58 protein-coding genes (1 of these 58 only partly in view) are annotated in these 54,351 nt (G+C 66.5%); 27 read left to right on the forward strand and 31 right to left on the reverse strand.

From position 1 onward, the window contains the following. The 4 genes from U7114_RS17025 to purU form a co-directional block, all read left to right on the forward strand. On the forward strand, window positions 1–581 hold a 581-nt coding region (locus U7114_RS17025; RefSeq protein WP_323058032.1), incomplete at its 5' end, for a lipoyl synthase. Window positions 582–635: 54 nt separating this feature from the next. Beyond that, entirely contained in the window at window positions 636–1,487 is an 852-nt protein-coding gene (locus tag U7114_RS17030) for a methylenetetrahydrofolate reductase (RefSeq protein ID WP_157240936.1), read from the forward strand. Continuing rightward, on the forward strand, window positions 1,477–2,943 hold the full coding sequence (cycA, locus tag U7114_RS17035) for a D-serine/D-alanine/glycine transporter (RefSeq protein WP_323058033.1): 1,467 nt from the start codon (window positions 1,477–1,479) through the stop codon (window positions 2,941–2,943). The genes U7114_RS17030 and cycA overlap by 11 nt, the downstream gene beginning before the upstream one ends. Beyond that, a complete protein-coding gene (purU, locus tag U7114_RS17040) occupies window positions 2,940–3,878 on the forward strand; it encodes a formyltetrahydrofolate deformylase (RefSeq protein ID WP_323058034.1) in 939 nt (312 codons plus the stop codon). Before cycA ends, purU begins: the two co-directional genes overlap by 4 nt. 287 nt (window positions 3,879–4,165) lie before the next feature. Here the strand turns inward: purU and U7114_RS17045 are convergent, their stop codons facing one another. The 5 genes from U7114_RS17045 to U7114_RS17065 all read right to left on the reverse strand — a co-directional run bounded on the left by U7114_RS17045 (window position 4,166) and on the right by U7114_RS17065 (window position 9,124). Continuing rightward, window positions 4,166–4,333 carry a hypothetical protein gene (locus tag U7114_RS17045; protein ID WP_323058035.1) on the reverse strand — a complete coding sequence of 56 codons (168 nt, stop codon included), beginning with the start codon at window positions 4,331–4,333 and terminating at the stop codon, window positions 4,166–4,168. A 200-nt stretch (window positions 4,334–4,533) separates the two neighbouring features. After that, window positions 4,534–4,956, reverse strand: a complete 423-nt coding sequence (locus tag U7114_RS17050; RefSeq protein WP_104999110.1) for a universal stress protein — start codon at window positions 4,954–4,956, stop codon at window positions 4,534–4,536. Window positions 4,957–5,189: 233 nt separating this feature from the next. Beyond that, complete coding sequence (locus tag U7114_RS17055) at window positions 5,190–6,800, reverse strand: HNH endonuclease signature motif containing protein (protein ID WP_323058036.1); 1,611 nt, start codon at window positions 6,798–6,800, stop codon at window positions 5,190–5,192. Between the two features lie 84 nt (window positions 6,801–6,884). Continuing rightward, the gene (locus U7114_RS17060) at window positions 6,885–8,663 is read right to left on the reverse strand and encodes a DUF5671 domain-containing protein (protein ID WP_323058037.1); all 1,779 of its coding nucleotides are present in this window, start codon (window positions 8,661–8,663) and stop codon (window positions 6,885–6,887) included. Beyond that, the gene (locus U7114_RS17065) at window positions 8,660–9,124 is read right to left on the reverse strand and encodes a hypothetical protein (RefSeq protein WP_157240947.1); all 465 of its coding nucleotides are present in this window, start codon (window positions 9,122–9,124) and stop codon (window positions 8,660–8,662) included. Before U7114_RS17065 ends, U7114_RS17060 begins: the two co-directional genes overlap by 4 nt. Before the next feature lie 184 nt (window positions 9,125–9,308). On the opposite strand from U7114_RS17065, the gene U7114_RS17070 reads away from it, so the two are divergent. Beyond that, a complete protein-coding gene (locus tag U7114_RS17070; RefSeq protein ID WP_323058038.1) occupies window positions 9,309–10,169 on the forward strand; it encodes a phosphatidylinositol-specific phospholipase C/glycerophosphodiester phosphodiesterase family protein in 861 nt (286 codons plus the stop codon). 35 nt (window positions 10,170–10,204) lie between these two features. Then, window positions 10,205–11,254, forward strand: a complete 1,050-nt coding sequence (locus U7114_RS17075) for a metallophosphoesterase (RefSeq protein WP_323058069.1) — start codon at window positions 10,205–10,207, stop codon at window positions 11,252–11,254. A gap of 104 nt (window positions 11,255–11,358) precedes the next feature. Here the strand turns inward: U7114_RS17075 and U7114_RS17080 are convergent, their stop codons facing one another. Next, window positions 11,359–11,763, reverse strand: a complete 405-nt coding sequence (locus U7114_RS17080; protein WP_157240949.1) for an Hpt domain-containing protein — start codon at window positions 11,761–11,763, stop codon at window positions 11,359–11,361. Between the two features lie 196 nt (window positions 11,764–11,959). On the opposite strand from U7114_RS17080, the gene U7114_RS17085 reads away from it, so the two are divergent. Together U7114_RS17085 and U7114_RS17090 are read left to right on the forward strand one after the other, a co-directional pair. Further along, the gene (locus U7114_RS17085; RefSeq protein WP_157240951.1) at window positions 11,960–12,754 is read left to right on the forward strand and encodes an oxygenase MpaB family protein; all 795 of its coding nucleotides are present in this window, start codon (window positions 11,960–11,962) and stop codon (window positions 12,752–12,754) included. A 79-nt stretch (window positions 12,755–12,833) separates the two neighbouring features. Then, complete coding sequence (locus tag U7114_RS17090; RefSeq protein ID WP_323058039.1) at window positions 12,834–13,688, forward strand: phosphatase PAP2 family protein; 855 nt, start codon at window positions 12,834–12,836, stop codon at window positions 13,686–13,688. A gap of 27 nt (window positions 13,689–13,715) precedes the next feature. On the opposite strand, the gene U7114_RS17095 is transcribed toward U7114_RS17090, so the two are convergent. The 6 genes from U7114_RS17095 to U7114_RS17120 form a co-directional block, all read right to left on the reverse strand. Further along, on the reverse strand, window positions 13,716–14,198 hold the full coding sequence (locus U7114_RS17095; protein ID WP_323058040.1) for a hypothetical protein: 483 nt from the start codon (window positions 14,196–14,198) through the stop codon (window positions 13,716–13,718). After that, window positions 14,195–16,603 (reverse strand): nitrate reductase, encoded by a 2,409-nt coding sequence (locus U7114_RS17100; RefSeq protein ID WP_323058041.1) that lies wholly within the window; start codon window positions 16,601–16,603, stop codon window positions 14,195–14,197. Before U7114_RS17100 ends, U7114_RS17095 begins: the two co-directional genes overlap by 4 nt. A gap of 165 nt (window positions 16,604–16,768) precedes the next feature. Continuing rightward, the gene (locus U7114_RS17105) at window positions 16,769–18,145 is read right to left on the reverse strand and encodes an LLM class flavin-dependent oxidoreductase (RefSeq protein WP_323058042.1); all 1,377 of its coding nucleotides are present in this window, start codon (window positions 18,143–18,145) and stop codon (window positions 16,769–16,771) included. Window positions 18,146–18,170: 25 nt separating this feature from the next. Continuing rightward, window positions 18,171–18,941, reverse strand: a complete 771-nt coding sequence (locus U7114_RS17110) for an ABC transporter ATP-binding protein (protein WP_323058043.1) — start codon at window positions 18,939–18,941, stop codon at window positions 18,171–18,173. Continuing rightward, complete coding sequence (locus tag U7114_RS17115; protein WP_321214450.1) at window positions 18,917–19,774, reverse strand: ABC transporter permease; 858 nt, start codon at window positions 19,772–19,774, stop codon at window positions 18,917–18,919. Before U7114_RS17115 ends, U7114_RS17110 begins: the two co-directional genes overlap by 25 nt. Continuing rightward, window positions 19,771–20,886, reverse strand: a complete 1,116-nt coding sequence (locus U7114_RS17120; RefSeq protein WP_323058044.1) for an ABC transporter substrate-binding protein — start codon at window positions 20,884–20,886, stop codon at window positions 19,771–19,773. The genes U7114_RS17115 and U7114_RS17120 overlap by 4 nt, the downstream gene beginning before the upstream one ends. Window positions 20,887–21,384: 498 nt before the next feature. On the opposite strand from U7114_RS17120, the gene U7114_RS17125 reads away from it, so the two are divergent. After that, window positions 21,385–22,527, forward strand: coding sequence for a PQQ-dependent sugar dehydrogenase (locus tag U7114_RS17125; RefSeq protein ID WP_323058045.1), 1,143 nt, complete (start codon window positions 21,385–21,387; stop codon window positions 22,525–22,527). Between the two features lie 12 nt (window positions 22,528–22,539). On the opposite strand, the gene U7114_RS17130 is transcribed toward U7114_RS17125, so the two are convergent. Beyond that, entirely contained in the window at window positions 22,540–23,424 is an 885-nt protein-coding gene (locus U7114_RS17130; RefSeq protein WP_323058046.1) for a helix-turn-helix transcriptional regulator, read from the reverse strand. A 139-nt stretch (window positions 23,425–23,563) separates the two neighbouring features. Between U7114_RS17130 and U7114_RS17135 the strand changes: the two genes are divergently transcribed. The 3 genes from U7114_RS17135 to U7114_RS17145 all read left to right on the forward strand — a co-directional run bounded on the left by U7114_RS17135 (window position 23,564) and on the right by U7114_RS17145 (window position 26,226). Further along, entirely contained in the window at window positions 23,564–24,784 is a 1,221-nt protein-coding gene (locus U7114_RS17135; RefSeq protein WP_323058047.1) for a multidrug effflux MFS transporter, read from the forward strand. 112 nt (window positions 24,785–24,896) lie between these two features. Continuing rightward, window positions 24,897–25,937 (forward strand): NAD(P)-dependent alcohol dehydrogenase, encoded by a 1,041-nt coding sequence (locus U7114_RS17140; protein WP_157240969.1) that lies wholly within the window; start codon window positions 24,897–24,899, stop codon window positions 25,935–25,937. 109 nt (window positions 25,938–26,046) lie between these two features. Next, entirely contained in the window at window positions 26,047–26,226 is a 180-nt protein-coding gene (locus U7114_RS17145; RefSeq protein ID WP_157240971.1) for a hypothetical protein, read from the forward strand. 11 nt (window positions 26,227–26,237) lie between these two features. Here U7114_RS17145 and U7114_RS17150 read toward each other — a convergent pair whose 3' ends face one another. The 8 genes from U7114_RS17150 to U7114_RS17185 form a co-directional block, all read right to left on the reverse strand. After that, entirely contained in the window at window positions 26,238–27,275 is a 1,038-nt protein-coding gene (locus U7114_RS17150; protein WP_323058048.1) for a nitronate monooxygenase, read from the reverse strand. Window positions 27,276–27,304: 29 nt separating this feature from the next. Next, window positions 27,305–28,150, reverse strand: a complete 846-nt coding sequence (locus tag U7114_RS17155) for a type II CAAX prenyl endopeptidase Rce1 family protein (protein WP_416235567.1) — start codon at window positions 28,148–28,150, stop codon at window positions 27,305–27,307. A gap of 169 nt (window positions 28,151–28,319) precedes the next feature. After that, window positions 28,320–28,517 carry a hypothetical protein gene (locus U7114_RS17160; protein WP_157240975.1) on the reverse strand — a complete coding sequence of 66 codons (198 nt, stop codon included), beginning with the start codon at window positions 28,515–28,517 and terminating at the stop codon, window positions 28,320–28,322. A 312-nt stretch (window positions 28,518–28,829) separates the two neighbouring features. Continuing rightward, a complete protein-coding gene (locus tag U7114_RS17165; protein ID WP_321214443.1) occupies window positions 28,830–29,600 on the reverse strand; it encodes a GAF and ANTAR domain-containing protein in 771 nt (256 codons plus the stop codon). Next, window positions 29,597–29,851 carry a hypothetical protein gene (locus U7114_RS17170; protein ID WP_157240979.1) on the reverse strand — a complete coding sequence of 85 codons (255 nt, stop codon included), beginning with the start codon at window positions 29,849–29,851 and terminating at the stop codon, window positions 29,597–29,599. Before U7114_RS17170 ends, U7114_RS17165 begins: the two co-directional genes overlap by 4 nt. 2 nt (window positions 29,852–29,853) lie before the next feature. Further along, a complete protein-coding gene (locus tag U7114_RS17175) occupies window positions 29,854–30,579 on the reverse strand; it encodes a GAF and ANTAR domain-containing protein (RefSeq protein ID WP_157240981.1) in 726 nt (241 codons plus the stop codon). Between the two features lie 169 nt (window positions 30,580–30,748). After that, entirely contained in the window at window positions 30,749–31,096 is a 348-nt protein-coding gene (locus tag U7114_RS17180; RefSeq protein WP_157240983.1) for a hypothetical protein, read from the reverse strand. Between the two features lie 9 nt (window positions 31,097–31,105). After that, window positions 31,106–31,825, reverse strand: coding sequence for a GAF and ANTAR domain-containing protein (locus U7114_RS17185; protein WP_321214442.1), 720 nt, complete (start codon window positions 31,823–31,825; stop codon window positions 31,106–31,108). A 167-nt stretch (window positions 31,826–31,992) separates the two neighbouring features. Here U7114_RS17185 and U7114_RS17190 point away from each other — a divergent pair, with 167 nt between their 5' ends. Further along, complete coding sequence (locus U7114_RS17190) at window positions 31,993–32,727, forward strand: GAF and ANTAR domain-containing protein (RefSeq protein ID WP_321214441.1); 735 nt, start codon at window positions 31,993–31,995, stop codon at window positions 32,725–32,727. Window positions 32,728–32,753: 26 nt separating this feature from the next. Here U7114_RS17190 and U7114_RS17195 read toward each other — a convergent pair whose 3' ends face one another. Then, window positions 32,754–33,485 (reverse strand): hypothetical protein, encoded by a 732-nt coding sequence (locus tag U7114_RS17195; protein WP_321214440.1) that lies wholly within the window; start codon window positions 33,483–33,485, stop codon window positions 32,754–32,756. Window positions 33,486–33,585: 100 nt separating this feature from the next. Between U7114_RS17195 and U7114_RS17200 the strand changes: the two genes are divergently transcribed. The 3 genes from U7114_RS17200 to U7114_RS17210 all read left to right on the forward strand — a co-directional run bounded on the left by U7114_RS17200 (window position 33,586) and on the right by U7114_RS17210 (window position 35,183). Beyond that, a complete protein-coding gene (locus U7114_RS17200; protein ID WP_321214439.1) occupies window positions 33,586–33,918 on the forward strand; it encodes a metalloregulator ArsR/SmtB family transcription factor in 333 nt (110 codons plus the stop codon). Between the two features lie 12 nt (window positions 33,919–33,930). Next, window positions 33,931–34,431 (forward strand): SRPBCC family protein, encoded by a 501-nt coding sequence (locus U7114_RS17205; RefSeq protein ID WP_157240993.1) that lies wholly within the window; start codon window positions 33,931–33,933, stop codon window positions 34,429–34,431. 158 nt (window positions 34,432–34,589) lie between these two features. Next, entirely contained in the window at window positions 34,590–35,183 is a 594-nt protein-coding gene (locus U7114_RS17210; protein ID WP_323058071.1) for a DUF1992 domain-containing protein, read from the forward strand. 109 nt (window positions 35,184–35,292) lie between these two features. On the opposite strand, the gene U7114_RS17215 is transcribed toward U7114_RS17210, so the two are convergent. Then, a complete protein-coding gene (locus tag U7114_RS17215) occupies window positions 35,293–37,470 on the reverse strand; it encodes a transglycosylase domain-containing protein (RefSeq protein WP_323058049.1) in 2,178 nt (725 codons plus the stop codon). Window positions 37,471–37,648: 178 nt separating this feature from the next. On the opposite strand from U7114_RS17215, the gene U7114_RS17220 reads away from it, so the two are divergent. Beyond that, on the forward strand, window positions 37,649–38,275 hold the full coding sequence (locus tag U7114_RS17220) for a PadR family transcriptional regulator (RefSeq protein ID WP_321214436.1): 627 nt from the start codon (window positions 37,649–37,651) through the stop codon (window positions 38,273–38,275). Here U7114_RS17220 and U7114_RS17225 read toward each other — a convergent pair whose 3' ends face one another. From U7114_RS17225 to U7114_RS17235, 3 genes are all read right to left on the reverse strand, one after another. Continuing rightward, window positions 38,276–39,628: an ammonium transporter gene (locus U7114_RS17225; protein ID WP_323058050.1), complete on the reverse strand. Its 1,353-nt coding sequence runs from the start codon at window positions 39,626–39,628 to the stop codon at window positions 38,276–38,278. A gap of 345 nt (window positions 39,629–39,973) precedes the next feature. Continuing rightward, a complete protein-coding gene (locus tag U7114_RS17230) occupies window positions 39,974–40,768 on the reverse strand; it encodes a carbon-nitrogen hydrolase family protein (RefSeq protein ID WP_323058051.1) in 795 nt (264 codons plus the stop codon). A 55-nt stretch (window positions 40,769–40,823) separates the two neighbouring features. Then, on the reverse strand, window positions 40,824–41,060 hold the full coding sequence (locus tag U7114_RS17235; RefSeq protein WP_321214434.1) for a DUF2630 family protein: 237 nt from the start codon (window positions 41,058–41,060) through the stop codon (window positions 40,824–40,826). 57 nt (window positions 41,061–41,117) lie between these two features. Between U7114_RS17235 and U7114_RS17240 the strand changes: the two genes are divergently transcribed. Then, a complete protein-coding gene (locus U7114_RS17240) occupies window positions 41,118–41,516 on the forward strand; it encodes a hypothetical protein (RefSeq protein ID WP_157241000.1) in 399 nt (132 codons plus the stop codon). A gap of 18 nt (window positions 41,517–41,534) precedes the next feature. Here U7114_RS17240 and U7114_RS17245 read toward each other — a convergent pair whose 3' ends face one another. Continuing rightward, the gene (locus U7114_RS17245) at window positions 41,535–41,891 is read right to left on the reverse strand and encodes a DUF202 domain-containing protein (protein WP_157241003.1); all 357 of its coding nucleotides are present in this window, start codon (window positions 41,889–41,891) and stop codon (window positions 41,535–41,537) included. After that, a complete protein-coding gene (locus tag U7114_RS17250) occupies window positions 41,875–42,279 on the reverse strand; it encodes a YidH family protein (protein ID WP_321214433.1) in 405 nt (134 codons plus the stop codon). The genes U7114_RS17245 and U7114_RS17250 overlap by 17 nt, the downstream gene beginning before the upstream one ends. A gap of 110 nt (window positions 42,280–42,389) precedes the next feature. Here U7114_RS17250 and U7114_RS17255 point away from each other — a divergent pair, with 110 nt between their 5' ends. The 5 genes from U7114_RS17255 (at window position 42,390) to U7114_RS17275 (ending at window position 47,299) form a co-directional block, all read left to right on the forward strand. Beyond that, window positions 42,390–43,424, forward strand: coding sequence for an LLM class flavin-dependent oxidoreductase (locus U7114_RS17255; protein WP_157241006.1), 1,035 nt, complete (start codon window positions 42,390–42,392; stop codon window positions 43,422–43,424). A 236-nt stretch (window positions 43,425–43,660) separates the two neighbouring features. Further along, a complete protein-coding gene (locus tag U7114_RS17260; RefSeq protein ID WP_157241007.1) occupies window positions 43,661–44,758 on the forward strand; it encodes a ferredoxin reductase in 1,098 nt (365 codons plus the stop codon). A 13-nt stretch (window positions 44,759–44,771) separates the two neighbouring features. Further along, on the forward strand, window positions 44,772–45,968 hold the full coding sequence (locus tag U7114_RS17265) for a fatty acid desaturase family protein (protein ID WP_157241009.1): 1,197 nt from the start codon (window positions 44,772–44,774) through the stop codon (window positions 45,966–45,968). 151 nt (window positions 45,969–46,119) lie between these two features. After that, window positions 46,120–46,317 (forward strand): hypothetical protein, encoded by a 198-nt coding sequence (locus tag U7114_RS17270; RefSeq protein ID WP_104999076.1) that lies wholly within the window; start codon window positions 46,120–46,122, stop codon window positions 46,315–46,317. A gap of 145 nt (window positions 46,318–46,462) precedes the next feature. Further along, a complete protein-coding gene (locus U7114_RS17275; RefSeq protein WP_157241012.1) occupies window positions 46,463–47,299 on the forward strand; it encodes an alpha/beta fold hydrolase in 837 nt (278 codons plus the stop codon). A gap of 233 nt (window positions 47,300–47,532) precedes the next feature. Here U7114_RS17275 and U7114_RS17280 read toward each other — a convergent pair whose 3' ends face one another. Beyond that, window positions 47,533–48,276 (reverse strand): GAF and ANTAR domain-containing protein, encoded by a 744-nt coding sequence (locus U7114_RS17280; RefSeq protein WP_323058052.1) that lies wholly within the window; start codon window positions 48,274–48,276, stop codon window positions 47,533–47,535. A 299-nt stretch (window positions 48,277–48,575) separates the two neighbouring features. Here U7114_RS17280 and U7114_RS17285 point away from each other — a divergent pair, with 299 nt between their 5' ends. The 3 genes from U7114_RS17285 (at window position 48,576) to U7114_RS17295 (ending at window position 52,082) form a co-directional block, all read left to right on the forward strand. After that, window positions 48,576–49,169 (forward strand): adenylate kinase, encoded by a 594-nt coding sequence (locus U7114_RS17285; protein ID WP_157241013.1) that lies wholly within the window; start codon window positions 48,576–48,578, stop codon window positions 49,167–49,169. Window positions 49,170–49,226: 57 nt separating this feature from the next. Then, entirely contained in the window at window positions 49,227–50,102 is an 876-nt protein-coding gene (locus U7114_RS17290; RefSeq protein ID WP_321214430.1) for an NAD(P)-dependent oxidoreductase, read from the forward strand. Between the two features lie 183 nt (window positions 50,103–50,285). Beyond that, on the forward strand, window positions 50,286–52,082 hold the full coding sequence (locus tag U7114_RS17295) for a S8 family serine peptidase (RefSeq protein ID WP_323058053.1): 1,797 nt from the start codon (window positions 50,286–50,288) through the stop codon (window positions 52,080–52,082). Here U7114_RS17295 and U7114_RS17300 read toward each other — a convergent pair. Continuing rightward, window positions 52,079–53,191, reverse strand: a complete 1,113-nt coding sequence (locus tag U7114_RS17300; protein WP_157241015.1) for a DNA alkylation repair protein — start codon at window positions 53,189–53,191, stop codon at window positions 52,079–52,081. The genes U7114_RS17295 and U7114_RS17300 overlap by 4 nt on opposite strands. Window positions 53,192–53,328: 137 nt before the next feature. On the opposite strand from U7114_RS17300, the gene U7114_RS17305 reads away from it, so the two are divergent. Next, entirely contained in the window at window positions 53,329–54,132 is an 804-nt protein-coding gene (locus tag U7114_RS17305; RefSeq protein WP_157241019.1) for a phosphatase PAP2 family protein, read from the forward strand. A gap of 11 nt (window positions 54,133–54,143) precedes the next feature. Here U7114_RS17305 and U7114_RS17310 read toward each other — a convergent pair whose 3' ends face one another. Further along, window positions 54,144–54,351, reverse strand: partial view of a MerR family transcriptional regulator gene (locus U7114_RS17310; RefSeq protein ID WP_323058054.1) — the 3' portion only. 116 nt of this gene lie beyond the right edge of the window; only the last 208 of its 324 coding nucleotides appear in the window; its start codon lies off the right edge, out of view; the stop codon is at window positions 54,144–54,146.

The following is a 54,351-nucleotide window of genomic DNA, read 5'->3' on the forward strand; positions in this document are numbered from 1 at the left end:
ACCCCGGCACCGGGGTGGAGCTGCTGATCCCGGACTTCTCCGGCAAACCCGAACACATCGAAGCGATCTGCGACTCCAGGCCCGAGGTCTTCGCGCACAACGTGGAGACCGTGCCGAGGATCTTCAAGCGGATCCGGCCCGCGTTCCGCTATGAGCGGTCCCTGGACGTGATCACGCAGGGCCGGAACCTGGGCATGGTGACCAAGTCCAACCTGATCCTGGGCATGGGCGAAACCCGGGAAGAGATCTCCGAGGCGCTGCGGGACCTGCACGAGGCCGGCTGCGACCTGATCACCATCACCCAGTACCTGCGCCCGTCCGAGCGGCACCTGCCGGTGGACCGCTGGGTCAAGCCGCAGGAATTCGTGGACCTCCAGGACGAGGCCAACGAGATCGGCTTCCTGGGCGTCATGTCCGGGCCGCTGGTCCGCTCCTCCTACCGCGCCGGCCGGCTCTGGGCCACCGCGATGCGGAAGAAGGGCCGGGACATCCCCGCCGAACTCGCCCACATCGCCGACGGCATCCAGGACTCCGGCACCACCCGCCAGGAGGCCAGCTCACTGCTCGCCGCCACGGCCTGACGCGGGACCTGCCCAAGGCTGAAGCTTTCCATAACTGATGACCAGACAGGACCAATGATGTTCCCCATCAGAATCGAAATCATCCCTTCCGAAGGAATCGTTGAGCAGGTCCAGGCCCTGGTGCCCCGGAGCACCACGCTCAGCGTCACCTGCCTGCCGCACCACGGCATCGAACGGACCATGCGCACCGCGGTGGAGGCGGCAGACCTCGGTTATACCGTGGTTCCGCACCTGGCTGCGCGGAGCATCCGCAGCCGCGCCGAGCTCACCGAGATCATCCGGGGCTGCAACGCCGCCGGCATCGGCGAGGTGTTCGTCATCGGCGGCGACCGGAAACAGCCGGCAGGCACGTACGACTCCGCCCTTCCGGTACTGGAAGACATCGCCCAGTACACCGGCGGGACCATGCGGGCCGGAGTTGCCGGCTATCCCGAGGGCCATCCGGTAGCCAGCCCCCTGGACCTGCTGGACGGCTTGCTGGCCAAGCAGCACCTGGCCTCGCACGTGGTCACCCAAATGTGCTTCGACCCGGGAAGAATCCATGACTACGCGGCACTTTTGCGCCGCGAAGGCGTACGCCTGCCCGTCTGGGCGGGCGTGGCGGGGTCCGTCCCGCGGACGAAACTGGTGGCACTCGCCACGCAGATCGGCGTCGGAAGTTCCCTGAAATTCCTCAGCCGCAAGGGCCCGCTGGCCCGCAAACTCCTGAGCGGGGACCGCTACTCGCCGGACAGCCTGATCACCGGGCTGGCAACACAGCCGGGCAACATTGCCGGCATCCACCTTTACAGCTTCAACAGCCTTGCTTCGGCGCCGGACTATGGCGTCCACCCAGCGCCGGAACAGGCATCCCCTTCCGCAGCACTCCACCCAGCATTGATTCGAGGAGCAGCACGTGACCACTAAATCCACTACTTCCCACCAGGAGCCGCATCTCGAGCGGCAACTCACCAACAGGCACATCCAGCTGATCGCCATTGGCGGCGCCATCGGCACCGGCCTGTTCATGGGCTCCGGCAAGACCATCTCCGCGGCCGGGCCGTCCGTCATCTTCGTCTACATGATCATCGGCTTCATGCTGTTCTTCGTCATGCGGGCCATGGGCGAACTGCTGCTGAGCAACCTGAACTACAAATCCTTCAGCGACTTCGCCGCGGACCTCCTCGGCCCCTGGGCGGGTTTTTTCACCGGCTGGACCTACTGGTTCTGCTGGGTGATCACCGGAATCGCGGACGTCATCGCGATCGCCGGCTACTCCAAGGAGCTCTGGCCGGGGCTGCCGCTCTGGATCCCGGGCCTGGCCACCGTGGCCATCCTGCTGCTCCTGAACCTCGTCACCGTGAAGGCGTTCGGCGAGACCGAGTTCTGGTTCGCGCTGATCAAGATCATCGCCATCGCGGCGCTGATCATCGTGGGCATGTTCATGATCTTCACGGGCTTCCAGTCCGACGCCGGCCCTGCCACCTTCACGAACCTGTGGAGCCACGGCGGCATGTTCCCGAACGAGTTCATGGGTTTCGTGGCCGGCTTCCAGATTGCGGTGTTCGCGTTTGTGGGCATTGAACTGGTGGGCACCACGGCAGCCGAGGCCAAGGACCCGGAGAAGAACCTGCCCAAGGCCATCAACTCCATCCCCATCCGCGTGCTGCTCTTCTACGTTGGCGCCCTCATCGTCCTGATGTCCGTCACCCCGTGGACCCAGTTCCAGGCAGGCCACAGCCCGTTCATCGCCATGTTCTCCCTGGCCGGCCTCGGCGCTGCAGCCACCGTGGTGAACCTGGTGGTGCTCAGCTCCGCCATGTCCTCCGCCAACTCCGGCATCTACTCCACCTCCCGCATGGTGTACGGGCTGGCCCAGGAGGGCGACGCGCCCTCGGCGTTCGGTGCCCTGTCACGCCGCAAGGTCCCGCAGAACGCGCTGTTCCTCTCCTGCGTCCTGCTGCTCTCCGGGGTGGTGCTGATGTACGCAGGCCAGGACATCGGCAAGGCCTTCGACATGGTGACCACCGTGTCCGCCGTCTGCTTCGTGTTCGTCTGGTCCATCATCCTGGCCAGCTACCTGGCGTTCCGCCGCCGCCGCCCGCACCTGCATGAGGCATCGAAGTACCGGATGCCCGGCGGCGTGCCGATGGTCTGGGTGGTCTTCGCGTTCTTCGCCTTTGTCCTGTGGGCCCTGACCACGCAGCCGGACACGCTCCTGGCGCTGCTGGCCACACCGCTGTGGTTCGTCATCCTCGGCGTTGCCTGGCTGGCCATCCGCCGCCGCCCGGCCCACCTGGCAAGGTACGCGGAGTTCCAGTCAGATCTTGCCCGGGAAGCGGAAACGTCCAAGGCCCGGGAACTTGAGAAGGTGCAGAAATGAGCACGGCCACCACGCTCACCCCCAACATTCCCGCAGCCGCCCCTGCACACGATGCCGCGGACCCGGCCGCTGCCGTCGAACATGTCCTGACGGTTGACTGCGTTGAATCACCCGGGATTGTCCACGCGATCTCCGCATTCCTGCTGGAGCAGGGGTGCGACATCATCGACATCAAGCAGTACGGTGACAAGGCACAGGGGCACTTCTTCATGCGCGTGCACTTCTCCTCCGGGTCTCTGGCCGCCCGGCAGCCCGCCGGCACTGAAGAGCTTCGCAGCGGCTTCGCCCCGGTTGCGGAGAAGTGGCAGATGAACTGGCAGCTGGAACCGCACGGCCGGAAACGCCGGGTGCTGGTGATGGTGTCCAAGATGGGGCACTGCCTCAACGACCTGCTGTTCCGGGCGCGGACGGGCGATATCCCGGTGGAGATCGTGGCCGTCGTCTCCAACCACCGCGACCAGGAGGGCCTGGTCCAGTGGCACGGCATCCCGTTCTTCCACGTACCGGTCACCAAGGACACCAAGGCCGACGCCGAGGCCCGGCTCCTGGAGCTCGTGGACGCGTTCGACGTGGAACTGGTGGTCCTGGCCCGCTACATGCAGGTGCTGAGCGACGACCTTTCAGGCAAGCTGGCGGGGAAAACCATCAACATCCACCACTCGTTCCTGCCCAGCTTCAAAGGCGCGAAGCCCTACCACCAGGCGTATGAGCGCGGCGTCAAGACCGTGGGCGCCACCGCCCACTACGTCAATGCAGAACTGGACGAGGGCCCGATCATCTCGCAGCAGGTCATCGAGGTGGACCACACGTACACTGCCGATGACCTGGTGGCCGTGGGCCGGGACGCCGAGTGCGTGGCGCTGCGGAACGCCGTCCGCTGGCACTGCGAGGGCCGGATCCTGCTGCTGGGCAACCGGACCGTCGTCCTGCGGTAGGGGAGTTCCTCCGCCGAAACAGGCGAAGGCGGAAGGCTGATGGAAGCGGACGACGGCGGGAGGTCCCGCCGTCGTCCGCTTTCCTTTGGCAGGGGGATCGGTGGTTGACCTGCCCGCCCGCAAACGGCAACGATGGGTATGGCGGACTTCGGTGCGGGCCGGAAACGGCGGATAACAACCTGGATTAGTGCGCTGGCCGTGTTGGGCGCATGGCTTTCGAAGTCATACCGGTGATTCAGGTGGCCCGCACTTTTCGAGCTGTGGGGCCCGGGTCCCGCCGGAGGTTGCTAGGGCCAGTCGGCAAGGCGGAACTGTAGGGGCTGCCTGATTCCGAGCAGGAGGTCGCCCGTCCATTCGGCCACACTGCGCTGGCGGTCATCGGGCGGGTCTGGAATCAGCGGCTGCCGGGGGTCCTCAAACGCGTTGTCCCCTGGAGTGTCATTTGAGCTTTTCATGGTTTCCCTTTGGTGTGCCTGTGAAGCAACCCTAGGCAGGCAGCCATACCAGGGGAAGGGGGTTTATCTAGCGACAAGATAAACTTCGCAAATCTTGAGGAAAGCTCCCTTAAAGCAAACGGGCGACGGGCGGGAGGTCCCGTCGTCGCCCGTTTGCTGGCCGCTGGTCCCGGTACCTTGGCTGGTCCCGGCGGTGTTGCCTAGTCTTCGTACGTGTTGGCGATGTAGACATCGCAGGGGGCGTTGTGCGCCACACTGTTGGCCACGCTGCCCAGGAGACGGCCGATGCCGCGCATCCTCCGGTTGCCCACCACGATCAGCCGGGCGTCCAGGCGCATGGCTTCCTTGATGAGGGAATCGGCGGGTTTTCCGCGGGCGGCGAAGTGGGTGACCTCCACCCCCGGCCGCGTGTCGGCCAGTGACTTCGCGACGTTTTCGGAGGCATCGGAGTTCCAGACCCTCACCTCGTCCGAGCCGACGCCGAAGGTCTCGGAACGGTCGACGTCGAATGCGGTCACCACGTGAAGCGAAGCTCCCAACGCCTTTGCAAGGTCCAGCGCCTTCTCGGCGGCCTTCAATGCCGAGGGGCTGCCGTCCACCCCTACTACCACTACTCCACTCATGCCTGGCTCCTTTGCTCGTGTACTTCCAGCGTTCACTGCCCAGTCTAGGGAAGTTCGGGCTGACGCCCCCATGCCAATTTGCGGAGGGCACGCGCGACCTGTTGGTTCAGGGGACGCTAGGGCCCGGCACAGGCGAACACTTTGCCAAAGAACGCCCCCGGCACGTCCGCGGCCGCTTGGGCTTCCGCTTCGGACGCAGGCCGCTCCAGGGCAGGTCTCCGCCCGGCGGCAGGTCAGGGACGGGCATGCAAGAACTTGTCTATTGCATCTTCCGCTGGGGACTGACCGATGTAAGCAAGGTCCGGAGGGCAACAAGGTGGGCCACCGGGAACTGTCTGCAGTTGTTCCGGGTTCCCTGGCCACTGTGGTGGTTCCCAGTCGTGGTGTTCGGGCTTGTAGTGGCGGCCGGTGGGTGAGGTCCAGCCGGGTGTCTGGGTTTTGGTGCCGAGGGTGGGTTTCCAGCGGCTGTTGTGTTTGAGGCGGTGGTGTTTGGGGCAGAGTTGGGCCAGGTTGCTGATTCCGGTGGTTCCGCCGTGGTGCCAGGCCTGGAGGTGGTCTGCCTCGTTGTCCGAGGTCCGGTTGTTGCAGCCGGGGAAGGTGCATTTTCCGTCGCGGAGGCGGAGTGCTTGTTTCATGGCTTTGGTGAGGCGGTAGCTGGTGCGGCCGATTTCCAGTGGTGCACCGTCGCGCGGGTCCACCAGGACGCGGTGGAACGAGGTGGCGCCGTCGGCGATGAGGTTGCGGGCCGTGGAGGCGGGGATGGGCCCGTAGCCGTCCAGCATTGCGGGTTCATCGGTGAGGCCGAGGAGGGCGAACACCGGGACGGTGACGAGGACGTCCGCCTTGGGCGCCGGGACCTTGCCCAGACGCGCAGCGTCCCCTTCTGCCGGGGCCGCGTTTGCAGGCGCAGCGTCCTCGTCTGCTGTGTCCCTGGTGCTGGTGCTGCGCGTGTCCGGTGTGCTGAGGAGCAGGGCTGCGGCGGTGTCGGGGCGGAGTTGGGTGAGGGTGCGGGATTCGTTGGGGCCCTGGAGTCCGCGGGCGAGGGCGGTGGTGCGGTTCCAGATGGCGGTTGCGGTGTCACCGGGGAGGTACAGCGAGAGCCAGGCCATGCCGTCGCGGTCCGGGGAATACTCCATCCGCCGGTCCGTTGCTGCCTTGGCGTGGCGCTTTTCGAGGGATTCGGGGTGGTGGCGTTCGCGCCAGGCCCGCACCTTTGCCCGGAACCGGGAGGGCACAAGGTCACCGGGTGCGGCTCCGCGGGCCGGGTGGGGCGCGTCCGCGTCCAGGAAATGGGCGGCCATGGCGGCGGCGCCCGCGGGGCCGAGGCTGTGGGTTTCGTCGGCGAGGATTTTGGCGTGCTGCCAGGAGATGGTCCCGGCGGACAGGGCGTCCAGGGCCAGCGGGAGGGAGCGCAGCTGCCGGGCCTGGGTGATGAGTGCCCCGGCGGCCGGGGAGCTTACGGTCAGGACGCCGGCGATTTCCTCGATAAGGGACATTTCCTGGAAGGACCTGTCCTGCAGGGAGGCGTTCGGCGGGATCATGGCGTGCTGGAGTTCGAGGATCTCCGCCGCGTCCCGGGCCTTGGCCGCGGCCAGTTGTGCTTCCAGCCGCGATACAACCGCCAGGCGCTCCAGCCGGTTATCGATCTTCCGCTGCAGGACATCCACAACAGGGTCCGGGGCAGCAGGAACAGCAGGACCAAAATCAGCAGCAGGACTGGAACCAGCAGTCACAGCATCCAGCCGGGCTTCCTCGAGGAACAGGGCGTCAAGGGCGCCAACAGAGGCATGAATACCCTCCATCACCACTGCAGCCCCCGCGTTAGTCACCGCGCCGTTTCCCATACCCATATCCTCGCGGGAGGGTCTGACATTTCTGCGCGTGCGTTGGCAAGCAGGCGCCAACGTGGGCAGCCGCTCTCAGAACAGCTAGCGCCGGGAACCCGCATTGGCCAGCGGGATGACCTCCAGCCGCGCCGCGGGGCCCAGGATTACCAGGACGTGCCGGGACGCGACGCCTTCCAGCGCCGTAGCGATCCGCGGAATGACGTCGCCGGATGGCGGCGAAGTTTCCGCCGCAGCAGAATCACCCGCAGCAATGTCACCCGCCGCGGTACCAGCCCCGGTATCACCCCCGCCGGAGGCCGGGCCTGACGCCGGAAGGGCGGAGCCGCCGTCGTCCGTCCGCAGCCATAAGGTGACCCTGGCGCCGCCGGTGGCTTCAGCGATGCCCGCTGCCAAAGCCTCCGCGTCCGCCTGGGGCGCAGTGACCACCGTGACTGCGTCGACGGTGCGTTTCCTGGCGGGCCGCGCGGCGGCGAGGAGGGCACGGTCGTGCCGCCACAGCGCGAAGTGGTAGCCCGCTACGAGGCCGGCGGCCACCAGGAGCCCGAACGGTGCGCGGATGCGGTCAAGGAGGCTGCCGCCGGTGACGTCCCCGAGCAGGAATTCGAAGAGCCGGTAGCCGATCACCAGGAGCGTGATGAGTGCAACCACCGCGCTGACTCCAAAGAATGCGATGAGGTAGACGCGGCGTCCGGGCGGAATGTCCTCGGCAGCCCGCGGCTGCTTCAGGGGCTTCCACGCCAGCCACCACACAGGCCCGCCCACCAGGAGGGAACTGATGCCGCCCAGGAGCAGGGTCCGCGTGGCCCCTCCCGCCAGCGGCGACACTGCCGCAGCCAGCAGCGCGTTGACCACAACGCCCACCCCGGAAGCGGCGGCAGCGAGGGCCACGGCCGACGTGACCAGCAGGCTTGCCCGCATGGTGCCGGGGGAACGGCGGATCGAGGCCGTGCGGTGGTACCGCCACACCAGCGCCCCCACGAGCGCCGCGGCAATGGCCGGGGCCAATGGCTCGAGCAGTTCGTTCATGGGATTGTTCCGGTCGAACGCCAGGCGCAGGAGCACAAACAGGACCACGCCCGCGCCGCCAAGGGCCGTGATGCCGGCGGCAAAAATCCCGACGGCGATCATGATGACGTCAACGAGGCCCGTCTGGAAGCGGCGCCCGCCCTCCCTGAACCAGTGCCACCACCACACGATGGCCCCGCCGGCCGCCCACACCAGTGAACGGAGCACGGAGTACCACCAGGGTTCAACGGTGACGGTCAGCGGGAAGCCGCGGATTGCGACGTCCAGGAGCCCGCCGAGGGCTGCGATCCCGGCGCCGGCACCGAGCAGCAGGCCAAACACGGACCCGACGACGGCACGCACGTCCTCGAGGTGCACCGTGGGTTTCTTCGGGTGTTTCCACATCCAGCGGTGCCAGGCCCAGATGGCCGCCCAAACAATGGTGTTGGCCAGCGTGGGCGCCCAGTCGTTGCCCCGCTGTCCGATGAATGACGTGGCCAGCCCCAGGAAGGAGGTGGTGAAGATAATGAGCGAGACGCCGTACATGGCCGTGATGTAGAGGCCCCACCCGGCTGAGGTGCGTTCCGCCTCGTCGTCAAGCCGCCGCCAGACAAACCACCATAGAAGCAGGGCGAGCGGGCCGCCAATCAGGGTGAATGCCAGCGACCGGGCCAGCCCGGCCACGTCCGTGGAGGCCAGGACTGCCCCGGATGTGAACAGGCGTTCCAGCAGTCCGCTGAGGCCGGACGCCGCGATCAGCACCAAGGCAAAGAGCAGGGCGTACTGGATCAGGCGGCGCAGGGTGGTCTGGGCGTGTCCCGCCGTCGGGGCCGTCAGCTGCGCGGGGGAAGTCATGGCTTCACCGGCGTCCCCGAGCAGGCCATCAGCATGTAGGGGGCCTGGCTGATCTTCCAGTTCCCGTCCTCCTTGACCAGGGTGAAGATGTCCTCCATCTCGTACTCTGAGGGGCCGAAGGGGCCGTCCTGGTACGAGTTGACCATGGAGACCTTCACGGTGGCGGACTGGTCCCGCTCCGTCGTCGACACCAGGACAACCCGCGCGGGGCGGGGCTCGCCGGAGAAGGAGCCTCGGCAAACCGTCCGGGCAGAATCGGTGAGGTAGGTCTCTGCGGTGGCGATATCGCCGTCGATCACCGCCGTGCTGTACCGCTGGACGACGCCGGCCGGGCTGGCTTCATCCAGCGGCGCGGGGTCGCCGCGGGAAAACACCACGGCAAGGGCCACCACCACCAGCACGCCGATGATGCCAAGCAGCACGAGGATGATCCGGTCCGGTTTTCGCGCTGCATCGGTCATGGCGCCAGTATGCCGTTTTTGGGCTGGTTCCGCTGGTGTCTTTAGGCCCGACTCTTCCTGTTCACTTTTCCGCAACCGTGGGGTCCTCGGGTGTTATTGCGCGCCAACAATCCTTGTCACGCACACACTGCCCCATCCCAACAGCCGGGCAGTGAATCCCCGCAGCTGTATCAAGGAGAACTCCGTGTTCGTGAAAAGCGCCGTCACCGCCCTCGTTGCCCTGGCTTCCCTGACAGGGACTGCCGCAGCCCCCGCGGCCATTGCTCAGTCTTCCAGCCCTTCACCGGTCCTGGGTCAGCCGCTGGCCGCCGCCCATGCCCACAATGACTATGAGCATGACAGGCCGCTGTTCGATGCGCTGGAGCACGGCTTCACCAGTGTTGAAGCCGACGTCTGGCTGGTGGACGGCGAACTGCTGGTGGCGCACGACCTCGAGGATGTGAAGGCCGGCGTCACGCTTGAAAGCCTCTACCTTGACCCGCTGGAAGACCTGGTCCGCGGCCAGGAGGGCCACAGCGTGTACCCGGGGTGGGACGGCAGCCTGCAGCTCCTCATCGACATCAAGAGCGAAGGCGAAGCCACCTACGCCGCCGTCGAACAGGAGCTCGCCGAGCACCGCGACATCATGAGCCGCTACAGCCAGGGCAAAACCAAGACCGGCCCGGTTACCGCAGTGATCAGCGGAAACCGTCCCCTGGCCACCATGCAGGCGCAGGACCAGAGGTTCGGATTCTATGACGGCCGCGCCGCCGACCTCACCTCCGGCATGCCGGCCGAGCTCATGCCCCTGGTCAGCAACAACTGGACCAAGCTCTTCACCTGGCAGGGCGTGGGACCCATGCCGGAGGCCGAACGCGCCAAGCTGCACGCCTACGTTGCCGAAGCCCACTCCAACGGCTACCGCGTCCGCTTCTGGGCCACCCCGGACCAGGCCGGCCCGGCCCGGGACGCCATGTGGAACGAGCTTGTCGACGCCGGAGTGGACCACATCAACACGGACGACCTCGCGGGGCTGCAGCAGTTCCTGACGGCCCGCACGCAGTAACCACCCCGAGCCAGCAGACAGGAAACACCGTGGCTATGAAGACCCTTGCTACAACCGCGACGACGGCGGCCCTCCTCGCGCTCGCCCTCCTTGCCTCCCAGCCGACATACGCCGCCGACAACACTCCCAAGGATGCGGACGGGCAGGACGCCTTCAGCTTCGGCGTCATCGGCGACATTCCCTACGGCGAACAGGAAATCGCGAAATTCCCTGCCCGCATCCGGGACCTCAACGCGGACCGCAGCCTTGATTTCGTGGCCCACGTCGGTGACATCAAGAACGGATCGTCCGTCTGCTCGGACGGGTATTTTGCCTTCATCCGGGAACAGTTCGACACATTCGAGCTCCCGCTGGTGTTCACCCCGGGCGACAACGAGTGGGTGGACTGCCACCGCGCCAACAACGGCGCCTACAACCCGCTCGAACGGCTGGCCAAGCTGAGGGAAGTGTTCTTCAACGAACCCGGCAAGACCCTCGGTGCCACCATGCCGGTCAAGTCCCAGGAGGCCCTCGGTCTCCCGGAAAATGTCCGCTTCACCGAGAACCGGATTGCCTTTTCAGTGGTGAACGTCCAGGGCAGCAACAACTCGCTCCAGCCGTGGAGCGGCCTCGGCGAAACCGCCGTGACGCCCGAACAGCAGGCCGAAGTGGAGTACCGCACCGAGGCTGTCCTGGACCAGATCCGTGCCACCTTCAGTGACGCCGCCCGGCGCAACGACAGGGCAGTGGTGCTGATGGCCCAGGCCGACATGTTCGACCCCTCGCTGCTCGCTGCCGCGTCCGCCAACCCGGCGGTCGTCTCCGGCTTCCGCGAGATCGTGGACGCCATCGTTGAGGAAACCAACCGGTTCGACGCCCCGGTTTACCTCATCAACGGCGACAGCCACGTGTTCGCCGAGAACCAGCCGCTGGCGCCGGGCTCGCCGTGGCTGGACATCTACGGCCAGGAGGCAGCGGCTGACGATCTTCAGCGCATCACTGTGGACGGCTCTGCCAATGCCACCAACTATGTCCGGTTCACCGCGTCAGGGAACAGCGCGGGCGGCCCGGTCCTGTCATGGGAAAAGGTGCCCTTCACCCGGTAGCCCCACGCCTTCCAAACGGACGACGGCGGGAGGTCCCGCCGTCGTCCGCTTGCTTTGTGGAGGCATTCAGTGAGGGAGCAGGGCGCCCTATCCTGGCGCCCCGTTCAATGCCCTTGTTTCAGGTGGTTCTGCAGGACATAGACGGTCCGCTGGGCGCACTGCTTGATCCGCCGGAGGTGGTCCGCCGCGATGAGGGGCAGGGTGACGGCCGGGTCCCCGCTCCCGGCCTGGCGGCGCAGCGCCTGTTCGAGTTCGGCGGCATAGGCTGCCAGCCTCTCGGCACCCACCATCTGGCTTGACGTTTTCAGGCTCAGCACGGCGTCCATGGAGCCGGCCACGTCGCCGGTGGTGAGCGAAAGCCGTACTTTTTGCAGCCGCTGGGGCATGTGCGCGATGAAGTTCTCCACGAAGACCTTCCACACGCCCTCGTCATCCTCGAGATCGTCGCGCAGCCGTTCGAGTACTGCGGGGTCCAGGAGCGGCCGGGCATAGGCGTCCGGCTGAGTCATGGCAGGGCCTCCGTGCCATTCATGACCGCCCCCTTCACAGTCGGAACACCCGCGGGGTTTGTGCGCAGGGCTTTTGAAGGACGGTACGTGCAGAGCGGGTGGAGGGCACGAGTGGTGGGTACTCGATTTTTTTCGCGGGTACTGCTCGCGCCCGCCGCCATCGTCCGACCTTGCATCCCTCCGGTAGCCTGTTGCAATGGTGAGTGGAATTGCCGATCTGGGCGCGGAGGCGATCCTGCTTGCCGGAGCAGGGCGGGCCATCCTGCTGCAGCTTGCCGAGCCGGGGGTGGGGCGCGGCGTCGCCGAGCACAGCACGTTCACGGACCGCCCCATCAACAGGCTCAAGGGCACCCTGACCTACGTCTACGCCGTGGTTTACGGCACCGACGAGCAGGTGAAGGAGGTCCGCCGCAGGGTCAACCGCGCCCACGCGCCTGTGCGCCGGGCTGCCGATGACGAGTCGCCGGGGTACAACGCGTACGACGCCGGGCTGCAGCTGTGGGTGGCAGCGACGCTCTACGACACCGCGCTGACCATCATCGAGAAAATCTACGGTCCACTCGACGACGAGTCCGCCGACGCCATGTACCGCGATTACGCGAAGCTGGGCACGGCCCTGCAACTGCCAGGGCATATGTGGCCGGAGGACAGGGCCGCGTTTGGACGCTACTGGGATGGGAAGATGCGTGCATTGCGGGCTGATGAGAATGCCGTGCGCTTTGGCCGGGGACTCCTGTATCCAAAGCGGGCGGCGCTGTGGTACCTCGCCATCATGCCCTTCGCCAGGTTCCTCACCGCAGGCCTCCTGCCGGACCAGTTGCGCCAAGACTTCGGGCTGGCTTGGAGCCACCGCCATGAGCGCCGCTTCAACCGCACCTTCAAGATCCTGGCGGTGACCTACCCGAAGCTGCCCCAGGGCATCCGGCACTGGTTCAAGGACTACTGCCTGAACCAGCTCGACATCAGCTCCCGCCGGGCAGTGACCGCGTAGTTCCAACCTGCTGACGCGCCGGCAGAACAAGGTAAGGTTGCTTACTAACTTGATCTCCGGCAGCGAAGGGCCAAAAGACATGGTTGCAGGCAACAATCCGCCCCACCCGGCGGCGGCCCAAACCGGGGTCAAAGGCGAAGTCCACCAGGACCGCTTTGTTGGCGGGCAGGACCTCACCAGATGGGATACCAGGCCGGGCCGGCTCCTGGCATCGGTCGCCAAACGCATCAGCGGCCTTTTCGGGTCCCACGCGGTATTGATCATCACCTTGGCCGTCGGGGCAGCGCTGGCGGTTTCGCTGGCTGCGGTTTTCGCGCAGGTCTACGAATCCGTCGTCGAAGCCGATGGAGTTGCCGGACTTGACCATCCCGTCCTGGACGGCGCAAAAACGCTCAGGTCCCCGGGACTGGACATCCTCGTCACCACCTATACGGACGTGGGCAGGACCGTCGGGATGCCGGTGCTGGCTTTGGCCGTCATGGCCGGCCTGGCGTTCAAGCGCCGGTCCGTGACCCCTGTCATCCTCATGCTCGTTGCCGGGCTCGGTTCGCTGCTGATGACTATCGCGGGCAAGGAGCTGGTGGGCAGGACCAGGCCGGACCTGGCCGATGCCGTGCCGCCCTACGAGTACTCAGCTTCATTCCCCAGTGGCCACTCCCTGAATTCCGTGGTGATCGCGGGCATCGTGGCCTACCTGATCATCCTCCGCCTCACCACGGCCCGCGCCCGGATACTCACGGGAGTGGCGGCGGCGGTTTTTGCGGCAACCATGGGGCTAAGCCGGGTCTACCTCGGCCACCACTGGCTTACGGACGTGCTGGGCGCCTGGGCACTCGGAGCGGCCTGGCTGGCTCTGGTCATCACTGCCCACCGGCTCTACCTCACCACGCGGGTGCACCCGCCTGCGCCGGTGTCCGGGCCCGCCAGGCCCTGACCCGCAGCGTGCCCCGGACATACGCCGTCAGCTGATGAGGACCTGGGTGGAGCTTTCCTTGAGCTTGGCGTTGGCCCACTTTGCCTGGCGGAGAGTCTCCGGGTGGCACCTCTTCGCCACGTCAAGCAGGTCTGCGTGCTTGATTCCCTGTGCGGCCTGGGCCAGCATCTCCCAGTCCAGGGATACCCCCGAGGCCTTGAGGTAGATTTCCCGCAGGTCCTGCAGCAGGAGCAGCCCGGCATCCTTGTCGCGTCCAAGGAGTTCGCTGCCCTTCTCCCGCAGCTTCATGCCCACGCTGGATTCATCCGCCGGCTCCGGGTCCAGGTCCTGGCCGTAAACCTTTGCGACGGCGGCCAGCCCACGGAGGTGCTCCCGCGACCAGCCTGCCAGGTCCCGTGCCAGGTAAAAGACTTCATGGTCCACCTTGTGCCGTTCCGAAACGTGCAGCAGCGCGTGCACCAGGTCCGTTTCGGAACGGTGCAGTTCTTTCAGGACCAGCCCGATCTTCACTGTGCACCCCCGGCTGCCGGTGCCTCAACAGGCGCGGATGCGGTGATGGCAGGTGCAGGCGCCGGGCCGTCCCCGGGCCCGACGCGGACGAGCCGGGCCGCCGCCGTCTTGAAGACGGGCTGTTTGGAGGCTGCATCCCAGTCCGTGATGGTGAGCTCGTTGGCTGCCCGCCCGTGGCCTGCCGGTTCCTTCCCGTCCGCCGTGTCCCAGTAGCCGTAATGGAACGGCAGGAAGACCACCCCGCGCCGGATTCCGCTGACCCTGGCCTGGGCACGCACGGTGCCCCGGGGAGTGGTGATGTCCACGATGTCTCCTTCCGAGACTCCATGCGTGCCGGCGTCGGCCGTTGAAACCTCAACCCAGACCTCCGGCGCCGCTGACTGAAGCTCGGGCGCACGTCCCGTCTTTGTCCTGGTGTGGAAGTGGTAGAGGGTGCGGCCGGTAATCAGCTGCAGCGGGAAGTCCCCGCTGGGCAGTTCGTGGGCCGGCAGGTACTTGGCGGCCTTAATGACGGCTTTCCCTTCGGGGTTCAACGCCTTGTATTCGTCCGGCTCCACCGGCGCTCCGGTGACCAGGTCCCGGCCATACGTCTCGCAGTAGTCAGGGTGGGCCCAGAATTTGCCATCTGCGTAGAGCCGTTCTGTGCCCTCGGGGTTGGCGGAATTGCAGGGCCATTGGATTCCGCTGGGTCCGCGCAGCTTCGCGTAACTCAGCCCGGTGTAGTCGCAGGGGCGCCCGCGGCTGCATTCCTTCCAGGCTTCGAAGGCCGCTTCCGGGTTGTCCCACTTCACCAGCGGCAGGCCGTCCTTGTCCTTGAGTTCCATCCGCTGCGCGTAGTCCAGGAAGATGTCCAGGTCCGGCTTCGCTTCGCCGGGCGGGTCCACTGCCTTCTCCGAGAGGTGGACCGTGCGGTCTGCGTTGGTGAAGGTTCCGGTCTTTTCACCCCACGTGGCGGCCGGAAGGACCACATCGGCCAGTTGCGCGGTTTCGGACAGGAAGATGTCCTGGACCACCAGGAACAGCCGGTCCTGCGACAGGATGGACCGGATGCGTGCCAGTTCGGGCAGCGACACAGCGGGGTTGGTGCCGCTGACCCACAGCATCCGGATGGAGCCGTCCTCGGCGTAGCGCATCATCTGCATCACGTGCGTGGGCGGCGACTGGTGCGGGATGGCCATCGGGTCGACGTTCCACACCCGGGCCAGGTCCTTCACGTGGGCGTCATTTGACCAGTTTCGGAAGGCGGGAAAGTCCCCGTCCGCACCGCATTCGCGGGTGTTTTCCGCGCTGGGCTGCCCGTTCATCTGGAGGACGCCGCATCCCGGTTTGCCCAGCATGCCCCGGATGATGTGCAGGTTGTTTACCTGGACCGCGGCAGCCGTCGCCTGGTGGGACTGGTAAAAACCCTGCAGCACGGTGGAGAGCAGGCGTTCCGCCTGGCCAAGGATCCGGGCAGCCTCACGGAGGTCCGCTTCCGGCACGTCACAGATTCCAGCCACGACGGCGGGGGAGTAGTTCTTCACCCGCTCCTCCAGGTCGGAGTACCCCACCGAGTGCTCCTCGATGTAGGAGGCGTCCGCCCACCCGTTGGCGATGACCTCGTGCAGGAGGGCATTCATCAGGGCCACGTTCGTCCCTGGCCGCGGTGCCAGGTGAACGGTTGCGGCCCTCGCCACCGGGGTGGGCCGGGGATCAACACAGATGATCTGCGGCGGGTTCGGCCCGGCGAGGCGGTCCAGGATCCGGGTCCAGAGCACGCTCTGCGTTTCCGCCATGTTGTGGCCGAAGAGCGCTATGACGTCCGCGTGGTCAATGTCCGTATAGCTTCCGGGCTGCCCGTCGCAGCCGAAGGATTCCTTCAACGCCTCCGCCGCCGTCGCCGTGCACAACCGCGTGTTGCCGTCCACATGGCTGGTTCCCAGGCCGCCGTGCGCAACCAGGCCCAGCGTGTAGTACTCCTCCGCGAAGAGCTGGCCCGTGGTGTAGAAGCCGATGGCGCTCCCGCCCTGCTCCGCCAGCAGTTCCTTGCTCCTGGCCACAACCCTGTCCATGGCCGTGTCCCAGTCAGTTTCCACCAAGCGGCCGTTCTCACGGATCAAGGGCGTGGTAAGCCGGTCCGGCGACGCATTCGCCTGCCACCCGTATAGGTCCTTGGGCCCCAGCCTGCCGCGGTTCACCCGGTCCCCGGCGCGGCCCCGGACCCCGGCAATCTTCCCGTCCTTCACGGCGATGTCCATCGCGTCACCGTTGGAGTGGAGCAAGGATGCAGCCTGGACCCAGCGGTCCACGTCGGAGGGTTCCAGGCCCTCGGCAAGATGTGAATCCACCCGCGCCGGCCACTCCTGACCCGGTCCATACGGGGTCCGGGTTCCCCACGGTTCGGTGATCCTGTCCACTCGGGCCACAGCAGTCCTCCGGTCATCCAGCTGGAAACACTGGTCCCCGGCGGCGCCGGAGCCACGTGTGCCCGACTTTACGGAGGCCGCCACCGCATCACAAGAGCCCGGGCGCGGAGCCCCAGCGAAGAACACTGCACCAGCGTGGCCGCCTCAGCGGGCTGTGCCGGCCCATCAGAATGCCGCTCCGATCGAGGCCAGCTCCGGCGCAACAGCGCCGGCGAAGCGGTTGGCCGGGCGGTCCAGGCCGTAGTGCTCGCGCAGGGTGGTGCCCGCGTAGCCGGTCCGGAACAGGCCGCGCTCCTGCAGGATGGGCACCACCTGGTCCACGAATGCCTCCAGGCCGGAGGGGAGCACCGGCGGCATGATGTTAAAGCCGTCCGCCGCGCCGCCGTCGAACCATTCCTGGATGGCGTCCGCCACCTGCACCGGGGTGCCCGTGAAGGTGCGGTGCCCGCGGCCGCCGCCCAGGCGGCCGATCAGCTGGCGCACCGTGAGCTGCTCCCTGCGGGCGAGCTGGACGATCAGGGTGTAGCGGCTCTTGGCGCCCTCGATCTCGTCCTCGCCGGGCAGGTCCTCGGGCAGCTGGCGGTCCAGGGGCAGGTCCTCCGGAGCCACCCGGAGCGTCTTGGCCAGCTGGATCCTGGCGTACTCGGGCTTGATCAGCCGGTCCAGTTCCCGCTCCAGCTCCAGGGCCTCTTCCTCCGTGGCGCCGATGACCGGCACGATGCCCGGCAGGATCTTGATGGTCTCCGGGGCGCGGCCGGCAGCAGCGGTTCGGGCCTTCAAATCCTGGTAGAACTCCTGCGCATCGGCAAGGGTCTGGTGCGCGGTGAAGACGGCGTCGGCGTACCGGGCGGCGAGATCCTTGCCGTCCTCGGAGGATCCCGCCTGCACAATCAGCGGGTGCCCCTGCGGCGAGCGGGGGACGTTGAGGGGACCGCGGACCCTGAAGTGCTTGCCCTCGTGGTCGATCACGCGGATCTTTTCGGCGTCGCCCCAGACGCCCTCGGCCTTGTCCGCGAGCACGGCGTCATCCTGCCAGCTGTCCCACAGCTTCCGGGCCACCTCGATGAACTCGGCGGCACGCTCGTACCGGACAGCATGGGCGGGCTGGTCATCCACGCCGAAGTTGCGGGCGGCGTCCGGGCCGGCGGTGGTGACCACATTCCAGCCGGCGCGGCCACCGCTCACCCAGTCCACGGAGGCGAAGCGGCGGGCCAGGTTGAAGGGATCGTTGTAGGTGGTGGAAGCCGTGGCGATCAGCCCGATGCGTTCCGTGGCGCCGGCGATGGCGGTCAGCAGCACGGTGGGCTCGAGCTTGCCGGCCGGGCGGCGGCCCACCTCGCCGAAAAGGACGGGGGAGTCGGCGAAGAAGATGGAGTCCAGCTTGCCGCGCTCGGCGGTGCGGGCCAGCTGCTTGTAATGCTTCACGTTGGTGCTGGAGTGCGGGTCGCTTTCGGGCAGCCGCCACGATGCCTCGTGGTGGCCGGTGCTCATCAGGAAGGCGTTGAGGTGGAGTTGGCGGTAGGGACGATTGGTGGCAGTCATGGGGTAATCCTTCGGGTCTGGAGGTTCAGTGGGTGGCGCCGACGACGCCAAGATCGGTGAGGAGGTCGCGGCGGAGGGCTTCGTGGCCGGCTGCGTCCTTTGCCGTTCCGACGTCGGGCGCAACAGTGCGGACGGTGGCAACGCGGCCGCTGTCGAGGACAACGATCCGGTCCGCGAGGGCGATGGCCTCGTCCACGTCGTGTGTCACGAGCAGGACAGCCGGCCGGTGGGCGGCCACCAGGTCCCGGAGGAGTCCGTGCATCCTGATCCGGGTGAGGGCATCGAGCGCGCCGAACGGTTCGTCTGCCAGGAGCAGCTGCGGCTCACGGACCAGCGAGCGGGCCAGCGCCACGCGCTGCTGTTCGCCGCCGGACAGCTCGTGCGGCCAGGACTTCTCGCGGCCGGCGAGCCCCACCTCGGCGAGGGCCTTGCGTGCCCGGGCCTCGGCGTCGTGCTCCCGCAGCCCCAGGGTGACGTTGCCCAGCACGCTGTCCCACGGCAGCAGCCGGGAGTCCTGGAACACCACGGACACGCGCTCGGGGACCGTGATCACACCGCTGCCGCGCACGTCGTGGTCCAGCCCTGCGAGTGCCCGCAGCAGGGTGCTCTTGCCGCAGCCACTGGGACCGAGCAGGGCCACGAACTCGCCGGGGGCGATGTCCAGGTCCACGCCGTTCAGGACGCCTTTGGGGCCAAAGCTGCGGATCAGGCCGCGGACCGAAACTGCGTTGATTGTTCCGGGAGGGGCGACGGCGGAAGGGGCGACGGCGGTCAGCCCGCCAGTGTGCGCTGCCATGAGAGGGCCTTTCGTTCGAAGAAGCGGACGGCGCCGTCGGACAGCAGGCCGAGAAGGCCGTAGACGGCCAATCCGAGGACGATGATGTTGGTTTGGCCATAGGTGCGGGCGAGCTCCATCATGTAGCCGATGCCGCTGGTGGCGTTGATCTGTTCCACCACCACCAGCGACACCCAGGCGCCCGTGACCGCGAAGCGCAGGCCCAGGAAGAAGCCGGGGAGGGCGCCGGGGAGGACCACCTTGCGGATGAAGGCTGCGCGGCCCAGGCCCACGGTCTGGGCGAGCTCCACGTAGCGCAGGTCGATCCCGCGCAGCCCGGCGTGGGTCTGCAGGTAGATCGGGACAAAGACACCGAGGGTGATGGTGAGGACCTTCATGGTCTCGTCGATTCCGAACCACAGGATGAGCAGCGGGATCAGGGCCAGGCCGGGGATGGCCCGCTTGATCTGCACCGGGCCGTCGATGAGCGCCTCACCCGCGCGGCTCAGCCCGGACAGCAGGGCCAGCAGGGCGCCCACGACGATGCCGAAGAAGAGCCCCAGGCCAGCCCGCTGGGCGGAGATGGCGAGGTTCTCCTGGAGCCGGCCGTCGGCGAGGAGTTCCCCGGCGGTGGCCACTACCGTCCAGGGCTCGGAGAGGATGCGCGGATCCAGCAGCCCGGTGGCCGAGGAGGCGGCCCACAACAACAGCAGCACCGAGGGGCCCAGCAGCCAAGCCAGCTGCCGCCGCTTTCCCGGTCCCAGCCGGCGGCCGGTGGGCCGCACGTCCTCGCGCGCGGCGAGCGCCGGGTCCAGGTGCGGTTCGACGGCGGGACGTTCCAGTACGGCGCTCATGCGGTGCCTCCCTTGCCCGCCGCGGCGAAGGCGGTGCCCGCGATGGCCTCGAAACGGGTGTCGTAGAGGTCGTCCGCTTTCAACTGCGGCTTCTTCTGTTCCCGGGCCAGCAGGTCGATGGTCTGCTGGTGGCGTCCGATGGCCTCGGTCCAGGACGTGGGAACGTCCCGCTTGCCCGCGGCGTCGATCAGGTACTGCCCGTCCTCGGCGGAAAGCCCCTGATCCTTGACGTAGTAGCCTTCCAGCCATTCCTTGGGGTGGTCCTCGATCCAGCGCTGCGCTTTGCCCCAGGCCTCAACGTACTTGGCCAGGGCGGCGGCCTTGGCGGGATCTGCCAGGACCTTGGCGGGGGAGTAGAGGTGTCCCGGATCATCCCGCAGGCCGTGCCGGAGGGTGGTGGCGCCGTCGGCCCTGTACTTGGCGAGGTAGCGCTTGATCTGCACGCCGCCCAGCGGCGCCGCATCCACCTGCTTGCCGGACAGCGCCGAAGAGTAGGCGTCACCGGTGCTGGGCAGCTCCACCAGCTTGACGTCCTCCTGCTTGAGCCCGGCCTTCTCAAGGATCCGCAGGACCAGGGCGCCCTGTGCCTGTCCGGGGCTGTACGCCACTTTTTTGCCGCGCAGGTCTTCCAGCCTGCTGATGCCGGCGCCGGGAGCGACGCCCAGTTCGTACAGCGGGTGGTTCACGGCGTCCTGGCGGTAGGCGCTCGCGATGATCCGCACGTCCAGGCCGGTCCAGGTTGCGTGGATGGGCGGAATGTCCGCCACGGAGCCGACGTCCAGGGCGTTGGCCCTGAAGGCCTCCGTGGTCTGCGGACCGCCCGAGATGTTGGCGAATTCCACGTTGATGCCGTCCAGGTCCTTGACCAGGCCGGACAGCTCAAGCGCCACGCGGATGCTGGGATCGCCCACCTTGATGGTGGTCCCTTCGGGGACTGAGGTGGCGAGCGGGGCAAACGACGCCTGGCTGGCCGGGTTGCCGGCTGTGGCGGTGCCGCCGCAGGCGGTCAGGAGGCCGACGGCGGGAATCGCCAGGAGTGCGCCCAGCGCCTTGCGGCGGGTGAACGGCCGGACGGAGGGCGGCCGGGGCGGGGAAAATGCGGGGAAGGTCATGGGATGCCTTTCGAAGGGTGGAGTGGCGGGTATCCGGGCGCGACGAATCGCCCGGTGACCGGGAAGACGAAACGGGATGTAGGAGTGTGCCGGCGTCGGACGAATGCGCCCGACGCGCCGGAACTCAGCGCTGGGGACCTGTGGAACTGCTGCCGAAGCTAGCGCCGGTGTGCTGCCATTCGGCGGGACGGAATCATTCGGAAGCTGCAACAGCACGGACCCCACGTGGCGGCGCTGTCCGCGCGGCTGGAGATGTCAGGCATCGGGTCCTCCTTCTCGTAGCAGGTGCTGTTTTTACGGGCTTGGCCGGTGCCGTTGAAACACCTAAGCACGCCTGGCGAGGCCTTGGCCAGCGGCCCGAAACGGAAGCTCAACAGGACGAAACGGCGCTACTTATTCCGCCATTCCCGGGTCAAAACGGGCAACGCGGCGCCATGATCCGCAATGCGGGTTAATGTGACTGGAAGGGTTGTGGGATGCGGTTGACGGGAGAAACACATGGATCGCCGGGTCCTCGCCGCGGCAGCCGCGGGAACATGCATCCTGCTGGCAGGCTGCACCGCCGCCCCGTCACCCGCGCCGGCAACCACGTCCCCTGCACCGGCGACCTCCTCCACGCCTCCATCCGCTCCGGCGTCCTCCGTCCCCGCAACTGATCCCGCGCCCGCAGCGGCAGCCGCCATCGCCGGCACGCCCCAGCCGGTGGCCACGGGCCTCAACGCTCCGTGGTCGGTGGTCTTCCGCGACGGGACGCCGCTGGTCAGCGAGCGGAACAGCGGGCAGGTCCTGCAACTTTCCCCTGAGGGCTCGGCGCGGTCCATCGGAACCGTCCAGGGTGTAGCTGCACGGGGAGAATCAGGGCTGTTGGGACTTGCCGTGAGCAGCCAGGGCGACCTGTACGTGTATTCGACGGCGGCGGACGGCAACCGGGTCCAACGTTTCCCGGTCAACGGCGAACCGGGCTCACTGTCGCTGGGGCAGCCGGACACGCTCCTCGAACGCATCCCGTCCGCGAGCATCCACGACGGCGGCCGGATCGCCTTCGGTCCCGACGGCATGCTCTACGTGACGGCCGGTGATGCGAGCCGGCGGGACAGCGCCCAGGACCGGGATTCGCTCGCCGGAAAGATCCTGCGGATGACTCCCGACGGCGGTGTCCCGGCGGACAACCCCTTCCCGGGATCGCTGGTCTACAGCTACGGGCACCGCAACCCGCAGGGCCTGGCGTGGGCGGACGACGGAACCATGTTCGCCACCGAGTTCGGCCAGAACACGTGGGACGAGCTGAACATCATCACGCCCGGCGCCAACTACGGCTGGCCAACGGTGGAGGGCATCGCGGGCAGGCCGGGCTTCGTGGACCCGGTGCAGCAGTGGCAGCCAGGAGCCGCTAGCCCCAGCGGCATGGCCCACGCGGGCGGAACACTGTTCCTGGCCAACCTGCGCGGACAGGTCCTGCGGTCCGTCCCCGTCTCCGACCCCGCCACATCCACGGAGCATTTCAGCCGCGAGTACGGCCGGATCCGGGACGTGGCGCTGGCCCCGGACGGCCGGCTGTGGTTCCTGACCAACAACACCGACGGCCGCGGCGATCCCCGCCCCGGGGACGACCGGATCCTCGCCGTCGACCTCGAAAGATGAGCAGGCGCTTCGTCAGCCCCGTGCGCCGGCCTGGGCCAGTTCCACGATGTTCTCGGTGGCGGCCCAGGAGGCGAGGAGCTTGAGGGCCTCATCGGAGGGGCTGCCGGGTGTGGCCGGGTAGACGGTCAGGGAATGCCCCGGGTCCTCCTCCAGCCCCAGCACCTGGTAGTTCAGTTCCAGGAGCCCCACCACGGGATGCTGGAAGAGTTTCGTTCCCGCGTAGTGGCGGCGGACGTTGTGCGCAGCCCAGCGCGTCCGGAACTCGTCGCTGCGCATGGACAGCTCCCCAATGAGTTCGGCAATCCCCTTGTCGTGCGGATTCCGGCCCGCCTCGCGCCGCAGGATGGCAACGTTGGTGTTCGCTGCCCGCTCCCAGTCGATATAGAAGTTGTGGGCCCGGGGATCCAGGAAAATGAACCGCGAGTGGTTCGCGGGCCTGGCGGTGCTGCGGTACATGTCGGAGTACAGCGCGTAGCCCAGGGTGTTGGCGGCCACGATGTCCATCCGGTTGTTCCCGATGAATGCCGGCGCGCCGGTGATGGTGTCCAGCAGGAACTGCAGCTCCGGCCGGACCCCTGCCGGCACCGGGGGCGCCGCCCGCTTGCGTCCCGATGTGTTGGCTGTCCGGGCGAGGTCGTAAAGATGGTCGTGCTCGGCTCGGTCCAGCTCCAGGGCGCGGGCGATGGCGTCAAGGACACTGTCCGAGACACCCGTGAGGTTTCCGCGTTCCAGGCGGGTGTAGTAGTCAACGCTGACGCCGGCAAGCCTGGCCACTTCTTCCCTGCGGAGCCCGGGGACGCGGCGGCGCCCGCCGTAGGGTTCAATTCCTGCCTGCTCCGGCGTGATGCGTCCACGGCGGGTGGACAGGAACTGTCGTACCTCGGCTCGGTTATCCATAAAGGACACGTTACGACGAATCGGGAAACCGTAAGGAGGGTCTGCCAAAACCCGTTTCAGCAGGGCCCTCGCTACGCCTGCGGGCGGCCGGTTTGATGGAGAAGACCCCTCAGCCAGCAACCGGATGGAGCATCAAACCATGCTGCCTAGTACCATGCGTGCGCCGGCGGTGAGCGCCCTCCCGGCGACGCTGGTGGCCACGGTCATCTTCCTGACGGCCGTGGCGCCGCTGGCAACGGACATGTATGTTCCGGCCTTTCCGCGCGTTTCGGCGGAGTTCAGCACCACGGCGTCCGCCGTGCAGCTGACCCTGACCACGTTCTTCGCCGGGATGGGGCTGGGACAGCTGGTGGGCGGGCCGTTCAGCGACCAGCGCGGGCGGCGGTTGCCGCTGGTGGCCGGCACCCTCCTGATGACGGCGGCGTCGGTTGCGTGTGCCGTGTCGCCGGACGTCGGAATCCTGATGCTGGCCCGGTTCCTGCAGGGCTTTGGCGGCGGCTGGGCCATGGTCATCGGCCGCGCCGTCATTGTGGACCTGGCCCACGGTCCACAGCTGGTCCGGGTACTCAACATAGTCATGGGGATTGGCGGTGTTGCGCCCATCATCAGCCCGCTGCTCGGTGCGGTCATCCTGCAGCTGACCGGGTGGCGGGTGACGTTCTGGACGCTCGCAGCCCTTGGCATCCTCATGACCCTCTGTGCCCTGTTCGTCGTTCCGGAATCGCTCCCGCCGGAGAAGCGCCACCCGGGCGGGCTGGCTGAATTCGGCCGCGCGGCCAAGTCCGTGTTCTCAAACCGCCGTTTTGTTGGCTACGTGGTGGTGGCGTCGTCGGCCTTCATTGCCTTGTTCGCGTATGTGGCGACGTCCGCGTTCATCCTGCAGGGCATGAATGGCCTGTCTCCGGTCATGTATTCGATCGTGTTCGCCGCGAACGCCGGCGGCATGACCATCGCCGCCCTGCTGTCTGCCCGCCTGGCAGGCCGTGTGTCGACGAGGAAAGTCATCTTTGCGGGCCAGCTCCTCGCCCTTGCCGCGGGGGTGGCCATGCTGGCCGGGGCGCTGTGGTGGGCCACTCCGCTGCTGGTGGCCATGGGCAGCTTCTTTGCCCTCATGGTGGCCCAGGGCCTGATCAACACCAACGGCGGCGCCCTCGCCTCGGCGGAGGTACCCGGGCACCCGGGGACCAGTTCGGCGGTCCTGGGGCTCGTGCAGTGGACCACCGCCGGAATTGTGGCGCCCCTAGCGGGCCTGGGCGGCGAGGACACAGCCGTTCCCATGGCGCTGCTGATGATTGGCGGGGCACTGCTTTCCATGGCGGGGCTCCTTGTCCTGGCCCGCCCGCACAACCGCCAAGGGTAGGACTGCCAGAACCAGTTACAACAGGGCCACCTCTACGGGCCTCGGAACCCGGTGTGACGGCATTGCACGCCTGTAGCATTTCAATATCCCCCAAACAGACCTCAGGAGACCCATGACCACCGTCAAGGCTTACGCATCCCCGTCCTCGACTGAGGACCTCATTCCCACCACCATCGAACGCCGCGAAGTCGGCCCCAACGACGTCCTGATCGAGATCAAGTTCGCCGGCATCTGCCACTCGGACATCCACACGGTCCGCGGCGACTGGGGCCCGCAGCAGTACCCGCTGGTTCCCGGCCATGAGATCGCGGGCGTCGTCACCCAGGTAGGGCCCGCCGTCACCCGGCACGCCGTGGGCGACCGCGTCGGCGTCGGCTGCATGGTCAACTCCTGCAAAGAGTGCGCCAACTGCCTGAAGGGCGAGGAGCAGTACTGCCTCAAGGGCAACGTCGGCACCTATGGGGCCGTGGACCGCGACGGCACCGTCACCCAGGGCGGCTACTCCACCCACGTCGTGGTGACCGAAGACTTCGTGGTCCGGATTCCCGAGGGAATCGAACTCGACGCCGCCGCGCCGCTGCTCTGCGCCGGCATCACCACCTACTCGCCGCTGCGCCACTGGGGTGCGGGACCCGGCAAGAAGGTTGCCGTCGTCGGGCTCGGCGGGCTCGGCCACATGGCCGTCAAGCTTGCCCACGCGATGGGCGCCGAAGTGACGGTGCTGTCCCAGTCGCTCAAGAAGCAGGAGGACGGCCTCAAGCTGGGCGCCGACCACTACTACGCCACCAGCGATGAGAACACCTTCGCCGACCTGGCCGGCAGCTTCGACCTGATCATCAACACCGTCAGCGCCTCGATCGACATCAGCTCCTACCTGCAGCTGCTCACCCTCGACGGCGCGCTGGTGAACGTCGGCGCCCCCGCGGAGCCGCTCCCGGTCAACGCGTTCGCGCTCATCATGGGCCGCCGCTCCTTTGCCGGTTCCATGATCGGCGGCATCCGCGAAACGCAGGAGATGCTGGACTTCTGCGCCGAGCACGGCCTCGGCGCGGAGATCGAGGTCATCCCCGCGGAGAAGATCAACGAGGCCTACGAGCGCGTCCTCGCCTCGGACGTCCGCTACCGCTTCGTGATCGACACCGCCACCCTCTAACAGCACAACGCATTCGACGGCGGCCGGTCCCGGAAAGGGGCCGGCCGCCGTGGTGCGTGCGGGAGCCTTCTCCTGCAATCCCCTGCCGGGGACGCAACGAATAACCGGCATGAACTACTACACCCCGGCGGCGCAGGACCGGGCCCGGGACGCCGCATCCGATGCCATCGAGAAAGTGCTCAACGGCATGTCCGAACCGTTGAGCAGGCACGCCCTGAACGCCCGCTGGAAAAGGGCGTGCGAAGCCATGGACAGATACCTGGAAGCGCAGGACACGGGCGAGGAATAGGCCCGCTCCGGTCAGGGCCGCAGGACTGCGAGGATTCTTGCCGCGGGGCCTTCGACCGTGTGCCTAAAACCCGTTCCCGCCCACAGGCTCATGGAATCCGGATCCCCGGCAGCAGCGGCCGCGGCGCGCAGGGGAGCGGTGAGGTGGTGGATCTCCGGATATCCGTAAGGGGCCTCGCCATCGTGGCGGCGCATGAATTCGTTATACAGCCCGCGGGCGTTCCGCCCCGAGAAGGACCGGGTGACCGAGGTGGTGGTGAAGCGCCCGGAGGCCAGGGCCATCCGGTGGGCTGCTTTGGTGCCGGCCTCGTCGGCGCGCAGGAAGGCTGTTCCGGCCTGGACCGCCACAGCTCCGCGGGCGAGTGCGGCCCGGGTATCGTCTCCCGTGGCGATTCCGCCGGCCGCTATCAGTGGCACCTGGAGATCCGCCAACTCCTCAAGCAGGCCGTGCAGGGATTCATCCTCAGGCCGCCTGGCGGTGTCAAAGGTGCCGCGATGTCCGCCGGCTTCGGGCCCCTGGACGCAGAGTGCATCAATGCCTGCATCAACTGCCCGGAGTGCGTCAGGCCGTGAGGTCACTGTGCCGATGACGCAGACGCCCCGCTCCTGCAGGGCGGCGACCACGGCTGGGTCCGGAAGATCGAAAGTGAAGGAGACGACGGCGGGCGCCTCCTCCAGCAGGACGTCCAACTTGGCGTCCCAATCGTCGTCGTCGTGACGCGGATCGCCGAGGGCGGCGCCCAGGCGTTCCGCCTCCGGCGCCAGGGACAGTGCGTACCGGTCCAGTGCCTGGGGACTGATCATCGAGGGCTGCGGGACGAACACGTTGACGCCGAAGGGCCCGTCGGTCAGCTGACGGGTGGTCCCGATCTCCGCCTTCACGGCTGCGGCGGTTTTGTAGCCTGCCGCAAGGAAGCCAAGTCCTCCTGCCGTACTTACCGCCGCGGCCAGTTCCGGGGTGGACGGCCCGCCTGCCATCGGCGCCTGGACCACGGGCAACAGCAGGGAAGCGACACTGAAACGGGGTGTGCTGGGGATGGAGGAATCCAAGATGTCAGGCCGCTTTCTGGCTGGGGAGTTCAGTACAGGAAAATGCTGATCCACTCGCGGTTGTGCGCGTGGATCAGCACCAGGAACAGGACAAAGTCGAACAGCAGGTGGACGCTCACAATGTAGGACAGCGACTTGGTGACCGTGAACAGCCGGGCCTGCAGCAGGGCAAACGGGAAGATGAAGAAGGGTGCCCAGGCGTGGAAGCCCAGTTCCCAGAGGAAGGACGTGAACAGCACCGCCTGCAGCAGGTTTGCCTGCCAGTCCGGGAGGTGCCGGCGCAGCAGGGTGAACGCGGTGCAGATGAAGAAGAGCTCGTCCCAGATGCCCAGCACGTTCGTCCCCAGGAAGAGCCGGATAATGCCGTCCGGGTCGCTCACTGCGGGCCAGTTGTTGTAGACGCCGGTGCGGATCATGTACACGGGCATCAGGGCATAGCCGATCACCAGGACAGCCGGCAGGTACCATTTTTCGGCGCGCGTCCACGGCGTTCCGGTCCTGATCGGGAACCGGATGGCGTGGTCCTTCGTGACGAACCTCGAGACAGAATAGGGGATGCCGACGGCCAGGATCATGGCCGTTCCCATCACCGCCATGTGCTCGGTGCTGATGTCCGTGGTGATGGGGACCAGGCTCATGGCCGTCAGCCCGACTCCGATCAGGGCAAGGTCAACCAGGAGGCGGCGGCTGATGAAGGCAGCCACGGCCAGAGCGGCTGCCAAAAGCAGGAATCCGGAAAGGCGGTCCTGCCACGCGAAGAGCAGGAAGCCCGACGCCGACACAAGGGCCGCCGGGAGCAAGGAAAGTGACGCCGCGGCCGGCTGTCCAGTGCCCGCCACAGCGGCGTCCGCTTGCGCTTGTGGTTGCTGCCTCATGGTTACCTTTGTTGCTCGGGCGGCGCTTCGGCCTGGATGCCACACAGTCTACTTGCCGCCTACCAGAGCAGGGAAAGGCCAGCGTCAACCCCTCCCGGGCGGGCGGTTAACGCAAGCGGACGACGGCGGGAGGTCCCGGCGTCGTCCGCTTGCGTCTTGGTGTGGCCGCCTAGGCGGAGGCCAGCGCCTTGCCCTCGCCGCGCAGGCTCAGGGTGAAGGTGTTGGGGCCGCTGCAGGTGACGGCGACGCGGCAGGTGGTGGTGTTGTGCCGCGCGGAAAGGTCGCTGACCGCGGAGTCAAGGGTGTGGTGGAGCGTGGACCGGTCCCAGATTTTGAGGGTCACGGAGTCATTGGCATCGAACGTCATTATTCAACTTCCATTTCTTGCGGTTGGCGGCCTGGAATCTTCATTGCCCGGGCCGTGTCCTCGTCTATGAGGACGGACTGCAGGTGGGAAAGCGCATTCCCGTACTTCAATAGTGGCGGCTGCCGAAAGGGTTGGCAACCGAATCCGGGCCGATGTGACCAAGCACACCGGCCGCCGGCGGGCTGCGGTCTTCTTTGGGTGCAGGCCCGGCCGACACCTTCCATAGTGCCCAGCCGGCAGCATCGCCCTCAACATTGTTGCGAGTGAATCTCATCACGTCCGCCGGCGCAGGCCGATGCCCGCGCCGGGGTGTTAGGCGTCGAAGTAGGTCTTGATTTCCTTCTCGCCGGAGATGGAGGCGATGACCGCCGCCGCCACCTCGCGGAGCTTGATGTTGCGCGTGCTGGAGGCCTTGGTGAGGATTTCGAACGCCGTTTCCCGGCTGCACCGGTTCTCGGCCATGACGGCTCCGACGGCCATGTCGATGATGGTGCGCGACTGCAGGGCGGTGGAGAGGTCGGCTTTCGCCTCGCTGAGCTGTGTGATGCGAAGGACCAGCCTCAGTGATCCGGCTGCCTGGCGGGCGAAGGATTCCACGGTGGAGATGTCTTCAGCCGAAAAACCGTGGCTGCGGTTGGAGTAGAGGTTCAGGACGGCCTCTGCATCGCCGGCCAAATCCAGCGGCACGGCAAGGATGGAGGCAACGCCTTGCGCCTGGGCCACTTTCATGTACGGCGCCCAGCGGTGCTCGCCAGCCAGGTCGGGGACCAGCAGCGGACTTTTCGTGCGCAGGGCAGTAAGGCACGGGCCTTCACCGAATCCGTTCTGCAGTTCGTCCAGGGCCCGCGCCTCGGCGTCACTGCTTGCCACGGCCTTGGGCCTTTTGTGGCGGATCACGGTGACGCCGGCGTGGACCGTGCTGCCTGGCGTGGACAGCCGGTCAGCGGCAACCACGGCAAGGTCGGTGAGGAAGCCGGCGATGTCCTGGCTGTCCAGGACCAGTTCCTGCAGCCTCGTGTCCATACCGGGGGGTTCGTGGCTTCCCGTGCCGGAGCTGCCGGTGAAGTGTTCCGGGTTTGTCATGGCGGCTCCTCCTCGTCCATCATCTCCATCATTGCTGTGTCAATCAGGTGTACTTGCGCGGCCGGTATGTCCAGGGCGTCGTGGAGGTAGGCGTCAAGCGACACTTCATCGAGGTCGCCGCCGATGCCGTAATAGTAAATCCAGAGCTTTTCCAAGGGCAGGTCTGTGGTCCGGTAACGCCGGGCAGCCCCCTTGCGTTCCTGGGCTGCCCGATCCGGCAGTTCGGGCCCGTCGGCCCCGAAGGGATACATCCCTACACTCGGTCATTGGGGAGTGCAGGGAGCTCGGCTCCTCGCACGATGTTCTGGGCGATCACGTGGATTTTGCGGTTGCTGGATTTCGCCGCCAGGCGGAGGATCTCCAGGGCGCCGTCCCGCCCGCCCCTGTGCTGGAGCATGATGAGGGACACGGCCGCATCCACAGTTGCCCTGGATTTGAGGGCCGCCCTGAGGTGCTCAGGGTGGACGTCCGCCCCATGAAGGCGCAGCGCGATGCGGAGGACCCTGGACATGGATGCTGCATGCTGCTCCAGGAGGACCACGGTGCCCTCATTGAATGCACTGGTCGTCCCTGCGTAGCAGTTAAGGCTCGCCCGTGATGACGCGTCTGTGGAAATGGGGACAGCAAGGACGGACCGGACGCCCTCCTGGGCTGCCGCCTCGGCATAGGCGCTCCAGCGCTCGTCGCCCGCCAGGTCCGGAACCCACACGAGGCGCTGGAGCCGGGCTGCGGTGAGGCAGGGGCCCTCGCCGAACGAATACTGGGTTTCGTCCAGCCGCCGGCCCTCTTCGCTGCTGCTGGCAACTGTTGACAATCCGCCGTCCCGCTCCAGTGTGATGGTGCACGTGACTTGACCGTCGGCACCCGCCATGGATGCGGAAAGGGTGGCCAGTCCCAGGAGGAATTCAGGGAAACCCGGACTTTCGAGCAGCAGGTCCTGCATCTGGTCTGAAGCGGTGAGCGTGCTTTCCTTGGCCATCAGGCCTCGATCCCTGGGTGCACCAGAAGCCCGTCCTCTGGTTGGCGGCCGCTGCTCTCTACGCTGGCTGGCCCGAGTGTTCAACCTCCGGAGCGTTTCTGTCCCGAAGATCTCCTACTACTGACATTACGCCCCTGCGGGAGCTATTGATACGCGGCGGCCGATGGGGCTACTCGTCCCGGTCCGGTTGCCGGCTGGTGCTGTCTTCGGTGCCTGGCTGCCCCTCGCCTGCCGAGTCGGGAACGCCGGAAGCGGGGCCGCTGTCGAAGTCGTCAGAGTAGGGCGCCCGTGGCCGCGGGAGATCGTCAATCAGTTCGTTTGCCGCCAGCGCCAACAGGTCGCGCTGGACCGGGGGCAGGGAAAGGAGCCCCTGAAGATAGGCTTCCACCTCATATTCCCCTGCGTCTCCCGACAGGCTGAAGTATTTCAGCCACAGCTCTGACACCGGGATATCCGCTGCCTTCATGGCTGCCCGGAGCCGGCGCCGCTGTTCCGGTTCGTTGGGATCAAAGCCCATTTGCAGGTCCTAGGCTCCGGGAGGCAGCGTCCCGGCGAGGACGCGTTCGCTGACGTGCTGCAATGCTGTGTTCTCGCTGCGGGCCAATTTCATCAGCTGCTGCAGGGCAGCTTCATTGGTCAGGCCGGATCGCTCCATCAGCACTCCGCAGGCGCGGTTCACCAGGTCCCGCGTGTAGAGGGATGCCTGCAGGCCCTCGGTCATTCGGTGCGGGGCCTCGCTGGCCTGGATGTGGGCAAGCAACGTGGCCGCGGGGGCCGCGAAGAGCTGGAGCAGGGCCGCGCTGGATGCGTCATAGACGCCGGGGGCGGCGGCGTACAACTTCAATGCGCCGAGGGATTCACGGCCGGCGATCAGGGGAGCGCTGACCACTGACGCTATGGGCAGCCCCCTGACGGCTTTCCGCCACTCGGGCCATCGGGACTCACCTTCCAGGTCCCTGACCAGCACGGGTTCCTCTGCCGCCCACGCGGTCAGGCAGGGTCCTTCCCCGCACTCGTACTGGATGGCATCCGCCTGGCTCACAATCCCGTCGGTATAGCCGCTGCTGGTGCGGCGCCCGCGGGCGTCCATGAGCGAGACGCCGGCCCCTATGGTGCCGGCAACCGACTCCTTGGCGGCCTGGGCCAGGAGCCGGACAGCCGTAGTGGCCTTTTCCTCCGTCAGCAGCAGCCCTTGAATCCGAGCAACGACAGTGCTGAGCTCGTCAAGGGGAAGTCGCTGCGCCATACTCTCAGCATAGAGCCAAGCCCCGGAGGTCTTCCCTTCCCGTATCAGGCATGTCCCGTGGCCGGGCGAGCCCCACCTTCAGCTGTGGTCCGCGGCCTGGGGTTTCCGAGGGGAGGACAGGCGGAATGCCCGCTGCCCGACAGCAGGCGGGACAGTAAGATGGGCCCATGTCGAGTTCACCGGATAGAGAACAGATCGAAGAGCTTCAGAGCATCCTGGTGGGCGCAGAAAACGTTGTTGAGTTCCTCACCGGACTCGCCGGCCTGGCTGCAGCATCTGTCTCTGACGTTGCGGGGGACCACGTTGAATGTGCAGTCACCCTCAAACTGCGGCGAAAGCCCACTACCGTGGCCGGCAGCAGCCAGCGCGCAGTCGAACTGGACCAGGTTGAGCAGGCCGTGGGGGACGGTCCGTGCATCAAAGCGCTGCGGGAGATGTCCCCGGTGATCGTGGACGATGTTGCCACGGACTCCCGGTGGCCGGAGCTGACCCGACAGCTGGCGGAAGCAAACGTCCGCAGTTCCCTGGGCGTGCCGCTGGAGATCAGCGACGAGGCCAGCGTTGCCTTGAATTTCTTTGCGTCGAAGCCGGGCATGTTCACGGCCAATGTCTACGAAAAGGCCCTGGGCTTCGCTGCAGCGGCGCACAACACGCTCCACCTCTCGGTCCGCCTCGATACTGCGCAAAGCCGGGCGGACAACCTGGAAGCGGCCATGCAAAGCAGGACCGCGATCAATCTGGCTTGCGGAGTCATCATGGCCCAGAACCGGTGTTCCCAGGCAGAAGCGATGGACATCCTCACCAAAGTCTCCAGCAACCGCAACAGGAAGCTGCGGGACGTCGCAGCGGAACTCATTGAACAACTAAGCGGCGACAGCGTCCAGACGCACTTCGACGCTTAAGGGCTGCCCGGCAGCCTGCCGTCCCGCTACTCAGCCGCACGCAGGACGGAGACGCTGCAGCCTGTCCCGGACCTGCGGACGTCCCAGCAGGTGCCCCTGCCCAGCACCTCAAAGCCGTCATTCTCCGGTGCCGCCAGGACCAGGGCGGTGTCCTCATCGATCGCTACAGCCCTGTCCACCAGGCCTCCGGCCACGGCACCCACGGCCCGGCTGAGCGTGCCCGCCTGGGCCGCATGCACATCCACGGCGAACGGGGCCAGGCCCAGTCCGTCCCGGATCTCGACTTCCGCCAGGCCCTCCGAGCATTCCCCGCCGCAGACTTCGATGCCGTGAATCAGATGACCCCCTATCAGTGCCCTGCGGGGCGCCACCATGGCCCCCGCGGAAAAGCCGAGGTACGGCGTACCGGCGCCAACCACCCGTGAGATGGCGGCCGCCGCGGCGCTGAGCCCATCCCAGTAGGCCGGCGTCAGCCCGCCGCCCACCACCACGCCGTGGACGCCGTCGAATACGGCCGGATCCGCCGGATACGCCGAACTGAGCAGGACCGGCACCAGCTCAACCGGTGCGCGGGCGAGGAGTGGTTCCGCGTACTCCGGCAGGGCTTCCCCAGGGTTCCCGCTGCGGTGGTGTAGCGCCAGGGCAATCCGGACGGGACCTTCCCCGCCGCTGTGTTCCCGGACGTCACGGACGAAGCGGTCGAACAACTCGGGGAAGGCTGCAGGGTCGGGACCGGCGCCCGCCAGGAGGATGCTCATGGCCTTCAAGATACCCGGATGCAGGGGCTTTGCGGTGCAAAGTGAACGGGGTCCCGGCTTCCATTGACACCGGGGTCCCGCGGGGTTATCGTACAACCAAATGGTTGTAGATCAGCTCAGTGATGCGGACGTCGATCGCCTGTTCCAGGCGCTGGCGGACGCCACCCGGCGGGACATTGTCCGCCGCGTAACAGCCGGGGAGTATTCCGTCTCCGGCCTTGCTGCCCTCTACGACATGAGCTTCGCCGCCGTCCAGAAGCATGTGGCGGTGCTGGAGCGCGCGTCCCTGGTCACCAAGGAAAAGCGCGGAAGGGAGCAGATTGTGCGGGGTAACCATGAAGGCCTGCAAAAAGCCCGGCGGCTGCTCGATGAGTACGAGGCGATCTGGCGGCAGCGCGTCGACCGGATCGCGGACATTCTGGCTGAAGGATAGGAAGGTTGCGCAATGCCTGTTATCAGTTCCACTAAGAATCTCGAGGCCCTCAGCCTCACGCTCGTGGCGGAGTTCGACGCCGGCGTCGAGCGCGTCTGGCAGATCTGGGAAGACCCGCGCCAGCTGGAGCGCTGGTGGGGTCCGCCCAACTATCCGGCCACGTTTGACCGGTTCGACTTCCAGCCCGGCGGGAAGGCCGGGTATTACATGACCACCCCGGAAGGCGAGAAGCCCCGAGGCTGGTGGAAATTCAGGACCATCGAGCCGCCGCGGAAGCTCGAATTCGATGACGGCTTCGCTGACGAAACCGGAGCGCCCTTGGATGCCATGGGCAGTGCCCATGCCGCTGTTGACCTGGAGGACATCGGCGGCCGCACCCGCATGACCATCATGTCTATCTTCGATTCCGAAGAACAGATGGAAGAGATGGTCAAGATGGGCATGGAGGAGGGCATGAAGGAGGCTTTGGGCCAGATCGACGCGATCCTGGCCGAGCATGCCAACGCCGGCTAAGCCTCGCGGCACTCGGGAGAGCGTACGACGGCGGGACGTTCCGGCGTCGTACGCTTTCCTTTGTTCACGGGCTGGCTGCGCCCGGCAGGCGTTGAACAGGGCGAAAAGCTTCTGAATACTGGAAGGAAGCAGCATTCCCAGGCGAGGCGGTGGCAGCGGTGAGCGGCGGTGCGAAGGATATCCGGAGGCGCCTGGAGCGCGCCGCTGAGGTCCGGTCCTACCGCGGAGCCGGAATCAGCGCCGAGGAAGAAGCCGCGCTCGACGCCCTCGAAGCGCAGGAACGCGAGAAGCGCAAGAAAGTGAGCGACGCCGCCCGGGCGGAATACCTGGTCCGCGATGCCATGGCCCAGGGCAAATTCGACAACCTCAAATACGCGCGCAAACCGATTCCGGGGCTGGGGGAGCGGTACGATCCCGACTGGTGGGTCAAAGGGCTCATCCAGCGGGAGAACCTCAGCGGGCTCGGCCCCGCCGCGATCCTGCTCCGTACCGAGGATGCGGAGCTTGATGCCCGGCTGGATGCCCAGTACACCGAGCAGCAGGTACGGGACATCCTGCAGGACTTCAACCGGCGGGTCATCGATGCCCGGCGCCAGCTCCAGGGTGGCCCGCCGGTGGTCACCAAGACCCGTGACGTGGACGAAGCGGTGGCGCGGTGGCGCGAACGCCGTGCCGCCCGTCCCGTAGAGGCGCCGCCGGAACCGGAACCGCGGCACTCGTGGTGGCAGCGGCTGTGGAAGGGGACCGGCTAGCGGCTTGCTTCTTCCCGGTCCGCCGCGCCGCCGCTGCCGGGCACAGCATGGCGCATTCCGGACGGCGGGAGGCGCCGTCGTCGTAATTCCCACGCGAATAGCCCGGTGCTTACGGCCGCGGGCTCGGCGAGGGGCTCGGGCCAATCATCGATGGCGGAGGAGGCGGGAACGGGCCGGCGGGATAGAGCGGCACCACGTTAAGCATGTAGTAGGCCCATTGGGGTCCGGCGATCATGTAGCCGTCAAGGCGGGGGTAGAAGGTTCCGTTGATGGTGACGTTCTGCCCGGCTCGCTTCTGCCCCTCAAGTGCGTCACCGAAGAAGGACGCGGTGGCCAGGCCGGTGGTGTAGCCGACGATCCACGTGGACCCGTTGGTGTTCGAGGTGCCCGTCTTGGCCGCCACAGGGAACTTGTCATGGGTTTTGGGGTTAATCCAGACGCCCGAGCCCTTCTTAAGCACGTCCTGCAACACACTGTTGACGCCGCGGGCCACGTCCGGCTTCACTGCGTCCCGGCACTCGACCGTCTGGGCAGGCAGGTTACCGCCGGTTGCGTCCTTGACGTCCGCCAGCGCAATCGGTGTGCAATAGCGGCCGTCGTTGGCAAAAGTGGCAAAGGCATTGGCCAGATGAAGGGGAGCAACTCCGATCGCGCCCAGGAGGTTGCCCAGCTGGTGCATGTTGATCGGGGTCCCGTCGAGTCCGCTGTGGAGGCCCACAGCGTCCACCATCTTCTGGATGCCACAGAAATCCAGCTGTGCGGCTGTCGCAAACGTGGCAGTGTTGATCGAGTTGTAGAGCCCGTAATTGATGGGCATCTTCCGGTAGAAGCCCTCCTCGGCGTTCTGCAAGTCATCAGCGGCGCCCAGCTCCGGGTTATTCTGGGCGGTGCTGTAGGCGCCGAGCACCTTTCCGCAACTGGACCTCCAAGGGAATCCCAGCGGATACACGCGCCGGGACGCGTCCACTTCCGCTGTCAGCGACTTGCCCTCGTTGAGCCACTCGGCAAAGGTGAACGGCTTCATGGTGGACCCGGGCTGGAAACCGCCGGCTCCGTTCAGGTCGTTCCCCTGCGGATCCTTGGCGTCCACGTTGAAGTTCAGTTGCGTGTCGAACTTCCCCGGTTCGGGAAGGAACACGGTGTTCTGGGCCATGGCCAGGATCTTGCCGGTACCGGGCTGTACCGTCACCAGTGCCGCACCCCACCGGTCCGGATTGGGCCCGGCCGTACCGTCCACCTGCGCCTGGGCGGCAGCCTGGAGCCTGCTGTCCAGGGTAGTGACGATGGTGAGGCCCCCACGGTACAGCTTCCTCTGCCGTTCCATCAGGCTCGCCCCGTAGGCAGGGTTGTTCAGGATGAGATGCGAGATGTAGTCGCAGAAATAGGGCGCCATCGAGGCGTTGGCGCAACCTTGCCGCTCCGGACTGATTTTAAGTTCAATGGGCGTAGCCACGGCTTCGTCGTGCTGGGCCTGGGTGATCATGCCTTGGCGGAGCATCTCCGAGAGCACCTGGTTCCGGCGCACAATCGACTTGTCAGGGTTGACCGCCGGGTTGTAGAACGTCGGGCTGTTGACCAGTCCGGCCAGCAGGGCTGCCTGCGGAAGGCTGAGGTCCTTGGCGGTGGTGCTGAAGAAGTAGTGCGAGGCTGCCTCGATGCCGTAGGCGTCGCTGTTGAAGAACACAATGTTCAGGTATCCCTCGAGGATCTGCTCCTTGGTGAACTTCTTCTCCAGCGCAATGGCCAGTTTCATCTCGCGCAGCTTGTCGCCGACGTTCTTTTGCCCGCTCAGGATTACTTCATCCGGCCTGTCCTCCGAGAGGCGGGCCTCATTTATCACGTTGGTGACATATTGCTGCGTGATGGTGGAGGCGCCCTGCTGGCTGCCTTTGGTCAGGTTCGATACCAAGGCCCGCACGATCCCTTGGGGATCAATGCCGGCATGCTCGTAGAACCTGCTGTCCTCAATTGCGACGATGGCACCCCTGATGTAGGGCGACATCTGGTCCAGGGGGATCCTGACGCGGTTCTCCGCATAGAAGATGGCGATCGGCTGGCCGTCGGAGGTGAGGACCTTGGTGGATTGCGACGGCGGCTGGACTGTCAGTTCTTCCGGCAGGCTGTCGAAAAAGCCAATGGAGTTGCTGACGCCGAGGCCAGCGGCCGCCACGGCCGGAACCACCAGGCTGGCGGCCAGGACGCCGCACAGGGCACTCGTTGCCAGGAACCCGAGGAACCTCCCCAAGGCAAGGCTGAAACCGCGCCCGCGCTTCCTCTTCGTCGCCATTCTTCAGCCCTCAAGCCTAGGGGGTGCCAAAAGACTACGCCGGTGGGAGGGGGCGATCCACACCTCGGAGATCAGGATTTGGTCACACTTGAACCCTTGACCGGTCGATAGATAGCGACATATCGTTAACTATCGCTGATAAATCCAGCGAAGACTACGGAAGCAAGAGGAGGATGGCATGAAAGGCATTCCTGAAGGAAGGTTTCCAGGGCCGGAATTCGGCAGGGGACGGTTTGAGCGCGGGCTGGGCCGGAGGGGGCCGCACGGGCACCGGGGTGGCGGGTTTGGCCCCGGCTTTGGACCAGGCTTCGGCCCGGGATTCGGGCCGGGATTTGGCTCTGGCTTCGGTCCGGGGCTGGGCCGAAGCCCGCGAAGGGCCAGCAGGGGCGATGTCCGTGCCGCCATCCTCTCGCTCCTGGCGGAAGCGCCCTCGAACGGTTACGGATTGATCAAGACGATCGCCGAAAAGACGGGGGGAGCGTGGCGGCCCAGCCCCGGGTCCATTTATCCAACCCTTCAGCAACTCGTTGACGAGGACCTGATCTCAGCGCTCAGTGAGGGCCGCGGGACGGAGTTCACCCTAACCGACGCGGGCCGGGCCTACGTAGCCGAGCATGCAGAGGACATGGAAAACGCCTGGAACGCCGGGCAGGACAGTCCGGATCGGGACTTCCACCAGAGCATCGGGAAGCTGATGGGCGCCATTCACCAGTTCCGCAGCGGGGTTACCGAGGAACAGCGCGCCGCCGCTATGGAAAAGATGGATGAGACCCGCCGGGCGCTGTACAAGATCCTGGCTGACTGATCAGGCGAAAGAGTCTTCCTTGCGGTGCTGTGCAGCCGCGCCGGACTCCGCGTCGGCGGACATGCCAGCGGCGGACGCTGCGGCAGGGAAAGGGGATGCGGTGTGCGGCAGCGGATTGAAGCCCGCTCCTATCTCCCCGAACGCATAGGCGCTCTCGGCATGTTCGGCCAGGTCCACACCCGCAGTTTCCGCCTCGTGGCTGACCCGGAAGCCGATGGCCTTGTTGATGGCACGGCCAATGACAAGGGTTCCGACGCCGGAAAGCAGCAGGGTGATCACGACGGCCGCGGTCTGCGCGATGAGCTGCTGGACGCCGCCGCCGTAGAAGAGGCCGCCGCCAAGGCCGTCTGCGGGGAGGGCGATGAAGCCCAGCGCGAGGGTTCCGATGAGCCCGGCGCCGAGGTGGACGCCCACCACGTCCAGGGAGTCATCCAGGCCGAACCGGTACTTGAGGTCCACGAAGACCGCGCAGGCAGCTCCCGCCACCAGGCCCAGGCCCACGGCAGCCAGCGGGCTGATGTTGGCGCAGGACGGCGTGATGGCCACAAGCCCGGCCACCACGCCGGACGCCGCGCCGAGGGAGGTGGGGTGGCCGTGGCGGAGCTTCTCCGTCACCAGCCAGCTCAGCATGGCCGCGGCGGGAGCAACCAGCGTGTTCACCCAGATGAGGCCGGCCTGTTCCGCCGTTGTTGCGGCGCCGCCGTTGAAGCCGAACCAGCCAAACCACAGGATGGCGGCGCCCAGCATGATGAAGGGGACGTTGTGCGGGCGGTGGTTGGGGTCTTTCGCGAACCCGTGGCGCTGTCCCACGATCAGGGCCAGGACCAAGGCGGCCGTTCCGGAGCTGATCTCCACCACGGCGCCGCCGGCGAAGTCGATGACCTGGCCGAACACGGCGGTGACTGCGCCGCCGGCGCTCATCAGCCCGCCGCCCCACACCATGTAGGCGAGCGGGCAGTACACAACTGTGATCCATACGGGGACGAACAGGGCCCAGGCGCCGAACTTGGCGCGGTCCGCAATGGCGCCACTGATCAGGGCAACGGTGATGATGGCGAAGGTGGCGCTGTATCCGGCCTTGATCAGGTCGGGGGAACCCATGAGGTTCTGCAGGCCGAAGTTGGCGAACGGGTTGCCGAAGAGGCCCAGCACGCCGTCGCCCGTTGTCATGGAGTAGCCCCACAGGACCCAGACAACCCCGACGATCCCGGCGGAGATGAAGCTCATCATGATCATGTTCAGCGCGGCCTTGGCCCGCGTCATGCCGCCATAGAAAAGGCCAAGCCCGGGCGTCATCAGCAGTACCATCGCGGCTGAAATCATCAGCCAGACATGTTGGGCAGAAATCTCCACCTGCGGGTCCCTTCGCGTTGCGCCTCGAAGCGGGGCACTCTTCCAGGCCCTCGCATTTCCCCCGCAGTCCATCTTTCGCGTTTTGTGTTTCGGGAAATGCGCCTCAAAGTTGCGTCCGCGTTACAGAAACGGCCGGTGTGTGAAGTCCCCGTGTCCGTAATGTTTCGGCTGTGTAAACAGCCGCCATCCGGAAGGGGGCGGGGTCGCCGCGTTTTGCTCCGAAGGCCGCGCGCTAAAAGGGCGGGCCGGATGCGGAAGGTGAGAAGCGCCGTCGCACGCTGGACATGGGGAGATTACGGCGCGGTGAACGGAAGCTCACCGCACCGGCGCGCTGAAAAGCCCCGCTTAGAAGTGACGGGCGTTGGCCAACACCGGAAGCTTGCTGCGCACATCGTCCACCAGGGACGGGTCGATATCGACGACGGCGAGTTCCGGCTTTCCGCCCAGAGTTGCCACGGCGGTGCCGAAGGGAGTGATTACGGCGCTGTGGCCGATGCCCGTGGGGGCTGTGCCTGCAGGGCCGGCGCCTATGGTTTCGGGATCGCCCTGGCCGCAGGCAACCACGAAGGTGGTGCTGTCCAAGGCCCGTGCCCGCACCAGGAGGTCCCACTGCTCCGCCTTGCCCTCGCCGGCGCCCCACGACGCGCACACGATGTTGACCTGTGCTCCCCGGCGGGCGTTGGCGGTGAAAAGGGCGGGAAAGCGGACGTCGTAGCAGGTGGCAAGTCCGAACACCGTGCCATTAAGTTCAAAGGTCACCGGAGCCTGGCCCGCGTCCACTGTCCTGGATTCGGCGAAACCGAAGGCGTCGAAGAGGTGCACCTTGTCGTATGAAGTGTCCAGCCCGGGGCCGGTGACCAGGAGGGTGTTGCGGACCCGGCCGTCCTTTCCGGGGGTGAACATCCCGGCCACGATCGCTATGCCCAGTTCCCTGGAAATGGCCCGGACTTCCCCGGCCCACGGGCCGTCCAGCGGTTCAGCGACATCTCGGAGGGAATGGCCAAAGGCGCGCATGGCGGCCTCGGGGAACACCACCAGCTCGGCGCCGGCGGCCTTGGCCTGTGCAGCGTAGTCCCGGATCAGCTCCAGGTTGGCTGCGGGGTCAGCGCTGCTGATGATCTGCGCGACTGCAAGGCGCATGGAACTCCAATCTCTTCACGGCGGGGAGCGGCACGGGTGCAACGATGCCGTGCAGCTACTGCTTGTAGCCCTCGACTTCGTTGACCGGACGGACTTCGGCGTCATTGGGGTCCTCGCCGGAACCGGCTTTGGCCCTGCGCTGGCGCAACAGGTCCCAGCATTGGTCCAGGCTTTCTTCCACCTGCTTCAGCCGCGCCTTGTCCGGCATCTGGCCGTCTCCGGAGGCCTCGCGAAGGGAGTGCTCCTCTTCCACAAGGGACCGGATGCGCGTGAGGAGATCTTCATCGTTCATGTCTACCCCTTAGGCCGGAACGGTTTTCCCCCAGCGTACGCCTGTACCATCGGAATCATGCCCACTGTGCTTGATATGGCAGGTCCAATCCTCGAGATGCTCACCTGGTTGTGCCTGCCCGCAGGGCTCGGATTGCTCTTCTATACCGGGTTCCTCCGCCGCTTCGTTCATCCCTGGGCAGTAGCCGAGGCCGTGGTGTATTCCGACACCACAGGGGTGGGCTTTCGGTGGTTCGACCGCAAATACCAGGTGCACCACGCGCCCATGTCGCCCCATGACATCAGGGACCTGGCGGTGGGCGACACCCTCCCCATCTACTATCACCCCAAGCGCCCCACCCAGTGGCAGACCACGGCGCCGGAAGAAGCAGGGAGGACAGCATCCGTGCTGGGCCGCTGCCTCACCGCCATCGGCGCTGTGGCCTTGCTTGCCGGCTTTGTCCTGCCGATGTTCTAGGGGTCCTGCGCCGCAGCTTCAGCCGGCAAGGACAACGCCAATGCCCAGGCAGCCCAAGGCGACCCCTGCGAAAGCCGTCCAAAGCACCGCGGTGATGTCGGCGTCGAGCCTTTCCCTGGAGAGTCCCCGGGACCGGACACGGTACCGGCGGCGTTGGGTCAGGTAGATGGCCAGCGCTGCGGCGGATGAGACGGCGAACAGCATCAGGATGGGGAGTCCGTGCTGCGGGAGCCAGCGCAGGAAGATGGCGCTGACCGTCACCAGGGCCAGCATGGTCCGGCCCCAGGCGAGCGAGGTCCGCTCCGGCTGCAGGCCCGGGTCGCCATGGCCGCCGGCGGTGCGGGACGCCGCCACCTGGTCAGCGCCAGAGGACAAAGATGAGGACGACGGCGGCCGCCAGCGCGCCTGCCCCGGCCAACAGCGGGACAACGAGCGGCAGCGGAAGCGGCGCGTTGTTCCGCATGCTGCGCTCCACCCGAAGCCACCGCACGGCTGATCCCGCACTCAGCAGCATTCCCAGCAGGAGCAGCAGCACCGCCAAACCCTTGCGGACCGGTTCCAGGAAGAGGCCGGCGGTGAATGCCTCGATGGCGATCCCTCCGGCCAGCAGTGCGAGCGACGTGCGGATCCATGCAAGGAAGGTGCGTTCGTTGGCGAGGGTGAACCGCGGGTCAGGTTCTTCTCCGCCCGGCAACAGGCGCTCGGCGATTTTCCCGCGCGACGGCGGGACGGAAGCGCTGGCGGGCTGGTCGCTGTTGGTCACGCTGCCAGTCTAGCCACGCCGCCGGGCTTCACTGGGCGGCAGCACGGAATAGGCCCAGGGCAGTCCGGACCGTCGGGAATGCCCGCGGTGTCCGTGCAGTTGGGGCAGGTATGGAGCGCATCGGATTTCTTTCCTTCGGCCACTGGGGTCCCGGACAGGGCTCCCGCACCAGGACCGCCGGCGACGCCCTCCTCCAGGCCATTGACCTTTCGGTGGCCGCGGAAGAGCTTGGGCTGGACGGGGCGTTCTTCCGCGTGCACCACTTCGCCCGGCAGCAGGCCTCGCCGTTCCCGCTGCTTTCCGCGATAGCCGCCCGGACCAGCAGGATCGAGATCGGTACCGGCGTCATTGACATGCGGTACGAAACCCCCCTCTACATGGCCGAGGAGGCCGCAGCCACAGACCTGATCAGCGGCGGCAGGCTTCAGCTCGGCATCAGCCGTGGTTCACCCGAGCCCGCCCGCCAGGGTGCGGCAGCTTTCGGGCACGTGCCCGAAGCTGGGGAGACCGACGCCGACATGGCCCGCCGGCACACCGCCCTCTTCCGTAAGGCAATCACCGGCGCCGGTGTGGCGGAAGCGGACCCGCGGTATGCAGGCGGAACCAGGGGACTGCTGCCCGTCCAGCCCCAGTCGCCGGGGCTCGCGGAGCGCATTTGGTGGGGAGCCGGAACCAGGAAGACGGCGGTCTGGGCCGCGGATCTCGGCATGAACCTGATGAGTTCCACCCTGCTCACTGAAGATACCGGTGTTCCCTTCCACGAACTGCAGGCCGAGCAGATCCAGCTGTTCAGGGATGCCTGGGCCGCAGCAGGCCATGCCCGCCGGCCGCGGGTTTCGGTGAGCCGCAGTGTCCTCCCCATCGTGGACGCCGAGGACAACATGTACTTTGCCGGCAGCGCCCTGCGCGACAGCCGGGACCAGGTGGGAATCATCGACGGGCTTACTGCCAGGTTCGGGAAAAGCTATGCAGGCGCACCGGACGTCCTGGCGGAGCAGTTGGCTGCCGACACCGCGGTGCAGGCCGCGGACACCCTCCTGCTCACTGTCCCCAACCAGCTGGGCGTGGACTTCAACGCCAAGCTTTTGGGCAACGTCGCCCGGTATATCGCACCGGCACTTGGCTGGCAGGCGGCACGCCCCTGACCCGTAGCTGCCGGCCGTAACCTTGCCGTCTTCCCCGTAAATATCCGCCTGCCCACGCGCGGTGAGGGTAAACTAAGTATGCTTAGTGAAGACTGGGGAACCTTCTGCACACCGCAGCCGTTAGACTTATAGTGCGGCTTTGGGGGCTTAGCGCCCTCATTATTACAGCGTGACTGCGGAACGGTCATATAACGAAGAGAGAGAAATATGGCCCGCGCCGTTTTAGGCTTTACCCTATGATCCGGCTACGTCAGCTGGCCCAGGCGGCCTCTGTCCTCACCACGCCCTTGGCGCCGGAGGATATCCTCGCGCTGTTCAACCCCGTCTATTCTGCCCGGCAGCTTCGCGGCGTGGTTACGCGCGTGGTCCAGGAGACCGCGCAGTCCGCCACGATCTTTTTCCGGCCCGGCCGCGGTTGGCACTCCCACCTGGCAGGCCAGTGGGCGCGCATCGGCGTCGAACTCGATGGCGTCCGCCACTGGCGGTCCTACTCCCTGAGCGCCCCGGCAGGCAAGGACCCGGCTATCACCGTCACGGACGTCGGCGCAGTCTCCGGCACGCTGGTGCGCACCACCCGGCCGGGCGACGTCCTGTTCCTTGCCCCGCCGCAGGGCGACTTCGTGCTTCCCGAGCACCCCCGGCCCCTGCTGATGGTCACGGCGGGCAGCGGCATCACTCCGGTGATGTCCATGATCCGCACCCTTGTTCCCCGGCGTCCGGATGCCGACGTCGTGCTGGTCCATTCGGCCCGCACGCCCGGGGACAGCCTGTTCCGCGAGGAACTTGCCGAACTCGCGGACCAGTTCCCCAACTTCCGGCTGGCCCACTGGTACACCGGCGAACAAGGCCGGATGGACCTCACCAACACCGACCAGCTGGACGAGATCTGCCCGGACTGGAAGGAACGCGCGGCGTATGCCTGCGGTCCGGACAGCTTCCTGGACGACGCCGAAGCCCTCTGGAAGCGGGCGGCGCTGACTACCGCAGCTCCGGGCTCGGACGTCGCGGTGGCCGGTGACCCCGGGAACCTCATGATTGAACGGTTCAACACCACGTTCAATGCCGGCGTGGGGCACGACGGCGGCCTGGTCACCTTTGAAGCGTCTGATCGGGAAGTGGAAGCCGACGGCGACACCCCCATTCTGGACGTCGGTGAGGACGCCGGCGTGCTGATGCCCAGCGGTTGCCGGATGGGCATTTGCCACAGCTGCCTCACACCCCTCCTGGCCGGACAGGTCCGCGACCTCCGCACCGGGGAAATCCATGGCGAGCCCGGCCAATTGATCCAAACGTGTGTCTCGGCAGCCGCCGGACCCGTCAACCTCGAAATCTGAGGAGCACAACGGTATGTCTGTAGTTACACCCAGCAAAACCACCGCCGGAGATGCCTCCAACCAGGAGAAACCTGCGGCGGGAAGCAGGACGCGCCCCGGGAAGCTGGCCGAATCCGGCAGCCCCACGGTGCGGCCGCCGGCCGCCGCCCACCTGAGTGATGAACAAGTGGCGGAACTCGGGCGCGAACTGGACGCCATCCGCGACGAGATCCTGGCCAAGCGCGGGGCGTCGGACGCCGCCTACATCCGCCGCGTGATCAAGATCCAGCGCGGCCTGGAGATTTCGGGCCGTGCCGCGCTGCTGGTCAGCAAGAACAAGGCAGCCTGGGTCACCGGCACCACGCTGCTGAGCCTGGCCAAGATCCTGGAAAACATGGAGATCGGGCACAACGTCCTGCACGGCCAGTGGGACTGGATGCGGGACCCGGACATCCACTCCACCACCTGGGAATGGGACTTCGTCACGCCGTCGCGCTCCTGGCAGCACACCCACAACGACCTCCACCACCGCTGGACCAACGTGGTGGGCAAGGACAACGACGTCGGATACAACCTCCTGCGCATGGACGAGAACCAGCCGTGGAAGCCCTTCAACCTGGGCAACCCGCTGTACAACGCGATCCTGGCTCCCCTTTTCGAGTGGGGCATCGCCATCTATGACCTTGAGCTGACCGAGTACCAGGAAGGCAAGAAGTCCAAGGAAGCGCTGCTCAAGGACCTCAAGGCCCTTGGCAAGAAGGTTGTCACCCAGTTCACCAAGGACTATGCCGCAACCCCCGCGGTGGCCATGCTGACCGGCTCCGGCAAGCAGGCGCTCTACGGAACCCTGACAGCCAATGCCGTCCGCAACGTCTGGGCCCACGCGGTCATCTTCTGCGGCCACTTCCCCGAAGGCACTGACACCTTCACGGAGGAAATGGCCGAAGGCGAAACCCGCGGCGACTGGTACATCCGCCAGATGATCGGCTCCGCCAACATCTCCGGGTCAAAGTTCATGCACATCATGACCGGTAACCTCTCGCACCAGATCGAGCACCACCTCTTCCCGGACCTGCCTTCCAACCGGTACGCCGAGGTGGCGCCCAAGGTCCGTGAAATCTGCCAGCGCTACGGTCTGAACTACACCACCGGACCGCTGCTGAAGCAGGTTGGCTCAACCTGGGGCAAGATCTTCAGGCTGGCCCTGCCCGGCAAGGCCGCCAAGGCCTGACCCGACACCTTTGCAATGCATCGACATGCACCTCCGGTTCCGGATCATCCTGGAACCGGGGGTGCATTTGTGTTTCCCCGTGCTCTCGCATTTTTCGAGGTCAACGGCGCATAATTGACCCACACCCGCCGCCGTGGCCAATGGAGGACTCATGCGGATTGTCGGAGCACTGATTGTCATCTGGCTGATCATCGGCGGCGTTGCTGCCTGGCAGCGGGGCTACTTCGGGGGAGCGCCCGGAAACTGCGCAGAGGCGGGCACCATTGCCATCACCATTGCCGCCGGCCCGTTGAACTACATGGGAGCCAACCCCCAGATCAACTGCGAGCTTCCGCAACCTTCCCAGTAAGCGGTAGCGTAACGGGACCTGGCACCAGCCGGGCCTCACGGTTGGGCTGTACTGGATGGCGGACCGTCCTAGAGTGGGTATTGCGCGGGCATTGCACTGCGGCCCGCTCCGCATCGATCCCACAGTCTCGAAAGGACCCGCCGCGATGGCTTTCATCACCGTTGGAACCGAAAACAGCACTGACATCGAGCTTTACTACGAAGACCACGGCTCCGGCCAGCCCGTCGTGCTGATCCACGGCTACCCCCTGGACGGCTCCTCCTGGGAGAAGCAGGCCGCTGCCCTGCTGGGCGCCGGGTACCGTGTCATCACCTATGACCGCCGCGGCTTTGGGAAATCGAGCAAGACCACCGAGGGCTACGACTACGACACGTTCGCGGCGGACCTCAACACCGTACTGACAACCCTGGACCTGAATGACGCCGTCCTGGTGGGCTTCTCCATGGGCACCGGCGAGGTGGCCCGATACCTGGGCACCTACGGCTCCGCCCGGGTGGCACGGGCAGCCTTCCTTGGTTCCCTTCAGCCCTTCCTGCTCAAGACCGGGGACAACCCCGACGGCGTTCCACAGGAGGTCTTCGACGGGCTGAAGGAATCCGTCACGGCTGACCGGTACGCCTTCTTCACCGGCTTCTTCAAGAACTTCTACAACAGTGACACGTTCCTCGGTACGCCCCGACTAAGCCAGGAAGCCGTCAATGCCAGCTGGAACCTTGCGGCCAGCGCCGGAGCAACGGCATCTGTCGCTGCCCAGCCCACCTGGCTCACCGATTTCCGCGCGGATATCCCGAAGATCGACGTTCCGGCACTCATCCTCCACGGCACGGCGGACAACATCCTGCCCATCGACTCCACCGGCCGGCTGTTCGCCAAGGCCCTGCCCAGCGCTGAATACGTGGAGGTTGAAGGTGCCCCGCACGGCCTTCTGTGGACACACGCCGCCGAAGTCAACGAAGCGCTGCTGCGTTTCCTCGCCAAGTAAGGCGCACACGGGAAACTTCCGGCGACGGCGGGAGTCCGCCGTCGCCGGAAGTTTCCCGGGTGCGCCGTACTTGGCGAGGAAACGCCGCAGCGCTTCGTTGACTTCGGCGGCGGGGGTCCGCCGTCGCCGGAAGTGCGAGACCGTTGGGTGAAAAGCCGCGTTAAGTGAGAGAGCGTCGGGCCGGGGAGCGTCGCCGAGCCAGGCGCTGACTGTTGCCGTGCCGCCTGTGAAAGCTATCCGTCGTAATGGGTCCGTGCAGGCCCCTGCCCCAGCGAATTGACCACAACGGCGGCCACGTCATGCAGCTTTGAATTGCGGGTGCTCGACGCCGTCTTCAGGATCTCGAAGGCGTCGTGCTGGCTGCACCGGTTCTGGGCCATGATGATGCCCACGGCCATGTCGATGACGGTGCGTGATTCCAGGGTGGCGCGGAGGTTCGCCGCGGTCTCGCTGTAATGGGCAAAGCGGACCGCAAGCCGCAGGGCAAGGGACGTCTGGCCCACGAAGTCCTCGGCGAACTCAAGGATGCGTGACTCAAAGCGGCGCGGCCGGGGCGAGTACAGCAGCAGCGCCGCCTTTGTTTCGCCCTCCAGCCGGAAGGGCAGGGCAAGGACGGAACGGACGCCCTGGGCCAGGACGGCAGAAGAGTATTCAGGCCAGCGGCCGTCATGCTGCGCGTCCGGAACGCTGATGGTCTCCCGGGTGGTGGAAGCTGCCAGGCTGGGCGTCTCGCTGAACTCGTACTCAAGCTGCGCGATGGCCTTCGCCTCCGGGCTGCTGCTGGCCACCGTTGCGGCCTTGCGCTGCCGCAGCAGGGTGATGGCGCACATGATTTCGTCGCCGGGCTCGGAAAGGTTGCGTGCCGACACCTGTGCCAGTTCATTAAGGAAGTCCTCAACGTCAGGGCTGCTGAGGACCAGTTCATGCAGGTGCTCGGTTATGGATGTATCGGGTTTTGCTGTTGACTCGCTGGCCACGGTTTTTTGGTGCCATTCGCTCAGGACAACCCGGCGCCTTCGAGCATCCCGCCGCAATGCCGGCAGGTTATGAAGGTCGCTGGATCGAAGAACTCTCCAACGGCCTGCTGCTAAACCGATATCCAGAAGTATATACATCCTCCGGCTGGGGGCGGCGTCACTTTGACACGCGTGAAGGCGGGGTTCTCTGGCGCCTGCCGGGAAGTTACCGCAGAATGAAGCAGGCGCCGGTGCCCCGGCGGCAGGGCCCCGAAGCGGCGGCCGGCACGCCCCTACGGGGCAGGAAGTGGGACAGGAACATGACCAGGCTGCTCATCATCGGCCCGCCGGGTTCCGGCAAAGGCACACAGGCGGAACAGTTGGCACGGCACTTCGGCGTCCCGGCAGTCTCCACCGGAGAAATCTTCCGAAGCAACGTCAGCCAGGAGACGGAGCTGGGAAACCAGGCTGCCAGCTACCTCGACGGCGGCGATTTTGTCCCGGACCACCTCACCAACGCGCTGGTCAAGGACCGCCTCCTGGAGAGCGACCTGCAGGCGGGGTTCCTGCTGGACGGCTATCCGCGTACAGCCCCCCAGGTGACGGAGCTGGACAACATGCTCGCCTCGCAGGGGTACGCCCTGGACGCGGTCATCGAATTGTCCGCCCCGGACGCCGTGCTGGAAGAACGGATGCGGCGGCGCGCGGCGGACCAGGGGCGCACGGACGACACCGTGGAGGTGTTCCGGCGCCGCCTGGACCTCTATCACCGCGAGACGCATGAAGTAGTCTCGGTCTACGCCGGTCGCGGAATCCTCGTGTCCGTGAACGGCAGCGGGGATCCCGGTGAGATTACCGGACTGGCGATCGCCGCCGTCGAGAAGTTCCTTGGAACGCCGCGCCGCGGCAACTGACCCCCGACCGACCTGGCGGCTAACCTGGCGCAAAGCCACAAACATGAAGGAAACCTGATGAGAATTGCGGTAACCGGCGGTAGCGGAAAACTCGGGCGGCACGTGGTCCGCAGGCTCACGGAGGACGGCCACCAGGTCCTCAACCTGGACCGTGAGGGCAGCCGCAGCCCCGGCCTGGTGGTGGTGGACCTGAGGAACTACGGCCAGGTCCTGGATGTCCTGCTGGGGCTGGATGACAGGCACGAAGGTTTCGACGCCGTGGTGCACCTTGGCGCCATCCCTGCCCCGGGCATCATTCCTGACGCCGCCACGTTCGAGAACAACATGCTTTCCACCTACAACGTGTTCCAGGCGGCACGCAGGGCCGGCATCAAGAAGGTGGTGTACGCCTCCAGCGAGACCGTGCTGGGACTGCCGTTCGACGTCGACCCGCCGTACATTCCGGTGGATGAGGAATACCCCGCCCGGCCTGAAAGCACCTACTCCCTGGTGAAGCACCTGGAGGAGCAGATGGCGGTGGAGCTGACCCGCTGGGATCCGGAGCTGAGCATTGTGGGGCTGCGGTTTTCCAACGTCATGGACGTGGCGGACTACGAGAGGTTTCCTTCCTTCGACTCGGACGCGACACTCCGGAAATGGAACCTCTGGGGATACATCGACGGCCGGGACGGTGCCCAGGCGGTGGCCCGGGCACTGGAGAACGGGAAGCCGGGATTCGAGGCCTTCATCATCGCCAACGCGGACACTGTCATGAGCCGCTCAAGTGCAAGCCTTGCCGCGGAAGTTTTCCCGGGGGTCAGGGTGGTCAAGGACCTGGGCGAACACGAGACCATGCTGTCCATCGACAAGGCGCGGCGGCTGCTGGGATTCGAGCCGGAACACACGTGGCGGACGCACGTTTCCCCCAGTGTCGGCGGTGCCAAAACCGGCTGAACCGGCCCGGGCTCAGGAATCGCCAAGGGTTGCCGAAGGATCCCGCAAGGACCACGTCGCGGTGCGTTGCGGGCTCCTATTCTTTTGGTAGGGCGGGGACACAAACCCCTGTCCACGCAGCCCGAAAACGCCGAACGAGGACCCAAAATTCGCACTTCATTCTTTGCGCTGCCCGCCGCCGCAGTGCTGGTCTCAGCAGTCCTGTCCGCCGCCGCCCTTCCCGCCGCTGCCGTTGCGCCGGCTGATCCCGGAGCTACCGGGCGCTACATCGTCCAGTACGCGCCCGGTACCGACGTAGCCGCCGAGGCGGCCGGGCTGCGGGCCCAGGGCCTCGCCGTCGGCCGGACCTTCACCCACGCCATCCGCGGCGCCCTGGTCACCGCCAGCCCTGCCCAGGCGGCGGCGCTCGCGAAGTCCGGCCGGGTGGTGTCCGTTGAAGCCGACGCCCTGGTGGGCATCTCCGATACCCAGCAGCCCGCGCCGTGGGGCCTTGACCGGGTGGACCAGAGGCCGCTGCCGCTTTCCGGCTCCTACTCCTGGGCGTCCTCGGGAACAGGCGTGACCGCATACGTGGTGGACACCGGCGTCCTGGCCTCGCACACCGAGTTCGCCGGGCGGATCACCTCCGGCTGGACCGCCGTGGCTGACGGAAGGGGCTCCAGCGACTGCAACGGCCACGGCACGCATGTTGCCGGAACCGTTGCCGGGACCACCTACGGGGTGGCCAAGAGCGCCACGATCGTTCCCGTCCGGGTGCTGGACTGCAACGGATCCGGCTACAACTCGGATGTAGTGGCAGGCCTGGACTGGGTGGCAGCGAACCACGCAGCAGGGGCTCCGGCGGTGGTGAACCTCAGCCTGGGCGGCGCCGCCAGTTCAACCGTGGACACTGCCATCCAGTCCGTGGTGAACGACGGCGTTACCGCTGTGGTGGCCGCCGGCAACTCCGCCGTGGACGCGTGCGGCAGTTCGCCGGCACGGGTCCCGGCGGCGGTGACAGTGGCTGCCAGCGACTCCGCCGACAGGCAGGCATCCTTCTCGAACTTCGGTTCCTGCGTGGACCTCTACGCACCGGGCGTGGGCATCAGCTCGGCGTACCACACGTCTTCCACCGCCACCGCGTCAATGTCCGGCACCTCAATGGCCGCACCGCACGTGGCCGGGGCAGCAGCCGTCCTGCTCTCCCAGAACCCGGCACTCACCCCTGCCCAGGTCTCCGGCGCGCTCACCTCCAACGCGACGGCAGGGGTGGTGGCGGGGGCCACCAGCGGCACGCCCAACCGCCTGCTGTACTCTGCTGCGGCCGCTCCTGCTCCCGCACCTGCTCCGGCCCCTGCCCCCGCTCCCACGGTGACAGCCGTGACGCCTGCCGCGAATGCCACTGCCGTCGCGGCAGGAACCAACGTCACTGCCACCTTCAGCACCGCCGTCCAGGGCGTCACCGGCGGGACCTTCGTGCTCAGGAACTCCGCCGGCGCCACCATCCCTGCCGCCGTCTCCTACAACGCGACCACCCGTACGGCAACCCTGGACCCTGCGGCCGGACTTGCCGCCGACACCACCTTCACGGCCACGCTGGTGGGCGGTACGTCCGCCATCCGGGACAGCGCCGGCACCCCGCTTGCCTCCGTCAGCTGGAGCTTCCTCACCGGCCCCGCGCCCGCCATCACCGGGTACACGCCCGGCAGCAACGCCTTGCTGGTGCGCCGTGGCAACAACGTCAGCGTCACTTTCAGCGAAGCGGTCCAGGGCGTCAACGGAACCACGTTTACCGTGAAGAATGCCGCCACCGGCGCCCAGGTTCCGGCCAACGTGTTCCGGAACGGCACCACCAACCAGTGGATCCTGGATCCCTCGCAGCCGCTGGCCGCCAAAACCAAGTACACCGTGACGGTCACCGGCGGCGGAACTGCGGTCCGGGACCTTGCTGGCAACCAGCTCACCGGCCGGACCTGGCAGTTCACCACCGGTTCCTACTAAGCGGTTTCGAGCACGAACTCCGCGTGCCCGTGCACGGCGCCGTTGACTTGGAGTTCCAGGGCGTGCATGCCGGGATGGTGCACCCTGGTGGTCATCTGCCGGAAGGCGTGGCGTTTGGACAGGCTCCTGCACTCGCCTGGTGCAAGGGTGAGGGTTGAGGCCTTGAAAACCTTGGCCGACTGGCTGCCGTTCGCCTTGCGGTAGTGGATGAGGTAGTCCACCGCCAGGGCCACATCTTCTGTACCCAGGTTGGTGATGTCGAATGAAAACGTCAGTTCGCCGGGCACCCTCAGGATCTTCCGGTCAAGGCGGGGCCCGGCCACCGCTACCTGCGCCGGCGTGAAGCCCAGGAGCGCCAGGGCGCCAGGATGCCCCTTCTTGACGAGCGTGCGGAGGCCGTGGCTGACCACCCGTCCCGTGTTGGCATCAGCCGCGGAGAGCCACTCCCGGGCGGTGGCCACCACGGCCGAAGGCGCGTGCCGGGCAAGATCGTTCAGGTGGTTGGCAACGGACCGCCGCACGTATTCGGACGGGTCGCGGTACAGGGAACTGAGGATGGGAAGGGTGGCTTCCGGCCGCTGGACGAGGGCGGGGATCCGAACTGCCCACGGCAAATAAGGGCGGGTTCCCTCGCTGGCCAGGCGGCGGACATGCTCATCCGGATGGGAGGTCCACGCCTGGATGATGGCCAGCGCCCGGTCCGGGTCCTGGCGGAGGAGGCGGCGAATGGCGAACTCACCGGTAAGCCTGGGCGTCAGTTCCGCCAGCAGGGCCATGGCGTCGTCGAAGTCCCTGCCGGAGCCGGAAGCGACGGCAAGTGCGGCGGCAGCTTCCGAAACCGGCCACAAGATCCAGCCCGTGAACTCCTCGAACCCAAGTGCGGCGCGGAAGCTGCCCGCCGCCGTCGGATATCCCGCCCCCGGGACTTTTCCAATGTCAGCCTGCAATGCCTGGGCCACCAGGTCAGTCCTGGCGCGCAGGTTGAGGTCGCTCAGCAGGTGGGCGGCGGCTGCCGTGCTGTCCCACTGCACATTCGGAGCGGATTCCGCCAGGATGGCGGCAACGGAATCCACGGCAGGCGCGTCAATCAGTTCGTTCATGGCACCCATGCAGACAGGCTACCCCGGGTCTGGCGGTGGGTGGCCGGCAGGGCGTCACTGCATGGAAAATGCGGGCAAACGGCGCCAACGCGGCCCGTGCGGGATAATCTTCACCCTAGGTTAAACTTCACGGCGCAGGGACGGGTATGACAGTGGGACAACAGGGATCAGCAGGCTCGGGAACCAAGCATCCTACCGGCAAGTGGCGTGCCTTCCACGACAAGTTCGTGGTTGAGGAACGCTACCTGGATCCGGCCGACCGGCGCGGGCTGTACCGGGCAGCCATTATTTTGGCGGCGGCGGGAATCCTTCTGTTCATTGCCACCCTGGTCAGCGTGCTGCAGGCCGACGGCCTGTCCGCAGCCGACGTGCCCGTCCGCGATTGGCTGCTCGGGCTGAGGTCACAGACGCTGACAGTCATCATGATTTTCCTGGCTGTGGTCTTCGGCCCGATTGCCCTGCCCATCATCGTCCTGGTGGTGATCCTGGCGTGGGGTTTCGCGGCGAAGCATGCCTGGCGCCCCATCCTGCTGGCGTCCGCGATGATCACCGGGGTGATCGTTTCCCAGATCATCCTCCAGATCGTGCGGCGCTCGCGGCCGCCCGTGGAGCAGATGCTGTTCGGGATCGACCACACCTTCTCGTTCCCCTCAGGGCATGTCCTGGGAGCCTGCGACTTCCTCCTGGTGGGGGCCTTCCTGATCTTCTCCCGGCGCCGCAATCCCCGCGCCGCCGTCCTGGGTTTCGTGGGGGCGGGGATTGGTATCTTCCTTGCGGCGGTAAGCCGGCTGTACCTGGGGTACCACTGGCTCAGCGACGCCCTCGCGTCGTTGTCCCTTTCACTGATCATCCTCGGCGGGGTCATAGCCCTGGACACCTGGCGCACGGCCCGGATCCCGGGGGAGCGGATCACCGGGGAACTGTCCAAGGCCGACTCGCCCAAGGACTGAGCCGGAACCACCTAGCCCGGCGGCCGCGACCGGGCACGCTTCAGCGCCCGGTGCAGCTTGACGTTGGCGGCCTCAAGTTCCAGTACTTTGGCCACGCCTGCGAGGTTAAGGCCCTGTTCAAGCAGTTCGCCGATCCGCAGCAGGACGGCGATGTCGTCGTCACTGTACTGCCGTGTTCCGCCGGACGTCCGCGACGGGGTCAGCAGGCCCTTGGTCTCG

The sequence above is a fragment of the Pseudarthrobacter sp. C1 genome, from assembly GCF_034720455.1.
Lineage (GTDB): Bacteria > Actinomycetota > Actinomycetes > Actinomycetales > Micrococcaceae > Arthrobacter.

Excerpts from the sequence above, each read along its gene's own strand:
- U7114_RS17190 (WP_321214441.1), top strand. The coding sequence starts at position 31,993 with ATGTCGAGTTCACCGGATAGAGAACAGATCGAAGAGCTTCAGAGCATC.
- purU (WP_323058034.1), top strand. The coding sequence starts at position 2,940 with ATGAGCACGGCCACCACGCTCACCCCCAACATTCCCGCAGCCGCCCCT.
- U7114_RS17140 (WP_157240969.1), top strand. The coding sequence starts at position 24,897 with ATGACCACCGTCAAGGCTTACGCATCCCCGTCCTCGACTGAGGACCTC.
- U7114_RS17300 (WP_157241015.1), bottom strand. The coding sequence starts at position 53,191 with ATGGGTGCCATGAACGAACTGATTGACGCGCCTGCCGTGGATTCCGTT.
- U7114_RS17170 (WP_157240979.1), bottom strand. The coding sequence starts at position 29,851 with ATGTATCCCTTCGGGGCCGACGGGCCCGAACTGCCGGATCGGGCAGCC.
- U7114_RS17200 (WP_321214439.1), top strand. The coding sequence starts at position 33,586 with ATGGTTGTAGATCAGCTCAGTGATGCGGACGTCGATCGCCTGTTCCAG.
- U7114_RS17055 (WP_323058036.1), bottom strand. The coding sequence starts at position 6,800 with ATGGGAAACGGCGCGGTGACTAACGCGGGGGCTGCAGTGGTGATGGAG.
- U7114_RS17260 (WP_157241007.1), top strand. The coding sequence starts at position 43,661 with ATGATCCGGCTACGTCAGCTGGCCCAGGCGGCCTCTGTCCTCACCACG.
- U7114_RS17050 (WP_104999110.1), bottom strand. The coding sequence starts at position 4,956 with ATGAGTGGAGTAGTGGTAGTAGGGGTGGACGGCAGCCCCTCGGCATTG.
- U7114_RS17060 (WP_323058037.1), bottom strand. The coding sequence starts at position 8,663 with ATGACTTCCCCCGCGCAGCTGACGGCCCCGACGGCGGGACACGCCCAG.
- U7114_RS17130 (WP_323058046.1), bottom strand. The coding sequence starts at position 23,424 with ATGGATAACCGAGCCGAGGTACGACAGTTCCTGTCCACCCGCCGTGGA.
- U7114_RS17180 (WP_157240983.1), bottom strand. The coding sequence starts at position 31,096 with ATGGGCTTTGATCCCAACGAACCGGAACAGCGGCGCCGGCTCCGGGCA.
- U7114_RS17120 (WP_323058044.1), bottom strand. The coding sequence starts at position 20,886 with ATGACCTTCCCCGCATTTTCCCCGCCCCGGCCGCCCTCCGTCCGGCCG.
- U7114_RS17215 (WP_323058049.1), bottom strand. The coding sequence starts at position 37,470 with ATGGCGACGAAGAGGAAGCGCGGGCGCGGTTTCAGCCTTGCCTTGGGG.
- U7114_RS17220 (WP_321214436.1), top strand. The coding sequence starts at position 37,649 with ATGAAAGGCATTCCTGAAGGAAGGTTTCCAGGGCCGGAATTCGGCAGG.
- U7114_RS17290 (WP_321214430.1), top strand. The coding sequence starts at position 49,227 with ATGAGAATTGCGGTAACCGGCGGTAGCGGAAAACTCGGGCGGCACGTG.
- U7114_RS17125 (WP_323058045.1), top strand. The coding sequence starts at position 21,385 with ATGGATCGCCGGGTCCTCGCCGCGGCAGCCGCGGGAACATGCATCCTG.
- U7114_RS17090 (WP_323058039.1), top strand. The coding sequence starts at position 12,834 with ATGGTTGCAGGCAACAATCCGCCCCACCCGGCGGCGGCCCAAACCGGG.
- U7114_RS17195 (WP_321214440.1), bottom strand. The coding sequence starts at position 33,485 with ATGAGCATCCTCCTGGCGGGCGCCGGTCCCGACCCTGCAGCCTTCCCC.
- U7114_RS17110 (WP_323058043.1), bottom strand. The coding sequence starts at position 18,941 with ATGGCAGCGCACACTGGCGGGCTGACCGCCGTCGCCCCTTCCGCCGTC.
- U7114_RS17135 (WP_323058047.1), top strand. The coding sequence starts at position 23,564 with ATGCTGCCTAGTACCATGCGTGCGCCGGCGGTGAGCGCCCTCCCGGCG.
- U7114_RS17115 (WP_321214450.1), bottom strand. The coding sequence starts at position 19,774 with ATGAGCGCCGTACTGGAACGTCCCGCCGTCGAACCGCACCTGGACCCG.
- U7114_RS17175 (WP_157240981.1), bottom strand. The coding sequence starts at position 30,579 with ATGGCCAAGGAAAGCACGCTCACCGCTTCAGACCAGATGCAGGACCTG.
- U7114_RS17065 (WP_157240947.1), bottom strand. The coding sequence starts at position 9,124 with ATGACCGATGCAGCGCGAAAACCGGACCGGATCATCCTCGTGCTGCTT.
- U7114_RS17145 (WP_157240971.1), top strand. The coding sequence starts at position 26,047 with ATGAACTACTACACCCCGGCGGCGCAGGACCGGGCCCGGGACGCCGCA.
- U7114_RS17240 (WP_157241000.1), top strand. The coding sequence starts at position 41,118 with ATGCCCACTGTGCTTGATATGGCAGGTCCAATCCTCGAGATGCTCACC.
- U7114_RS17160 (WP_157240975.1), bottom strand. The coding sequence starts at position 28,517 with ATGACGTTCGATGCCAATGACTCCGTGACCCTCAAAATCTGGGACCGG.
- U7114_RS17305 (WP_157241019.1), top strand. The coding sequence starts at position 53,329 with ATGACAGTGGGACAACAGGGATCAGCAGGCTCGGGAACCAAGCATCCT.
- U7114_RS17270 (WP_104999076.1), top strand. The coding sequence starts at position 46,120 with ATGCGGATTGTCGGAGCACTGATTGTCATCTGGCTGATCATCGGCGGC.
- U7114_RS17075 (WP_323058069.1), top strand. The coding sequence starts at position 10,205 with ATGAAGACCCTTGCTACAACCGCGACGACGGCGGCCCTCCTCGCGCTC.
- U7114_RS17205 (WP_157240993.1), top strand. The coding sequence starts at position 33,931 with ATGCCTGTTATCAGTTCCACTAAGAATCTCGAGGCCCTCAGCCTCACG.
- U7114_RS17165 (WP_321214443.1), bottom strand. The coding sequence starts at position 29,600 with ATGACAAACCCGGAACACTTCACCGGCAGCTCCGGCACGGGAAGCCAC.
- U7114_RS17255 (WP_157241006.1), top strand. The coding sequence starts at position 42,390 with ATGGAGCGCATCGGATTTCTTTCCTTCGGCCACTGGGGTCCCGGACAG.
- U7114_RS17085 (WP_157240951.1), top strand. The coding sequence starts at position 11,960 with ATGGTGAGTGGAATTGCCGATCTGGGCGCGGAGGCGATCCTGCTTGCC.
- U7114_RS17275 (WP_157241012.1), top strand. The coding sequence starts at position 46,463 with ATGGCTTTCATCACCGTTGGAACCGAAAACAGCACTGACATCGAGCTT.
- U7114_RS17235 (WP_321214434.1), bottom strand. The coding sequence starts at position 41,060 with ATGAACGATGAAGATCTCCTCACGCGCATCCGGTCCCTTGTGGAAGAG.
- U7114_RS17045 (WP_323058035.1), bottom strand. The coding sequence starts at position 4,333 with ATGAAAAGCTCAAATGACACTCCAGGGGACAACGCGTTTGAGGACCCC.
- U7114_RS17265 (WP_157241009.1), top strand. The coding sequence starts at position 44,772 with ATGTCTGTAGTTACACCCAGCAAAACCACCGCCGGAGATGCCTCCAAC.
- U7114_RS17105 (WP_323058042.1), bottom strand. The coding sequence starts at position 18,145 with ATGACTGCCACCAATCGTCCCTACCGCCAACTCCACCTCAACGCCTTC.
- U7114_RS17185 (WP_321214442.1), bottom strand. The coding sequence starts at position 31,825 with ATGGCGCAGCGACTTCCCCTTGACGAGCTCAGCACTGTCGTTGCTCGG.
- U7114_RS17030 (WP_157240936.1), top strand. The coding sequence starts at position 636 with ATGATGTTCCCCATCAGAATCGAAATCATCCCTTCCGAAGGAATCGTT.
- U7114_RS17285 (WP_157241013.1), top strand. The coding sequence starts at position 48,576 with ATGACCAGGCTGCTCATCATCGGCCCGCCGGGTTCCGGCAAAGGCACA.
- U7114_RS17230 (WP_323058051.1), bottom strand. The coding sequence starts at position 40,768 with ATGCGCCTTGCAGTCGCGCAGATCATCAGCAGCGCTGACCCCGCAGCC.
- U7114_RS17080 (WP_157240949.1), bottom strand. The coding sequence starts at position 11,763 with ATGACTCAGCCGGACGCCTATGCCCGGCCGCTCCTGGACCCCGCAGTA.
- U7114_RS17155 (WP_416235567.1), bottom strand. The coding sequence starts at position 28,150 with ATGAGGCAGCAACCACAAGCGCAAGCGGACGCCGCTGTGGCGGGCACT.